Origin of the sequence: Kribbella caucasensis, from assembly GCF_004361855.1 — a bacterium.
Taxonomy (GTDB): domain Bacteria; phylum Actinomycetota; class Actinomycetes; order Propionibacteriales; family Kribbellaceae; genus Kribbella; species Kribbella caucasensis.
The window spans coordinates 169,572-227,242 of the sequence record NZ_SNWQ01000008.1 but is presented as its reverse complement, the minus strand read 5'-3'; the positions used below and the strand labels follow the sequence as shown (position 1 = coordinate 227,242).

General features: G+C 68.9%; 49 protein-coding genes, 1 tRNA gene and 1 riboswitch (1 of these 51 only partly in view). Of the genes, 36 read left to right on the top strand and 14 right to left on the bottom strand.

What is annotated here, in order from left to right; genetic code table 11:
• Positions 1–364: 364 nt before the first annotated feature.
• A riboswitch (ZMP/ZTP riboswitch) is annotated at positions 365–456 on the top strand.
• Positions 457–486: 30 nt separating this feature from the next.
• The gene (locus EV643_RS18535) at positions 487–1,380 is read left to right on the top strand and encodes a bifunctional 5,10-methylenetetrahydrofolate dehydrogenase/5,10-methenyltetrahydrofolate cyclohydrolase (RefSeq protein ID WP_133801337.1); all 894 of its coding nucleotides are present in this window, start codon (positions 487–489) and stop codon (positions 1,378–1,380) included.
• Between the two features lie 151 nt (positions 1,381–1,531).
• Here EV643_RS18535 and EV643_RS18530 read toward each other — a convergent pair whose 3' ends face one another.
• Positions 1,532–1,711, bottom strand: a complete 180-nt coding sequence (locus tag EV643_RS18530) for a hypothetical protein (protein ID WP_133801336.1) — start codon at positions 1,709–1,711, stop codon at positions 1,532–1,534.
• Between the two features lie 164 nt (positions 1,712–1,875).
• Here EV643_RS18530 and aroH point away from each other — a divergent pair, with 164 nt between their 5' ends.
• From aroH to EV643_RS18490, 8 genes are all read left to right on the top strand, one after another.
• Complete coding sequence (gene aroH, locus EV643_RS18525) at positions 1,876–2,244, top strand: chorismate mutase (protein ID WP_133801335.1); 369 nt, start codon at positions 1,876–1,878, stop codon at positions 2,242–2,244.
• Positions 2,241–3,305 carry a prephenate dehydrogenase gene (locus EV643_RS18520; protein WP_133801334.1) on the top strand — a complete coding sequence of 355 codons (1,065 nt, stop codon included), beginning with the start codon at positions 2,241–2,243 and terminating at the stop codon, positions 3,303–3,305. The genes aroH and EV643_RS18520 overlap by 4 nt, the downstream gene beginning before the upstream one ends.
• A 10-nt stretch (positions 3,306–3,315) precedes the next feature.
• The gene (gene cmk, locus EV643_RS18515; RefSeq protein ID WP_133801333.1) at positions 3,316–4,002 is read left to right on the top strand and encodes a (d)CMP kinase; all 687 of its coding nucleotides are present in this window, start codon (positions 3,316–3,318) and stop codon (positions 4,000–4,002) included.
• A complete protein-coding gene (locus tag EV643_RS18510) occupies positions 3,999–4,727 on the top strand; it encodes a lysophospholipid acyltransferase family protein (protein ID WP_133801332.1) in 729 nt (242 codons plus the stop codon). Before cmk ends, EV643_RS18510 begins: the two co-directional genes overlap by 4 nt.
• Positions 4,720–6,099, top strand: a complete 1,380-nt coding sequence (gene der / locus EV643_RS18505; protein ID WP_133801331.1) for a ribosome biogenesis GTPase Der — start codon at positions 4,720–4,722, stop codon at positions 6,097–6,099. The genes EV643_RS18510 and der overlap by 8 nt, the downstream gene beginning before the upstream one ends.
• Before the next feature lie 68 nt (positions 6,100–6,167).
• Positions 6,168–6,242: transfer RNA gene (locus EV643_RS18500), tRNA-Pro, on the top strand.
• Between the two features lie 50 nt (positions 6,243–6,292).
• Complete coding sequence (locus tag EV643_RS18495) at positions 6,293–7,090, top strand: group I intron-associated PD-(D/E)XK endonuclease (protein WP_133801330.1); 798 nt, start codon at positions 6,293–6,295, stop codon at positions 7,088–7,090.
• A 34-nt stretch (positions 7,091–7,124) separates the two neighbouring features.
• The gene (locus EV643_RS18490; RefSeq protein ID WP_133801329.1) at positions 7,125–8,057 is read left to right on the top strand and encodes a S1C family serine protease; all 933 of its coding nucleotides are present in this window, start codon (positions 7,125–7,127) and stop codon (positions 8,055–8,057) included.
• Here the strand turns inward: EV643_RS18490 and EV643_RS18485 are convergent.
• Complete coding sequence (locus tag EV643_RS18485; RefSeq protein WP_166665485.1) at positions 8,031–8,576, bottom strand: GNAT family N-acetyltransferase; 546 nt, start codon at positions 8,574–8,576, stop codon at positions 8,031–8,033. The genes EV643_RS18490 and EV643_RS18485 overlap by 27 nt on opposite strands.
• Before the next feature lie 94 nt (positions 8,577–8,670).
• On the opposite strand from EV643_RS18485, the gene EV643_RS18480 reads away from it, so the two are divergent.
• The gene (locus tag EV643_RS18480) at positions 8,671–9,306 is read left to right on the top strand and encodes a tetratricopeptide repeat protein (protein WP_202869610.1); all 636 of its coding nucleotides are present in this window, start codon (positions 8,671–8,673) and stop codon (positions 9,304–9,306) included.
• A 109-nt stretch (positions 9,307–9,415) separates the two neighbouring features.
• Here EV643_RS18480 and EV643_RS18475 read toward each other — a convergent pair whose 3' ends face one another.
• A complete protein-coding gene (locus tag EV643_RS18475; protein ID WP_202869609.1) occupies positions 9,416–10,591 on the bottom strand; it encodes a LuxR C-terminal-related transcriptional regulator in 1,176 nt (391 codons plus the stop codon).
• 112 nt (positions 10,592–10,703) lie between these two features.
• On the opposite strand from EV643_RS18475, the gene EV643_RS18470 reads away from it, so the two are divergent.
• Positions 10,704–11,213: a cupin domain-containing protein gene (locus EV643_RS18470; RefSeq protein ID WP_133801326.1), complete on the top strand. Its 510-nt coding sequence runs from the start codon at positions 10,704–10,706 to the stop codon at positions 11,211–11,213.
• A 42-nt stretch (positions 11,214–11,255) separates the two neighbouring features.
• Here EV643_RS18470 and EV643_RS18465 read toward each other — a convergent pair whose 3' ends face one another.
• Positions 11,256–11,915, bottom strand: coding sequence for an MBL fold metallo-hydrolase (locus EV643_RS18465; RefSeq protein WP_133801325.1), 660 nt, complete (start codon positions 11,913–11,915; stop codon positions 11,256–11,258).
• Positions 11,916–12,190: 275 nt separating this feature from the next.
• On the opposite strand from EV643_RS18465, the gene uvrA reads away from it, so the two are divergent.
• From uvrA to EV643_RS18425, 8 genes are all read left to right on the top strand, one after another.
• Positions 12,191–15,274 carry an excinuclease ABC subunit UvrA gene (uvrA, locus tag EV643_RS18460; protein ID WP_133801324.1) on the top strand — a complete coding sequence of 1,028 codons (3,084 nt, stop codon included), beginning with the start codon at positions 12,191–12,193 and terminating at the stop codon, positions 15,272–15,274.
• Between the two features lie 237 nt (positions 15,275–15,511).
• Positions 15,512–15,838 carry a hypothetical protein gene (locus tag EV643_RS18455; protein WP_133801323.1) on the top strand — a complete coding sequence of 109 codons (327 nt, stop codon included), beginning with the start codon at positions 15,512–15,514 and terminating at the stop codon, positions 15,836–15,838.
• A 115-nt stretch (positions 15,839–15,953) separates the two neighbouring features.
• The gene (locus tag EV643_RS18450) at positions 15,954–16,274 is read left to right on the top strand and encodes a hypothetical protein (protein ID WP_133801322.1); all 321 of its coding nucleotides are present in this window, start codon (positions 15,954–15,956) and stop codon (positions 16,272–16,274) included.
• 19 nt (positions 16,275–16,293) lie between these two features.
• The gene (locus EV643_RS18445; RefSeq protein ID WP_133801321.1) at positions 16,294–16,602 is read left to right on the top strand and encodes a hypothetical protein; all 309 of its coding nucleotides are present in this window, start codon (positions 16,294–16,296) and stop codon (positions 16,600–16,602) included.
• A gap of 130 nt (positions 16,603–16,732) precedes the next feature.
• Entirely contained in the window at positions 16,733–17,134 is a 402-nt protein-coding gene (locus tag EV643_RS18440) for a DUF6507 family protein (protein ID WP_133801320.1), read from the top strand.
• Between the two features lie 16 nt (positions 17,135–17,150).
• Positions 17,151–22,601: a toxin glutamine deamidase domain-containing protein gene (locus EV643_RS18435; protein WP_133801319.1), complete on the top strand. Its 5,451-nt coding sequence runs from the start codon at positions 17,151–17,153 to the stop codon at positions 22,599–22,601.
• On the top strand, positions 22,598–23,125 hold the full coding sequence (locus EV643_RS18430; RefSeq protein ID WP_133801318.1) for a hypothetical protein: 528 nt from the start codon (positions 22,598–22,600) through the stop codon (positions 23,123–23,125). The genes EV643_RS18435 and EV643_RS18430 overlap by 4 nt, the downstream gene beginning before the upstream one ends.
• Before the next feature lies 1 nt (position 23,126).
• On the top strand, positions 23,127–23,432 hold the full coding sequence (locus EV643_RS18425) for a hypothetical protein (protein WP_133801317.1): 306 nt from the start codon (positions 23,127–23,129) through the stop codon (positions 23,430–23,432).
• Positions 23,433–23,605: 173 nt separating this feature from the next.
• Here the strand turns inward: EV643_RS18425 and EV643_RS18420 are convergent, their stop codons facing one another.
• Positions 23,606–24,496, bottom strand: coding sequence for a hypothetical protein (locus EV643_RS18420; protein WP_133801316.1), 891 nt, complete (start codon positions 24,494–24,496; stop codon positions 23,606–23,608).
• 96 nt (positions 24,497–24,592) lie between these two features.
• Here EV643_RS18420 and eccCa point away from each other — a divergent pair, with 96 nt between their 5' ends.
• The 6 genes from eccCa (at position 24,593) to EV643_RS18390 (ending at position 34,247) form a co-directional block, all read left to right on the top strand.
• Positions 24,593–28,618 (top strand): type VII secretion protein EccCa, encoded by a 4,026-nt coding sequence (eccCa, locus tag EV643_RS18415; protein ID WP_133801315.1) that lies wholly within the window; start codon positions 24,593–24,595, stop codon positions 28,616–28,618.
• Positions 28,615–29,019, top strand: a complete 405-nt coding sequence (locus EV643_RS18410; RefSeq protein WP_133801314.1) for a hypothetical protein — start codon at positions 28,615–28,617, stop codon at positions 29,017–29,019. Before eccCa ends, EV643_RS18410 begins: the two co-directional genes overlap by 4 nt.
• Positions 29,012–30,058, top strand: a complete 1,047-nt coding sequence (locus tag EV643_RS18405) for a DUF6177 family protein (protein ID WP_133801313.1) — start codon at positions 29,012–29,014, stop codon at positions 30,056–30,058. Before EV643_RS18410 ends, EV643_RS18405 begins: the two co-directional genes overlap by 8 nt.
• A 36-nt stretch (positions 30,059–30,094) precedes the next feature.
• Positions 30,095–31,420 carry a type VII secretion integral membrane protein EccD gene (gene eccD / locus EV643_RS18400; RefSeq protein ID WP_133801312.1) on the top strand — a complete coding sequence of 442 codons (1,326 nt, stop codon included), beginning with the start codon at positions 30,095–30,097 and terminating at the stop codon, positions 31,418–31,420.
• Positions 31,421–31,429: 9 nt separating this feature from the next.
• Positions 31,430–33,169 carry a MinD/ParA family ATP-binding protein gene (locus EV643_RS44885; protein ID WP_202869607.1) on the top strand — a complete coding sequence of 580 codons (1,740 nt, stop codon included), beginning with the start codon at positions 31,430–31,432 and terminating at the stop codon, positions 33,167–33,169.
• Positions 33,170–33,710: 541 nt separating this feature from the next.
• Positions 33,711–34,247, top strand: coding sequence for a Rieske (2Fe-2S) protein (locus EV643_RS18390; protein ID WP_133801311.1), 537 nt, complete (start codon positions 33,711–33,713; stop codon positions 34,245–34,247).
• A gap of 68 nt (positions 34,248–34,315) precedes the next feature.
• On the opposite strand, the gene EV643_RS18385 is transcribed toward EV643_RS18390, so the two are convergent.
• On the bottom strand, positions 34,316–35,560 hold the full coding sequence (locus EV643_RS18385) for a S8 family peptidase (protein ID WP_133801310.1): 1,245 nt from the start codon (positions 35,558–35,560) through the stop codon (positions 34,316–34,318).
• 171 nt (positions 35,561–35,731) lie between these two features.
• Entirely contained in the window at positions 35,732–36,196 is a 465-nt protein-coding gene (locus EV643_RS18380; protein WP_133801309.1) for a DUF6194 family protein, read from the bottom strand.
• Between the two features lie 94 nt (positions 36,197–36,290).
• Here EV643_RS18380 and uvrC point away from each other — a divergent pair, with 94 nt between their 5' ends.
• From uvrC to EV643_RS18335, 9 genes are all read left to right on the top strand, one after another.
• Positions 36,291–38,294 carry an excinuclease ABC subunit UvrC gene (gene uvrC, locus EV643_RS18375; RefSeq protein WP_133801308.1) on the top strand — a complete coding sequence of 668 codons (2,004 nt, stop codon included), beginning with the start codon at positions 36,291–36,293 and terminating at the stop codon, positions 38,292–38,294.
• A 20-nt stretch (positions 38,295–38,314) separates the two neighbouring features.
• Positions 38,315–39,181: an RNase adapter RapZ gene (gene rapZ / locus EV643_RS18370; protein WP_133801307.1), complete on the top strand. Its 867-nt coding sequence runs from the start codon at positions 38,315–38,317 to the stop codon at positions 39,179–39,181.
• Positions 39,178–40,125, top strand: coding sequence for a gluconeogenesis factor YvcK family protein (locus tag EV643_RS18365; protein WP_133801306.1), 948 nt, complete (start codon positions 39,178–39,180; stop codon positions 40,123–40,125). Before rapZ ends, EV643_RS18365 begins: the two co-directional genes overlap by 4 nt.
• 132 nt (positions 40,126–40,257) lie before the next feature.
• Positions 40,258–41,241 (top strand): DNA-binding protein WhiA, encoded by a 984-nt coding sequence (whiA, locus tag EV643_RS18360; protein ID WP_133801305.1) that lies wholly within the window; start codon positions 40,258–40,260, stop codon positions 41,239–41,241.
• Between the two features lie 204 nt (positions 41,242–41,445).
• A complete protein-coding gene (gap, locus tag EV643_RS18355) occupies positions 41,446–42,450 on the top strand; it encodes a type I glyceraldehyde-3-phosphate dehydrogenase (protein WP_133801304.1) in 1,005 nt (334 codons plus the stop codon).
• Between the two features lie 93 nt (positions 42,451–42,543).
• On the top strand, positions 42,544–43,746 hold the full coding sequence (locus EV643_RS45685) for a phosphoglycerate kinase (RefSeq protein ID WP_133801303.1): 1,203 nt from the start codon (positions 42,544–42,546) through the stop codon (positions 43,744–43,746).
• Positions 43,747–43,752: 6 nt separating this feature from the next.
• Positions 43,753–44,571 carry a triose-phosphate isomerase gene (gene tpiA / locus EV643_RS45680; RefSeq protein ID WP_133801302.1) on the top strand — a complete coding sequence of 273 codons (819 nt, stop codon included), beginning with the start codon at positions 43,753–43,755 and terminating at the stop codon, positions 44,569–44,571.
• Positions 44,568–44,801: a preprotein translocase subunit SecG gene (secG, locus tag EV643_RS18340; RefSeq protein ID WP_133801301.1), complete on the top strand. Its 234-nt coding sequence runs from the start codon at positions 44,568–44,570 to the stop codon at positions 44,799–44,801. Before tpiA ends, secG begins: the two co-directional genes overlap by 4 nt.
• 15 nt (positions 44,802–44,816) lie before the next feature.
• Positions 44,817–45,176: an RNA polymerase-binding protein RbpA gene (locus tag EV643_RS18335; RefSeq protein ID WP_133801300.1), complete on the top strand. Its 360-nt coding sequence runs from the start codon at positions 44,817–44,819 to the stop codon at positions 45,174–45,176.
• Positions 45,177–45,237: 61 nt separating this feature from the next.
• On the opposite strand, the gene EV643_RS18330 is transcribed toward EV643_RS18335, so the two are convergent.
• From EV643_RS18330 to tkt, 7 genes are read right to left on the bottom strand one after another with little or no spacing between them, the layout of a single operon-like run.
• Positions 45,238–46,062 (bottom strand): isocitrate lyase/PEP mutase family protein, encoded by an 825-nt coding sequence (locus EV643_RS18330; protein WP_133801299.1) that lies wholly within the window; start codon positions 46,060–46,062, stop codon positions 45,238–45,240.
• 4 nt (positions 46,063–46,066) lie between these two features.
• On the bottom strand, positions 46,067–46,804 hold the full coding sequence (gene pgl, locus EV643_RS18325; protein ID WP_133801298.1) for a 6-phosphogluconolactonase: 738 nt from the start codon (positions 46,802–46,804) through the stop codon (positions 46,067–46,069).
• Positions 46,801–47,925: a glucose-6-phosphate dehydrogenase assembly protein OpcA gene (locus EV643_RS18320; protein ID WP_133801297.1), complete on the bottom strand. Its 1,125-nt coding sequence runs from the start codon at positions 47,923–47,925 to the stop codon at positions 46,801–46,803. Before EV643_RS18320 ends, pgl begins: the two co-directional genes overlap by 4 nt.
• On the bottom strand, positions 47,922–49,472 hold the full coding sequence (gene zwf, locus EV643_RS18315) for a glucose-6-phosphate dehydrogenase (RefSeq protein WP_133801296.1): 1,551 nt from the start codon (positions 49,470–49,472) through the stop codon (positions 47,922–47,924). The genes EV643_RS18320 and zwf overlap by 4 nt, the downstream gene beginning before the upstream one ends.
• Entirely contained in the window at positions 49,469–51,082 is a 1,614-nt protein-coding gene (locus EV643_RS18310) for a phosphoglucose isomerase-related protein (protein WP_133801295.1), read from the bottom strand. Before EV643_RS18310 ends, zwf begins: the two co-directional genes overlap by 4 nt.
• Complete coding sequence (gene tal / locus EV643_RS18305; protein WP_133801294.1) at positions 51,079–52,200, bottom strand: transaldolase; 1,122 nt, start codon at positions 52,198–52,200, stop codon at positions 51,079–51,081. Before tal ends, EV643_RS18310 begins: the two co-directional genes overlap by 4 nt.
• A 37-nt stretch (positions 52,201–52,237) precedes the next feature.
• On the bottom strand, positions 52,238–54,400 hold the full coding sequence (tkt, locus tag EV643_RS18300) for a transketolase (protein WP_133801293.1): 2,163 nt from the start codon (positions 54,398–54,400) through the stop codon (positions 52,238–52,240).
• Between the two features lie 418 nt (positions 54,401–54,818).
• Here tkt and EV643_RS18295 point away from each other — a divergent pair, with 418 nt between their 5' ends.
• Positions 54,819–55,793, top strand: coding sequence for a heme o synthase (locus EV643_RS18295; RefSeq protein ID WP_370452304.1), 975 nt, complete (start codon positions 54,819–54,821; stop codon positions 55,791–55,793).
• 950 nt (positions 55,794–56,743) lie between these two features.
• Positions 56,744–57,671: the 5' portion of a ScyD/ScyE family protein gene (locus EV643_RS18285; protein ID WP_166665484.1), read on the top strand. Its footprint extends 155 nt past the window's final position; only the first 928 of its 1,083 coding nucleotides appear in the window; it begins with the start codon at positions 56,744–56,746; the stop codon falls past the right edge of the window.

Below are 57,671 nucleotides of genomic sequence, written 5' to 3'. Positions count from 1 at the left end.
TCACTCACCCCCACCTCCCACCATCGCCATCGCCATCGCGGAATTTCGGGGGTTGACCCTTCATGTTGGGGGTTGCCCCATCAAAATCTCGGTGGGCAACCCCCAACCTCGGAGGTCAACCCATCAAATTCGGGCGATCGTCGAGCGGGGCCAGTGGGCGATCGTCGGCCGGGCTGGTGGGTGGTCGTCGGCCGGGCTGGTGGGTGGTCGTCGAGCGGGTCGGTGGGTGGTCGTCGACCGGGCATGTGGGTGATCGTCGACCGGGGGCGGTGGGGGATCGTCGACCGGGCTGGTGGGTGGTCGGCGACGGGCTGGTGGGTGATCGTCTACCCGGCAGCTGGGTGAGCGCGGGACGGTAGACTTCGGGGTGGGCCGCTACTGGCGTTCAGGTGGTGTACCACCGGGGAACGGCCTGCCGGGATCTTCCGGCTGGAGCCGCGCGCCTGGGCAACCGACCTTTCGTCGACGCCCGAAGGAGCGCGCCGCATGACCACTGAAACCGCTGCCCGCGAGACGATCGCCCGCGAAACGACTGCCCGCCTGATGATCGGCACCGACCTGGCCGCTGCGATGGTGGAGCGGGCCGCTGCCCGCGCGAAGGTTCTGCAGGAGACGACCGGGGTGCAGCCGTGTCTCGCGACCGTGCTGGTCGGTGACGATCCCGCGTCGGCGACGTACGTGCGGATGAAGCAGAACCGGAGCAAGAAGGCCGGTATCGGTTCGCGGAGCATCGTGCTGCCGGCCGAGACTACGACCGAGGAACTCGTCGCCGAGCTGACCAAGCTGTCCGAGGACCCGGAGGTGCACGGGATCCTCCTGCAGCACCCGGTGCCGGCGCAGATCGACGAGCGGGCCGCGTTCGAGGCGATCGCGCCGGGCAAGGACGTCGACGGGGTGACGATGCATTCGTTCGCCGCGATGGCGTTCGGGGAGCCCGGGTTCAGGTCGTGTACGCCGGGCGGGATCCTTCGGTTGCTGGAGGCGTACGACGTACCGCTGGCCGGCGCGCACACGGTCGTGATCGGCCGCAGCCCGATTCTCGGCAAGCCGGCCGGGATGTTGCTGCTGGCATCGAATGCGACGGTCACCTACACCCACTCGCGGACCAAGGACCTGGCCGAGCTCGTCCGGCAGGCCGACATCGTAGTCGCCGCGGTGGGCAAGCCGAACTTCGTCCGCGGCAGCTGGCTCAAGCCGGGCGCGGTCGTCGTCGACGCCGGGTACAACGAGGGCAACGTCGGCGACGTGCACTTCGAGGAAGCGGCCCAGGTCGCCAGCCTGGTGACCCCTGTCCCGGGCGGCGTCGGCCCGATGACGATCGCCCTCCTCCTGGAGCAGACGGTGGACGCCGCCGAGGCCCAGACGGCCGCCCGCCGGTAGGCGAGACCGCCCCGCGGCTTTGGGCACCGGCCGGTCGTGTCCGAGCCTCCAAGGCGGCTGGTGGGTGCTCAAGGTGGGGTGTTGGTGGTGCGGCCCGTGACTTTGGGCACCACGTGGTTGTGCACGGGCGTCGCGGGTGCCTGGTGGGTGCTCAAGGTGGGGTGTTGGTGGCGTGGCCCGCGACCTTGGGCACCACGTGGTTGTCCACGGGCGTCGCGGGTGCCTGGTGCGTGCTCAAGGTGGGGTGTTGGTGGCGGCCCGCGACCTTGGGCACCACGTGGTTGTGCACGGGCGTCGCGGGTGCCTGGTGCGTGCTCAAGGTCGTGGGCACGGGGCGCGCCATACGTCTGGTGGGGGAGGAGGCGCGGTGGCGTGCGTTCGGGCGGGCACCATGCGAGACGGCTGCGCATGGTCGAGACCCCTTGACCTAGTGTTGAGACAGGTAACCAGCACTCGGACGCGGGTGTGGGCGGTGCGAACTAGGAGGCAGGGCAAGTGGCGGTACGGGCGATCCGGGGTGCCACCCAGCTGGAGGCGGACGAGCGCGAGCACCTGCTCGAGCGCACCGCCGAGCTGGTCCGGGCGGTGCTGGAGGCGAACGACCTCGAGTCCGACGACCTGATCAGCATCCTGTTCACGGTCACGCCTGACCTGCACTCCGAGTTCCCCGCGGTCGCGGGCCGGCAGATCGGGCTGACCGACGTACCGCTGATGTGCATGCAGGAGATCGACGTACCGCACGCGCTGCCGCGGGTGGTCCGGATGATGCTGCACGCCGACACACCGCGGTCGCGGGACAAGGTCCAGCACGTCTACCTGCACGGTGCCGTCGCGCTGCGCCCCGACCTGACCGGTGCCCAGTGACCGAGCTGCGCGGACCGGTCCGGATCGTCGGTACCGGCCTGATCGGGACGTCGATCGGTCTCGCCCTGGGCCGGCTCGGCGTGGTCGTCGAGCTGGTGGACGCCGACCCGGAGAACGCCCTGATGGCCGAGCGCATCGGGGCCGGTGCCCGATCCGTTCAGATCGAGCCACAGCTGGTGGTCGTCGCCGTACCGCCTGATCACGTCGGCGAGGTGATCGCCCAGCAGCTACGGCAGACCGACGCGATCGTCACCGACGCGGCCAGCGTGAAGGGCAAGCCGCTCACCGACGCAAAGGCGATCACCGACGACCTGACGCGGTACGTCGGCAGCCACCCGATGGCCGGCTCCGAGCGGAACGGTCCTCTCGCGGGCCGGGCGGATCTCTTCGACGGCGCGACTTGGGCGATCACGCCGCACGCGACCAGCGATCCAGAGGGCGTCCAGCTGGTACGCCGACTCGCGGAGGCATGCGGCGCTCGTACGGTCGAGATGTCGGTCGAGGACCACGACCTGGCCGTCGCCCGGGTCTCGCACCTGCCGCAACTGATGTCGTCCCTTGCCGCCGGCACCCTTGTGGACGCACCGTCCGCGCACCTGGAACTGTCCGGCCAAGGAGTCCGTGATGTGACCAGGATCGCGGCCAGCGACCCAGGGCTGTGGACCCAGATCGTCTCCGCCAACTCCCCGGCGCTGAGCGGATTGCTGGAGCAGATCCGGGACGAGCTCGACCGGTTGTTGGTTGCCCTGAGCAAAGAAGAGGCGGCGGAAGAGGTCACCGCCGTACTACATCGCGGGGTGTCGGGGGCGGTGCGGGTACCGGGCAAGCACGGTACGCCGCACATCGACCTCGTCACCGTGCTCGTCACGATCCCCGACCGCCCGGGTCAGCTGGCCCGGCTGTTCGCCGACGCGGCCGCGTCCGGGGCGAACGTCGAGGACCTGCGGATCGACCACAGCCCCGGCCGCCCGGTCGGTGAGGTCGAGCTCGCGGTCAAACCGGGCTCGGTGGATCAGCTGGTGGAGGTCCTGACCGAGCGTGGCTGGTCCGTCCACCGGTAACCTTCCGCTCATGATCATCGCTGTTGACGGCCCGAGCGGTTCCGGCAAATCGAGCACGGCCCGGGGGGTCGCCACCAGACTGGGGCTGCGGTACCTCGACACCGGCGCGATGTACCGGGCAGTCACCTGGTCCGCGCTCGAGCACAATCTGGACCTGGACGACACCGAGGTGGTCGCCGAGCGGGCCCGCGCGGTCGAGCTGGGGATCAGCACCGACGCGCAGCACGCCCACTTCACCGCCGACGGCATCGACGTCACCGAGGCGATCAGGGACCCGCGGATCAGCGCGAGCGTCAGCAAGATCGCCACCAACCTGGACGTCCGCAAGGAGCTGATCAGCCGGCAGCGCGCGATCATCGACGACGCCCAGCCGACCGGCGGGATCGTGGTCGAGGGCCGCGACATCGCGACCGTGGTGGCCACGGACGCCGAGCTGAAGGTGCTGCTCACAGCCGACACCGACGCCCGGCTGGCCCGCCGCAAGGCCGAGCTGGCCGAGGGTGCTGTGACCGCCGAGCAGTTGCGCGACCAGATCGTCCGCCGGGACGCCGATGACGCCACTGTGTCGCAGTTCCAGGTGGCCTCCGATGGCGCCGTGACGATTGATTCCACCCACCTGTCCCTCGAGGAGGTCATCGACGTGATCTGCCGGCTGGCGAAGGAGGCAGAGGCCGCGCCGCGCGACCGGGAGTCATGACAGCTGAAGTGACCGGGCACAAGGAGCTGCCCCGGACCGACGATCTGCCGCCGCTGCCGTACCGGCTCGCGTTGCCAGTACGTCGAGCGGCCCGCCTGTACTTCCACCGTCGCTACGGGCTGAACGTGCACCAGGAGCACCTGTTCCCCAAGACCGGTCCGGTGCTGCTGGCCCCGAACCACCTCGGTCTGCTCGACGGCCCGTTGCTCGGCGCGATCGCCCCGCGGATGCTGCATCAGCTGGGCAAGATCGAGGCCTTCCACGGACTGCAGGGGAGGTTCCTGCACCGGATCGGGCAGATCGCGGTCGACCGCTCGACGTACGACGTCCGCGCGGTCCGGCAGGCCATCCAAGTACTACGGGACAACCGCGTGCTGAGCGTCTACCCCGAAGGCACCCGGGGCGCGGGCGACTTCAGCCGGATACGCTCCGGAGTCGGTTACCTCGCGGCTGTGACGGGTGCGCCGATCCTGCCGGTCGCGCTGCTCGGAACCAGGCAGCCAGGCGGTCATGTGGAGGCTTACCCGCCGAAGGGGAGCCGCGTGGACGTGGTGTATGGCGAACCCTTCACGGTGGATCGCGTACCCTTTCCGAGGCGGCACTCCGACGTACGGGCGATTGCCGACCAGATCGGCGAGGTGCTGCGGGCGCATGTCCGGACGGCCGTCGAAGCCACCGGCCACCCGCTCCCGGGCGCGCCAGACGAGAAGGATCCTGATGAGTGACCTGCCCACCGGCTACGGCTATGCCGAGCCGACCCACGACCGTGACGACACCGGGCCGCTGCCGGTGCTGGCGATCGTCGGACGGCCCAACGTCGGCAAGTCGACGCTGGTGAACCGCATCATCGGCCGCCGCGAGGCCGTCGTCGAGGACACCCCCGGGGTCACCCGGGACCGCGTCTCGTACGACGCCAACTGGGCGGGCCGGTCCTTCACGGTGGTCGACACCGGTGGCTGGGACCCGGATGCGGTCGGGATGGCCGCACTTGTCGCCGCCCAGGCCGAGGTGGCGATCAACGCGGCCGACGCCGTGCTGTTCGTGGTGGACGCGACCGTCGGGATCACGGACGCCGACGAGGCCGTCGTACGGGTGTTGCGCAAGTCGGGCAAACCGGTCGTGCTGGCGGCCAACAAGGTCGACGACCAGCGGATCGAGTCCGAGGCGATGAACCTGTGGAGCCTGGGCATCGGGGAGCCGTTCCCGATCTCGGCGATGCACGGCCGCGGTACCGGCGACATGCTCGACGCGATCCTGGCCGCGTTGCCCGAGGCACCGGCTGAGCGCGACGCCGAGACCGGCGGGCCGCGCCGCGTCGCGATCGTCGGCAAGCCGAACGTGGGCAAGTCGTCGCTGCTGAACAAGGTCGCCAAGGAGGACCGGGTCGTCGTCAGCGACGTCGCCGGGACGACGGTCGACCCGGTCGACGAACTGATCACGCTGGCCGGCAAGGAGTGGCGGTTCATCGACACCGCCGGGATCCGGCGCAAGGTGAAGAACGCGACCGGTCATGAGTACTACGCCTCACTGCGGACGAACGCCGCGATCGAGCGGGCCGAGGTCGTCGTGGTGGTGATCGACGCCTCGGAGACGATGACCGAGCAGGACCTGCGGATCATGAACGCGGTCGAGGAGGCCGGCAAGGCGCTGGTGATCGCGTACAACAAGTGGGACCTGGTCGACGAGGACCGGCGGTACTACCTGGAACGCGAGATCGACCGGGACCTGGTGCAGTTCCGCTGGGCGCCGCGGGTGAACATCAGCGCGCTGACCGGGCGGCACATGGAGAAGCTGGTACCGGCGATCGAGGCGGCCCTGGACGGCTGGCAGACCCGGGTCCCGACCGGCCAGCTGAACGCGTTCCTCGGCCGGCTGGTCGCGGCACATCCGCACCCGGTCCGGTCCGGCAAACAGCCGAAGATCCTGTTCGGTACCCAGGCGACGACGATGCCGCCGATGTTCGCGCTCTTCACCTCCGGGCAGATCGAGTCGTCGTACCAGCGCTTCATCGAGCGGAGGTTGCGGGAGGACTTCGGCTTCGTCGGCAGCCCTGTCCACGTCCAGATCCGAGCCCGCCAGAAGAAGCAGAAACGCTGACGGACCCCGGTCGGCGCACTCTCTCGGATGAGGTAAGGTTTACGCGTTCGCCTCTTCGGGGCGAGCTCCGGGCTGTGGCCTAGCTTGGTTAAGGCGCGTGTCTGGGGGACACGAGAGCGGGAGTTCAAATCTCCCCAGCCCGACCCAAAGAGGGGCACCGATTCTGTCGGTGCCCCTCTTTATGTTTGTCACCATGAGTACATCTGGGGACACGCGAACCTGGACCGACGACCAACTGCGCCAGGCGGTGGCGGACAACAAGTCGTGGCGTGCGGTTGCCCGTGCCGTCGGATTGAAAGGGACATCCGCAGGCACGATCAGGTCGCTCCAACGGCATACCACCCGTCTCGAACTGAACACGTCGCACTTCACTGGGCAGCGTCAGTGGTCCGATCCGCAGTTGCGGGCGGTGATGCTCAGAGCAACCTGTTGGGCTGACGTCCTGGCCGGACTCGGTGTCGCAGACATCCCTCAGAACCGAGTTCGGATGAAGGGCCACGCTGTCCGGCTCGGCCTGGATTGCACCCACCTGAGGACGACGGATCTTCCGTCGAGTGCAAGTGACGTGTTCAGCGAGCCGGCGCAGCCGGAGATGCTGCGAACTGCGGCGCCTGCGCTGGCGATGGCGTGGTTCGCGATGCGTGGCTGCGCGGTTGCACTGCCAGTGGAGCCGCAGGTGTACGACCTGCTGGTGACGACCGCAAAGGGCATTCAGCGCGTACAGGTGAAGAGCTGCGCCCGCCAGGACAGCAAGGGCCACTGGTCGGTCGAGATCGGGCGGCGGCCGTACGTGCTGGACAAGTCCGCAGGCAAGATGCCATACGACCCGGACGACATCGATCTGTTCTTCATCGTCCTCGGTGACGGCAGCATCTACCTCATGCCCAGCTCTGTCCTGGGTGGGCGGGTGCGCATCTATGCCGAGACCTACGCGCCGTACCGGGTTGGTGATGCATCGAGTCTGCTGGCCGCAGGCGGAGACACAGCTTGAAGTCGCTGTAATGATGTAATCAGGAGGCGGCGTGATGGCTGAGGACGATGTGCTGGATGCGTACTCCCGGGTGGTCTCGGGAGTGGCGGAGATGTTGATCCCGCGGGTGGCGAGTCTGCGGGTGCGGAGCCGGGGTGGGGACTCGTCCGGGTCGGCCGTGGTGCTGACCGGGGACGGGCATCTGCTGACCAACGCACATGTCGTCGGCGACGGGGACGAGGCGAGCGCGGAGTTCGCCGACGGGACCAGCGCCCATGCTCAGGTGATCGGCGTCGACCGGCTCTCCGACCTGGCCGTACTGCGCGCCGATCGGGAGATCCCCGACCCACCGGAGTACGGGGATGCGGATCATCTGAAGGTAGGCAACCTGGTCGTTGCTGTGGGCAACCCACTCGGCCTGGCCGGCAGCGTGACGGCCGGTGTGGTCAGCGCCCTCGGTCGATCCTTGCCGGTCCGGAGCGGCTCGGCGAACCGGATCATCGAGGACGTGATCCAGACCGACGCGGCGCTGAACCCCGGCAACTCCGGCGGCGCGCTTGCCGACGGCAACGGTCGCGTGATCGGCATCAACACCGCGGTCGCGGGCGTCGGCCTCGGCCTCGCCGTACCGATGAACCCGACCACCCGCCGCATCATCTACTCGCTCCTGCACGACGGCCGGGTCCGCCGCGCCTACCTCGGCCTGGTCACCACCCCCGCGCCCCTCCGCCCCCAACTCGCCGAACGCTTCGACCAACGCACCGCCCTCCGCGTCGTCGAAGTCATCACCAACAGCCCAGCCGCGGAAGCCGGCCTCCGCAAGGGCGACCTGGTCCTGGCCGTCGACGGCAGCCCACTCCGCGACGCGCAATCACTCCAGCGCCAACTCTTCGAAGACGCCATCGGCCGTCGGACCGAAATCACCGCCATCCGCAACGGCGCCCTCGTCGATGTGGTCGCACTACCCGCGGAGCTCACGGACCGGTAGCGGAGCGCGCATCAATACGCCGGATCCGGGTTTGAGTGGCGCCCGCGGGAAGGTGAAGTCGCGCGTCACCTCCACGAATCCCAGGCGCGCGTGCAGATCGAGGATCGCGCCGTTCGCGAGGTTGGCGAAGTACCAGACGGAGTCGGAGCGCTCGGCGGTCCAGCGCATCCGGTCGAGGGTCAGTAGTTCGCCGATGCCGTGCCGGCGCAGGCGGGGGTCGACGATCAGGCCGATCAGGTAGTACCCGGTCGGTGCGGTGTGAGGTGGTGTCTGCTCGTGGTGGATCACGCCGCCGTAGCCGATCACCTCGTTACCGGAGCACGCGACGGCGACGTACCGGTTCGGGTCGGCGAGATCGACGAGCAGTCGTTCCCGGCGCTCTTCCACCGAGCCGCCGGCGCGCGAGACGATCAGCCGCGCGCAGACCTCGAGATCGTCAATGACCGCCGCCCGGATCGAGATCGCCTCGTCTGGTTGCTGCCGGGACAGCTCAGGCCGATAGTCCGCGAATCCACTCACCCGGCCGAGCCTACGGCGCGACGGTGCCTCGCGTCGGAGGTTTTGGTAGTCGGGGAGCACTAGGATCGAGCGGGTTCCGACGAGGGGGAGTGGCGTGGACGAGCGGGTTCGGCTGGCGGGCGAGTTGTACGAGCGGGCGATCTTTGTCGGTTACGAGGGTGGGCTGGCGCAGGCGGATCGGGAGCTGGACGCCGCCGAGGCCGAGCTCATGCTTGCTCGGGGCAAGGTTCTGCACGGGCAGTCGATGGCCACTCGCGGGGAGGATCCGAGGGAGCTGGCGCTGTTCGAGCGTGCGCTCGAGCTCTACCGCTCTGTGGGCGACGAGCGTGGTCAGGGTGAGGCGTTCTTCTGGATCGGGTGCTTCCACCAGGTCATCCGCAACGACAACGACGCTGCGGTCGAGGCGCTGACCTTGTCGCGGGTGCTGGCGACGAAGACCGGCGACAATCTGACCCTCTCGTACGCGCTCCGGCACCTCGGCATCGCCGAGCACAAGGCCGGCCACCTCGACGAGGCGCGTGCTCTGCTGGAGGAGTCGACCCGCCTCCGCCGCGAGCTGAACCTTCTGCCCGGCGTCGCCGCGAACCTCGTCGGCCTCACCTACATCGCGTCGGCTCAAGGCCGCGTCGACGACGCCCGCGCCCTCGCCGACGAAGCGGCCGCGCTCGCCGGGAGCTGCGGCGCCCGGAAGGTCCTCGACCAAGTCACCGAGGCTCGGTCGGGGCTCTGAGCGGCCGCGCGGAGCAGGTACAACGCGGCGCCCGGCGTCACCGAGGCTCGGTCGGGGCTCTGAACCGCGGGGTCGTGGGGTCCCGGCTAGTGGGTCGGGGGTCGCGGGGTCAGCGACGACCGGGTGGTGCGACGTGCTCGCCGAGCGGATCGTGAACAAGGGGTCCGCCGCGGAGCGGCTGCCCGGCCCCCGCGCGGTGCTCGTTGTCCCGGACCCGGGGTTCGTAGTGGGCGAAGAAGATCTTGCCGACCAGGTCCCGGCGGCTCCGGACCCCGGTCTTGTCGAAGACGCTCTTCAGGTGCTGCTGGACCGTGTGTGCCGAGACGAAGAGGTGTTCGGCGATGTCGGTGGTCGAATCTCCCTGGAGCACGTGCCGGGTGACCTCCTGCTCGCGATCGGTCAGCCCGTAGGCCGCCATCAGCAGGGGAGCGATGCGGCCGGGATGCGCGGGCTCGACGATGACAGCGACCCGGCGCGACGTCGACGAGACCAGCGAAGTCCCGTGCAGCACGACCCAGCGGCCCGAGCGGGAGAGAACGCGGGATACGGCAACCTCGCCCGGTTCGTCCGGATAGGTCGCGGTGCGCAGGGCCCGACCGGCGACCGCGAGCACCGATGACGGCAACCGGCCGGCCGCCCAGTCGCCGTCCGGCAGCTCGGACAGCCATCGTTCGACACCCGGCGTCGCTGATTCGATCTCCCAACGAGACGTGACCACGACCAGGCCGGGGCCGTCGGCACCCTCCGGGTCGGTCGCCTCACCGAGCAGCAACGATCTCCGCGCGCCCTCGGCTAGAACCGGCGTCACCGCGCGGAGGAAGTCCCGGTCCTCGTCGTCGAACATCGGCTGCCCCGGTTCGCGGTACAGGCCGAGTGCACCCCAGACCTCACCGCTCTTGGTCCGCAGACAGGCGATCAGCTCCTGGTCGCCGCCGAGCTCCATGTTCTGGTGCCAGCGCGGACTGGTCGTCGGGTCTCCACCCGTGGCTTCGTGCAGGGTCGAGACACCTGGTCCGGAGCGGGCGATGTCGGCGAGCTTGTTCACGTCGTCGCCGTAGTACTCCTCCGCGAGCCATTCGGGCGGGAGCTGCGGCATGCCTTTGTTGAAGTGGCTGGTGACCAGGAGCGATGCGGGATCCAGCGTGTACCAGCAGGGCGCCTGGTAGTACGGGACCGCGTCGGCGAGCGCCTCGGACGACTCCTGCCACAACGTCACCAGGTCCAGCCCGTGCCGGGTCAGCGCCGCGATCTTGTCGCGCGCCCGCTCCTTCGCGTTCCCGCCCACCTCACCACGGTACGACGGTACGGCGGATCCGCGGATACCACATTTCTGGAATGGGCACGGGACGGTCGCGCTCGTAGCGTCGGTCTCACCAACCAACCGAGGGGGAGCGGCCATGAACGCGCAGTCTCAGGCGACGACCGGGGTACGAGTGATAGGCCCGGGTGAAGGCGAGATCACCAAGGACATGCAGGGCACCCGGTTTGACCGGTACCTGATCAACCGGGCGGACTCCGGCGGCAGTTTCTCGCTGGTCGAGCACACCATCGCGCCGCACGTGCTGGCCGCTCCACTGCACCTGCACACGCGCGAGGACCAGTACAGCTTCGTTCTCGAGGGCCGGCTGGGGGCGCTGCTCGGCGACGAGGAGGTCTTCGCGGAGGCCGGCACGCTGGTCTTCAAGCCACGTGGGCAGTGGCACACGTTCTGGAACGCCGGCGACGAACCGCTGCGCCTGCTCGAGATGATCTCGCCCGGTGGCATCGAGGAACTGTTCCGGAAGCTCGCGGAGCCCGGCGGCGAGTACGACCCCGAGACGCTCCCGGCGCTGGTGGCCGGGTGGGGCTGCGAGGTCGACTTCGAGAAGACGATGCCGATCGCCGAGCGTCACCAGTTGATCTTCTGAGCACTCGCCGGGCGGCTGGTGTTTTGAGGGCGCTGAGCCGCTCTACCAGCCGCGGGCGCGCCATTCGGGGAGGCTGGGGCGCTCCTTGCCGAGGGTGGTGTCGGCGCCGTGGCCGGGGTAGACCCAGGTCTCGTCGGGGAGGCGGGCGAACAGCTTGGCCTCGACGTCGTTGATCAGTGAGGTGAAGTTCTCGGCGTTGCCACGGGTGTTGCCGACACCGCCGGGGAACAGGGAGTCGCCGGTGAACAGATGCGGCGGGCCCTTCGGGTCGTCGTACAGGAGGGCGATCGAGCCGGGAGTGTGGCCGACCAGGTGGATCACCTCCAGCGTGCTCTGGCCGACTCCGATGCGGTCGCCGTCGTCGAGGAGTTCGTCGGTCGGTACGTCGATGCCCTCGGCGTCGTACCGGCCGGCGACCGTGGTGGCGCCGGTCCGCTCGACGACCTCGGCGAGTGCCTGCCAGTGGTCGCCGTGCCGGTGGGTGGTGATCACGCGGGCCAGACCGCCCGACCCGATCACCCTGAGCAGCGTGCCCGCCTCGTTCGCGGCGTCGATCAGGACCTGCTCGTCGGTCTGCCGGCAGCGCAGCAGGTACGCGTTGTTGTCCATCGGCCCGACCGCGACCTTGGTGATCATCAGCTGAGGCAACTCGTGCGTCTGCACCGGCCCACCGACGTGGACGTTGCCGTGGTACTCCGTCATGCCTGCTCCCGACCCGCCTCGAACCCCAGGAATCTCCTCGGGTCGAGGCTATCGAACGTGGCCGGGACTCACCTGTGGACCGGATGCGGGATTTGCCGGGACGATCGAATATGCTTTCGAAAGAGGTCGCCGGATCCGGCGCGGAAGATTTTGTCGGTGGGCCTCGTTAGCATGACCGGCGATGTCCCTGGAGCGCCTCCGGGAGTCCGTTGCCCCGCGGGGGACGGGCCTTCGATCCGCCCCGTGAACCCTCGAGAACGGCTGAGAGTGAGCTTGTGTCTGACCGTCTGATCGTGCGCGGAGCGCGTGAGCACAACCTGAAGGACGTCTCGGTCGAGCTGCCGCGGGACGCCATGATCGTCTTCACCGGCCTGTCCGGGTCGGGCAAGTCCAGCCTGGCCTTCGACACGATCTTCGCCGAGGGTCAGCGCCGCTACGTCGAGTCGCTGTCGGCGTATGCGCGCCAGTTCCTCGGCCAGATGGACAAACCGGACGTGGACTTCATCGAGGGCCTGTCGCCGGCCGTCTCGATCGACCAGAAGTCCACCTCGAAGAACCCGCGCTCCACCGTCGGCACGATCACCGAGGTGTACGACTACCTCCGGTTGCTGTTCGCCCGGGCCGGCCGGCCGCACTGCCCGGAGTGCGGCGAGCCGATCGCCAAGCAGACTCCGCAGCAGATCGTCGACCGGGTGCTGGAGCTGGCCGAGGGCACCCGGTTCCAGGTGCTCGCGCCGGTGGTCCGCGGCCGCAAGGGGGAGTACGTCGACCTCTTCCGCCAGCTGACCGGTCAGGGGTTCTCCCGGGCCCGGGTGGACGGCGAGACCGTCCAGCTGACCGAGCCGCCGAAGCTGGACAAGCAGAAGAAGCACACCATCGACGTGGTGGTCGACCGGCTCGCGGTGAAGGCCTCGGCCAAGCAGCGGCTGACCGACTCGATCGAGACCGCGCTCGGCTTGGCCGGCGGCATCCTCACGCTGGACTTCGTCGACCTGCCGGAGGACGACGCGCACCGCGAGCGCCGGTTCTCCGAGAAGCTCGCCTGCCCGAACGATCACCCCCTGCAGATCGACGAACTGGAGCCCCGGTCGTTCTCGTTCAACTCGCCGTACGGCGCCTGCCCGGTCTGCACCGGTCTCGGCACCCGGATGGAGGTCGACCCCGAGCTGCTCGTGCCCGACCCGTCGAAGTCGCTCGACGAAGGCGCGATCCAGCCTTGGTCCGGGCAGAACGTCTCGCAGTACTTCGAGCGGCTGCTGACGGCGCTGGCCAAGGACCTGAAGATCAAGACCAGTACGCCGTTCGGCGAGCTGCCCGCGAAGGCGAAGAAGGCGCTGCTGACCGGCCACGACCGCCAGGTCCACGTCTCGTACAAGAACCGCTACGGCCGGGAAAGGTCGTACTACACCACCTTCGAAGGCGTCATCCCGTATGTCGAGCGCCGGCATGGGGAGGCGTCGAGCGACACGAGCCGGGAGCGGTTCGAGGAGTACATGCGCGAGGTGCCCTGCCTGGCCTGCAACGGGGCCCGGCTGAAGCCGATCTCGCTCGCGGTCACCCTGGGCGGCAAGAACATCGCCGAGATCAGCGCGATGTCGATCGACGAGGTGCACAGCTTCCTCGCCGGGATGGACCTGACGGCGCGGGAGAAGCAGATCGCCGAGCGGGTGGTGAAGGAGATCGGCGAGCGGCTCCGGTTCCTGCTCGATGTCGGCCTCGACTACCTCGCGCTGAACCGGCCGGCCGGGTCGCTGTCCGGTGGCGAGGCGCAGCGGATCCGGCTGGCGACGCAGATCGGCTCCGGCCTGGTCGGCGTGCTGTACGTGCTGGACGAGCCGTCGATCGGGCTGCACCAGCGGGACAACCGGCGGCTGATCGAGACCCTGGTCCGGCTCAAGGAGCTGGGCAACACGCTGATCGTGGTCGAGCACGACGAGGACACCATCGACCACGCCGACTGGGTGGTCGACATCGGCCCGGGCGCCGGTGAGCACGGCGGTCAGATCGTCGTCTCCGGCACCGTCGAGGATCTGCGCAACCACCCGGACTCGATCACCGGTGCCTACATCTCCGGCCGTCGCGAGATCCCGATCCCGCCGGTCCGGCGACCGCTGACCGAGGGGCGCGAGCTGACTGTGTACGGCGCTCGCGAGCACAACCTGCAGGACATCGACGTGACGGTCCCGCTGGGCGTGTTCGTCGCGGTCACGGGCGTGTCCGGTTCGGGCAAGTCGACGCTGGTCAACGACATCCTCTACACGTCGCTGGCCCGGCAGATCTACGGCGCCCGCGCGGTGCCGGGGCGGCACACCAAGATCTCCGGCCTGGAGCTGGTGGACAAGGTGATCCACGTCGACCAGTCGCCGATCGGCCGAACGCCGCGGTCCAACCCCGCGACGTACACGGGTGTCTGGGATCACGTCCGCAAGCTGTTCGCGGAGACGCCGGAGGCGAAGGTCCGGGGCTATCAGCAGGGCCGGTTCTCGTTCAACGTCAAGGGCGGCCGGTGTGAGGCCTGCTCCGGTGACGGCACGCTGAAGATCGAGATGAACTTCCTGCCGGACGTCTACGTGCCGTGTGAGGTTTGCCACGGCGCGCGGTACAACCGGGAGACGCTCGAGGTGCACTACAAGGCCAAGACGGTCGCCGACATCCTGGACATGCCGATCGAGGAGGCCTCCGAGTTTTTCGCCGCGATCCCGGCGATCTCCCGGCACCTGAAGACGCTCGTCGAGGTCGGCCTCGGGTATGTCCGGCTCGGTCAGCCGGCGCCGACCCTGTCCGGTGGTGAGGCGCAGCGGGTGAAGCTGGCGTCCGAGCTGCAGAAACGGTCCACCGGGCGGACGGTCTACGTGCTGGACGAGCCGACCACCGGTCTGCACTTCGAGGACATCCGCAAGTTGCTGGGCGTGCTCGGCGGCCTGGTGGACAAGGGCAACTCGGTGCTGGTGATCGAGCACAACCTCGATGTGATCAAGACCGCGGACTGGATCATCGACCTCGGCCCCGAGGGCGGTCGCGGCGGCGGCACGCTGGTCGCGGAGGGTACCCCGGAAGAGGTCGCGCAGAACTCGGCGTCCTACACCGGCCAGTTCCTCACCGAGATCCTGGCCGGCCGCGCCGCCAAGCCGAGTGCGAAGAAGCAGGCGGCCGCGGCGAAGAAGCCCGCAGCCCGTACTGCGACCTCGGCCGGCGCCGGCGCCGCGAAGAAGGTCGCCGCCAAGAAGACCGTGGCGCAGAAGACGGCGGCCAACAACACGGTCGCGAAGAACGCAGTCGCGAAGGACGCAGTCGCGAAGAAGACGGTCGCGAAGAAGGCCCCGGCCAAGAAGGTTGCCGCGAAGCGCGCCGCCGGCTGACCAGGCGTCACCCGGTGGTTGGTTGACTTCGGCAACCAACCACCGGGTGTTTGACGATCAAAACCTGCTACGGCAGGGAATCGCGCGCGTACCTTTCGATCCTGGTGCAATGGTTGTCCGACGACCCCGCCGCGCTGGAAGAGTAGTAGGGACTGAGTACGGGCGGGTTCCACGCGGGGAGAACCCGGATACGTTTAGATTAGGCAGGACCGAAGGTGTCGGACCGAAGGGGTAGATGTGTCGCGGCAGTACGACAGCCAGCTGATCGAATCGGTGGCAGTACGGCGCCGGCGACTGCGGGAAGCCTGGTTGTTCGGTTCGGCGCGATCGCGCAACACTCTGGACGAGGGCGTCACGAAGTTGTTCGCGAGTGCTGCCGTCGCGGCGGTGGTCTGCGCGGGATGCGTCGGCTACTCGTTCATCCAGGACTCACGGGGCAAGGAGAACGGACCCGTTGCCCCGAGCCCCGGTACGTCGGCGAGCCCTACGGCGCCGGTGAGTTCGGGGCCGAGCAGCGGCGTACCGTCGACACCGGTCGTGCCACCGACGCCGCCGCGATCCTGACGAATCCGTTGCCAGCTTCAGGAAATGGGCCGACCCCGGCCACGTCTATGGTGGGGACGTCAGCCGCCACCGACAACTCGGAGGGATACCAGCTGTGAGTGGACAGCGTTGGGACATGGGTAAGGACACCCTGAGCACCCTGGCCAAGAAGACCGGCACGGGCACGCAGGACCTGGGTGGTCTGGTCAAGCGCCTGGCCGCGGCCGCGCAGCCGCTGGAGGGCAAGATCCAGGGCGGCGGGTACCAGGCGTTCCAGAGCTTCAAGGGTCGCGTCGACGGGATCGCCGCGGACCTGAACGCCGGCCTCGCCGCGATCGCAAAAGGCCAGCAGGGCATGGACGCCGCCACCCGGACCGGTGAGAGCGACATGGCGCAGGCCGCCAAGAAGGCCGAGGGCGCGGCGAACTTCGACGGCGCCAAGTTCAACAAGCGCTGAGACGGGGAGAAGACTTCAGATGTCGGGACGCAACAGCTACGACAGCGGTGCAAGCGGCGAGACGCAGGCGGCGATCAAGAGCCTGTCCAGCCAGATCGAAACGCTGATCAGCCAGCACAAGTCCAACGTGAAGGCGATGCGCGGCGACGCCACGATGACCAAGGTGATGGACGACTACGGCGCGGTCGAGGAGAAGTTCAACGCGGCGGCGACCGAGGTGCAGACGATCATCAAGTCGCTGTCCGACACGCTGGCCCAGTTCGACGGCGCCGCGGACACGGCTTTCCAGGCGGCCTCGAAGGCCGTCCAGGACATCGGCAACACCTGACCGACCGGTACGACGAGGTAGGGGCGGCCGGCATGCGGATCGCGTGCTGGTCGTGACCTGTGCCGCGGCGGCGGCGTGATGCATCGGGTAGACGTTCGAGCCCTGCTCGGGGGCGGCGAGAGGTAGATCAATGGTCAACTGGACTGTCGAGGCTGCGGCGGCGATGGAGAGCCTGAAAGGGCTCCAGACCGAGGCCGGTGGGTTCGAAGCCATCGGCACGAAGCTCAGCAACTCGCTGGTGACGGCGGGCGAGCAGGCGTCGATGAGTGGCAAGGGCGGCCCGATCGGTGTCGCGATCAGCGAGTTCGTGGACAAGTGGAAGGAATCGCTGCCGGGCATGGTCAAGCACACCGGCGACGTTCTCCAGGGCACCGCGAACGCCCTCACCGCGCTGGCGAACGGCCATGAGGAGATGGCGCTGATCGCCCAGCGCGCCATCCAGCGCACCGACGGGGTCAGCCCACGCCAGGCGATCCGCAGCGCCGCCGCCGCAGCTGCTTCGGCGCCGAAGCCGCCGCGCAACGCGGTCTGAATCGGGGGAACCGCAGATGATCAAGCCCGAAGGCGTCCCGAAATTCCTCGGCAACCTGGAGAAGGTCCGCACTGCCGCGACCGACCTGTCCGCGGTCGGCGGCGAGATCGTGACGATCGCGCAGAACCTGGAACGCACCTTCCGCAACGGCATGACCGCGCACTACACAGACGGCCCGGAGAAGGGCCGGCTGGTGGACGCGATGCTGCCGGTCAAGGGCGAGGGCGAGCTGTTCGGCCGCGAGTTGCCCAAGGTGGCCAGCGCGCTGCACAGCTTCATCGATGAGGTGCAGGGCAACGTCAGCAAGCTGAACGGTGTGAAGGGCCGGGCCGAGGCCTTCATCCGCAAGGTCGGCGACACGCCTGAGGACGAGATCGACGACAACGAGGACTGGGTCAACGAGGAGAACCAGCTCCACAAGGACATCACGGACTCGATGCAGGCCATCAGCGAGGCCGAGTCGCGGTGCGCGAACAAGATCGCTGCCCTGTACGGCGGCCGCAAGTGGGACGAGAAGAGCGGACATCGCGACGGCGACCCGGAACCGGAACCCCAGGACGAGGAGAAGGACCCGCCGTGGGGTAAGCCGCTGGAGTACGACGCGCCCTGGTACGAGGACGCGGTGGACTTCGTCGGCGGTGTCCTGAAGGGCATCTTCGTCGACGGTCTGCTCGGCACCCTGGACGCGCTGACCACGCTGATCCCGATCCAGCCGCTGCTCAAGTCGCTCGGCGTGAACAGCATCTTCGGCTACGAGCTGAAGGGCTGGTCGGACTGCGGTACCGCGTGGAAGGGCCTCGGCCTGACGATGGCGTCGGCCGCGATGTGGACGATCCCCGGTGCGGCCGGGTTGATGCACGCGTTCTTCCCCGAGACAGCGGCGTACTTGGACAACGTCGGTCTGACCGTGCTGAAGGGCATGGTCGCGTGGGACATGTGGGGCGAGGACCCGGGTCGCGCGCTCGGCCAGGTCGGCTTCAACGTGATCACGACCGTCGGTACCGGTGGTGCCGGTGGCGCGGTGCGCGCTGCCGCGATCGGCGGCAAGTACGGCGGGATGGCGGCGAAGGCTGCCCGGGGCGCCGAGATGGCGGTCAACGTGGCCGGCAAGCTGCGACCGGGTCAGCTGGCGATCAACACCGCGCTCAAGCTGCCGAAGGTGAGCGACCTGGTCATCAAGGTCGGCAACACGCCGGTGATCGGTGGATTGGCGAAGTTCAGCGGTCTGGACATCCCGACATCGAAGGGCGGCCTGCCGAACGTCGGCGGTGTCGACGCCCCGAACGTGTCGACCGCCGACGCACCGGTGTCGGTTGGTTCGCATAACTCGGGTTCGAGTTCGAGTTCGGGTTCAAGCGACTCACCGTCGTTCGACTCGGGTGACAGCTCGTCGTCGAGTTCGAGTTCTGGGGATAGCTCGTCCAACTCCAGTTCCATCGACAGCTCGTCGTCCAACTCCGGCGACAGCTCGTCGTCCAGCTCCAGCGATAGCTCCTCCAGTTCGAGCTCCAACGACGGCCCGTCGTCGAGTTCGAGCTCCGGGGACAGCTCGTCGTCGAGTTCCAGTTCCGGGGACGGTTCGTCGTCCAGCTCGAGCTCTAGCGACGGCCCGTCGTCGAGTTCGAGCTCCGGGGACAGTTCGTCGTCCAGGTCCAGTTCCAGCGATAGCTCGTCGTCCTCCAGTTCCGGCGACAGTTCTTCGTCGAGGGCGTCGCACTCGGACAGTTCGAGTGGTTCGCACACAGATTCGCCGACGACGTCTCACGCGGACGGCCCGGGCAGCTCGAACACGGATTCCCCGAACACGTCGCATGCCGATTCGCCGAGCGGGACTCATACGGACTCGCCGTCGACGCATGCGGACTCGCAGACGACACCGGCGGGTCACCACGACTCGTCCAACTCGAACCAGCCGAGTCACATCGAGCAGCGCCTGCACCCGGACGGCCCGCCCACCCAGGGCCCGAGCCGCATCCAGGAACGCCTCAACCCGGAGTCCTCCGGTACACAGACGCCGTCGAGCACGCACACGCCCGACAGCCCACGTACGCCGGACATGCCGCGTACGCCGGACGCCCCACGTACCCCGGATGCCCCGCGCACCCCGGACGGCACCCACACTCCGCGCACGGACACTCCGCGGACCGACACGCCGCGTACAGACGGGCCGGACTCGATGACGCGGACCCCGGACGCGCCGACCCGTGCCGCCGACACCCCGCCGGTTGTTGCCCCCGTCAGCCCGCACATCGGCGGCCACACTGGCGGTCCCGGGCACACGGGCGGGCCCGGCACCCCACACGGGACGACGCCGCATCAGCCGAACACCCCGCATCAGCCGAACACCCCGCCGCAGCCCCCGCACGCACCGAACCAGCCGCACCCGAACCAGCCGAACGCGCCGCACCAGCAGCAGAACCAGCCGCAGCAGCCGAGCCAGCCGCCCGGCCCGCCGGTCGGTGCGAAGGGTCAGCAACGGCACGACGTGGAGCCGCAGCGGTACAACAACGGCGACCCCAACGGCACGTACACGCAGGAGATGACGAACCGGGTCGGCAACGACCCACTGGGGAACGTCGACGACTGGGTCCGCCACGGCAACCCGCACTACGGCACAGGTCACCCCGCCGCCACGAACAACTGTGGCGACAACTCCCGTGCGTTCGCCGACAACCTGCAGGGCGTGCCGCCGCGGATCGCCAACGGCGACATGCGCACCTGGACCGACCAGAACGGCGTCACGCGGCCAAGACCCGGTGAACTGCACGAGATGCACGAGTACACCGGTGTCCGCCCGGACCAGATCAACGTCCCGAACGCGAAGAACGCGGGCGAGTACACGGCCGGGGCGTACGACCAGATCCGGGCCAGCCTGGAGGGCCAGCCGCCCGGTACCGTCGCGATCATCGGTGGCCGGTGGGCCTCGAACAACCCCAATTCACCGACCAGCGGTCACTGGTTCAACGCGTTCGTCGACAAGGACGGCGTGGTCCGCTGGGCCGACATGCAGACCGGCGACATCGGTGGGTTCCCGCCGCCGTACAAGGGGAACTTCAGCGAGCTCCAGGTGATGACGCGCCGCCCGGGTGGCGAGTGGGAGTCGCCGGCCGCGCCGAGCATGAAGGTCGAGAAGGTCGGCGACAAGAGCGAGTTCACCCCGAACCCGCTCCCGAAGAGCGACACCTCGGGCCCCGCGCCGTACACCCCCGACGGCACCTTCACCCCGCCGCCCCCACAGACCCACCCCCTGCCCCCGAACGCACCCCCCATGCCTCCGCACGCGCCGTTCGGCCCGCAGAATCCCACCACACCGCATCACACGCCCCAGTACCCACAACAACCAGTACAAGCCCACCCCCAGCAGCCCCAGTACCCGGCGCAACCGCACCAGCCGAACGCGCCGCAGTACCCCCAGCAGCCGCACACGCCGCAGCAACCTGCCCACCCGCAGCAGCCTGCGCAACCACACCCGCAGCAGCCCCAGTACCCGGCGCAGCCGCAGCACCCGAATGCGCCGCAACATCCGCAGCAGCCGCAGTACCCGGCGCAACCGCAATACCCGAATGCGCCGCAGCACCCCCAGCAGCCGCAGGTACCGCAGCAGCACGCGCCCGAGTACCCGCAGCACCCGAATGCGCCGCAACATCCGCAGTACCCGGCGCAACCGCAGCACCCGAATGCGCCTCAGTACCCGCAGCACCCGGCTCAGCCGCAACAACCGCACTACCCGAACGGCCCGCAGCACCCGCAGCAACCTGCCCAGCCGCAGTACCCGGCGCAGCCGCACCAGCCGAATGCGCCGCAGTATCCGCAGCAGCCGCACGCGCCTGAGTACCCGCAGCAGCCGCAGGCTCCGCAGCAGCCTGCCCATCCGCATTCGCCGGAGTACCCGGCACAGCCGCATCCGCAGCAGCCTGCGGCGCATCCGACCCAGCCGCAGACGACGCCGACGCATCCGCAGCCTCACGAGCCGCAGACACCGCCGGCTCAACCGCACCAACCGTCGGCACACGAGCGCGCCCAGCCGCAGGCTCACCACCAGCCGGAGCAGCCGTCTGCCACGCGTCCCGCGGACAGCACGCACCAGGAGCCTCGCAGCCCGGAGCCCGGTGAGATCGACGCACGCCTGCACCCCGACGGCCCACCAGCGCCCCACGACCCGAACCGGATCGAGAACGCGTTGCATCCGGATGGTCCGCCGCTGCCGCGCCATCCGAACCGGATCGCGGATCGGCTCGACCCGGAGCGTCCCCGCGACCCGCGCGAGGACTTCATGCAGGACCGCCCCGGGGACCGCAACACGATCGACGATCGGCTCAACCCCGACGGCCCGCCGGCACCGCGTGATCCGAACCGGATCGACAACGCGCTACACCCGGACGGCCCGCATGCACCGCGTGATCCCAACCGAATCAGCGACCGGCTCGAACCGGAGCGGCCCCGCGACCCGCGGGAGGTCTTCATGCATGACCGGGCGGATACTCACCCCGACAGTCCGCGTGATCCTCGCGAGGACTTCATGCAGGACCGGCCGGGGGACCGCAACACGATCGACGACCGTCTCAACCCCGACGGTTCGCCGACTCCGCGCGATCCGAATCGGATCGAGAACGCGTTGCATCCGGATGGTCCGCCGGCAACGCGTGCGCCGCACGATCCGAACCGGATCGAGAACGCGTTGCACCCCGACGGCCCGCCGGCGCCCAGCGCACCGCGTGATCCGAACCGGATCGACAACGCGCTACACCCGGACGGTCCGCCGGCACCGCGAGATCCGAACCGGATTGAGAATGCGCTGAATCCGGATGCGCCGCGGGATCCTCGGCTCGACTTCCAGCAGGGGCCCGATGGGCACGGGGACCCGGGGTACCCGCCAGGTGATGGATTCGGGTCTGCGCCGGAGACTCGGGATGAGTTCGTTGCGCCGGCTTCGGAGGCGGACAAGGCGCAGTACCGCCGGATCCGGGAGGCCGACGACGTACAGGCGATGGCCGACAACACCGGCTTCCCGGCCGATGTGGTGGCGGAGGCGAAGGCGAACCTGTTCCTCCGCCAGCACGACGTCGCCACCGGCCCGAACCAGTCGACCCACGGCCACTTCAGCCCCCTCGACGGCCTCGGACCCCTGTGGGAGAAGGTGGCCCGCGGCGAGCGGCTGTCACCCGAGGAGACGAACCAGATCCGCGGGCTGATCGCGCACGAGTACGTCGAGGCCAAGCTGATGGAGGCGGGCCTGCCGTACCTGCAGAAGCACCCCGATGCGTTCGACGAGAACGGGATGGCCAGGTTCGACAAGGCGCACATCGGTGCACACACTGTCGCACCGCTCTCGATGCGGACGGCCGATATCGACATCCTGCGACACTGGGACAGGATCGGACTGACGAAGCCCGAAGGTGGCATCGCCCCGGACCTGTCCAACCTGGACGACGTCGTCCGGGCTGCGAGAGAGGGACTGGGTCTGTGACTGACCAAGGCGCGGCCGAGCGCGTACTGGAGCGACTGGCCGTAGTGAAGTGGGACGACGATGACGGGGCGTACCGTCATCAGCGGTCCCGGAGCAGGCTGTCGTACGAGTTCCTGCGGCGGTCCGCGCAGTGGGCGCAGGCGCTCGGGGCCTTGCAGGGCTGGCCGTTCAACGATCTGCCCGCCGCGATCGACCAGACCGTCAGGGCCGACAGCGCACTGGTCGACACCTTCATCGCCGGCGCCGGGCTCGACCCGGCGTGGGCGTCGGTGCAGCGCGCATCCGAGGCGGCCCTGCACTGGGCTGCCCTGGGTGAGTTGCCCCGGCAGCGGTTCCCGGAGCTCGACGATCCGTACGAGCCGTTGTTGCTGCTGCTCGAACGGGGCGGCGGCTTCATGGTGGGCAACGGGTTTGTCGAACTGGGGTACGGATCGGTCCCGATCAAGTCGCCGGCCGAGCGGGCGGCGTCGCAGCCGTTGCCGATCGACGAGGCGATGCTGAACGCGTTGGACGAGGAGAGCTGAGATGGCGGACGAGATCGATCAAGCGGTGCTCGCGCAGGCGCGGCAGAGGCTGGCCGACTGGATGAACGACAAGGTCGGCGACGATCCGCAGTTGCGGACGACGGCGGAGTCGTACGACGACTGGCAGGTCGGGTCGTACGAGGAGTTCCTGATCTTCTCCTCGCCGGGTGGGTTCACCAATCAGCTGTACATGGTCGGCGACGGCGTCGTCCAGCCGTTCTCGTACACGCGGGACGATGAGGAGTCGGCGGCCGAGAAGGCGCGTGCGCAACGCGATGGGCTGACCACGCCGGAAGCACAGGGTTGAAGAGCCCGCGGCGCCGAAGCCGGAGTCCAAGCCGAGCGACCGGGGGCGACCCCGTCCGACGGTGCGCGGACGCGGACAGGCCCGGCGGCCGGCCGGACTAGCCGATGGCGCGGCGGTTCAGGCCGGGGCGCGTAGGGCGGCGGTCAAGGCCGAGGCGGTTAGGGCCAAGGCAGTCAAGACTTCCGCCAGCGCCGCCAGGCCGACGATCGCAGCGCTTTGGGCAAGGTGACGGCAGGGGAGTGGTCCAGATCGACCGAGAGCTCCGCGAGCAGATCGCCGACGAGCCAGTAGACCCCAGTGGAACAAGGGTCATCGGCGTCGGCGTGCGTCTTCGCAACCCACCGCGCGAACGAATCCGCCCGGGCCTGCATGTCCTCCCGGCGATCCACCGGACAGATGGCGAAAAGATCGGTCGACGGTACTGCGAGCAGCGTGCCGCGCCCCTTGCCCGCCGTCGGCATGATCCGTTCGTGATCGACCAGGGCCATCCCGACCGTAGCGTCACCAGACCGACTCAACACCGACCAAGGAGCACCCTCGATGGGCTGGAACGTCAAGTCCGCAAGGCCTTCCAGGGTCAGCTCGAGCCCTGATGGCCGGCCTGGCAGGTGGAGTCCGTGCATCACCCGGCGGACCTGGGTGAGCCGGTGCCAGTCGGCCCCGCTCTGCAGGCCGAACACGATCTCGAAGTACCGGCCGAACGGTACGGCGAGTCCGGCAAGCAGGCTGTCCTGTCCGGTGGACCAGCCCTGTGGCCTGAGGGTCGCACGCTGCCGCACCACCACATCGCCGTACAGGTGCTCGTCGGTGGCGATGCCGATCTCGGCCACGACGGCGCGGAGCCAGTCGTCGACGGTGCGCGGCCAGAGGTGGTTCGGTTGCTCCCGGCATCGATCGACGAGCTCGATCAGACCGACCTCGGCGCTCGAGGTGAGACCGCCGCGGCTCCAGTACAGCTTGACGATCGGACCCGCCGGATCGAGCTCGGCGTCCGGTAACAGGACTGGCAACAGGTCGGCGACCAGGTCGAGAACCTGCGTGCCGTCGAACTGTGTATCGGTCATCGAAATGAACTACCCCTCCACTAGAGTCCTGTGCAGCATGCCATCCGATGCGTTCATCAGAGTCGAGGGGCCGGTCGGCTCAGCAGAGGAGAGATAGTGTCGACACGACTCGTGCACCGCCCGGCGCGGAGCACCCGGAGTATCGACACCGGGCAGCCGCGGGTGATCGAGACCCCGCCGCCCGGCGCTCGTGGCAAGGCCGGCGGTAACGCGATGCAGGCGTTGATGCCGGCCGTCGGCGTGCTCGGCTCGGTCGGCATGATGAGCACGATGCGGACCGGGACGTCTGCGGTGATCGGTGTCGGCGTGCTCTTTCTCACGTTGGTCGGCACCTTCGGGATGGCGTTCACCCAGCGCGGCCGGGCCGGCAAGGAGAGCAAGGACCAGCGCAACCGGTACCTCGACTACCTCGAGCGGTTGCGCGAGGAGTTCGGCAAGATGGAGCGCCAGACGCGCAAGCAGGCGCTCGCCCTGAACCCGCCGGCCGACGCGCTGGTCGACTGCGTTCGCGACCCGTCCCGGTTGTGGGAGCGGCGGCGCAGTGATCCCGACTTCCTGCTGGTCCGGTGTGCGACCGGCCGGATGCCCGTTGTTCCGGCCACGCTCGCGTCGTCCGGCTCGATGATGGACCCGCCGGACCCGTTCATGATGGCCGAGGCGGAGGCGCTGGCCCGCCGGTTCGCGTTGATGCCGGACATGCCGCTGACGATCCCGCTGGATCTCGCGGGCAACGTCAGCATTGTCGGCGACCGGGAGGGCGTCGTACGGATCGCGCGGGCGTTGATGCTGCAGGCGGCCGTGTTCCACGCGCCGGAGGATCTGGAGGTCGCCGCCGCGTTCCCGCCGTCGGCCCTGCCCCAGTGGCAGTGGGTCGGCTGGTTGCCGCACTCGGTGGACCCGGATCGGCGCGAGGGGCCGCATCCGTTCCGGCGGATCGCGGCGAAGCCCGCGGAGTTGGCCGAGCTGATCCACGAGGACCTCGCGTCCCGGGCGACGCTGGCCAGTGAGGCCAAGCGCGGTTCGTTGGGATCGGACCAGCGTCGGATGATCCAGCGTCTGCTCGTCCTGCACGACACGTACGGTTCGGTGGCGACCGAGGTTGCGACAGCGGACCCGACACTGAGCATCGGTGATCTCGGTGTCACCGTGCTGCACCTGGTCTCGGACCGGATGCAGGAGCCGAGCAACGTCGCCATCCGGATCACCGTGCAGGAGGGCGAGGTCCTGGTCGAGGACCTGCGCGGCGGTGGCTACATGACCGCGCAGGGCCGGCTGGACGACACTCCGCTGGCGACGGCCGAGGGATTGGCTCGGTCGCTGGCGCCGTTGCGGCTGTCCGAGGAGTCGCTGGAAGAGGACGCCTCGCTGAAGACCGTCGACTTCATGAGCCTGCTGGGGATGGAGGACCCGGGCCAGGTCGACCTGAAGACGATGTGGATGCCCCGGCACGAGCGGGCGTTCCTGCGGGTCCCGCTGGGGCTGGACAGCCAGGGTCAGCCGGTCGTGCTGGACCTGAAGGAGTCCGCCCAGCTCGGTATGGGACCGCACGGCCTGTGTATCGGCGCGACCGGTTCCGGTAAGTCCGAAGTACTTCGAACTCTGGTGATGGGCCTCCTCGCGACGCACTCGCCGGAGGATCTGGCGATGGTGTTGATCGACTACAAGGGTGGCGCCACGTTCGCGCCGTTCGACGGCGTACCGCACGTGGCCGGCATCATCACCAACCTGGTCGACGATCCGAGCCTGACCGAGCGCGCGTACGCGAGCCTCGCGGGCGAGGTGCAGCGCCGGCAGCAGATGCTGAAGGACGCCGGGAACGTCGCCAACATCACCGACTACCGGCTGCTCCGCCGGCAGCGGCCGGAGATGCCGCCGTACCCGCACCTGTTCGTGCTGATCGACGAGTTCGGCGAGCTGCTCACCGCGCGGCCGGACTTCATCGACCTGTTCCTGTCGATCGGCCGGATCGGCCGGTCCATCGGTGTCCACCTGCTGCTCGCGAGCCAGCGGGTCGAGGGTGGCAAGCTGCGCGGTCTGGAGACCTACCTGTCGTACCGGCTGGGTCTGCGCACGTTCTCCGAGGAGGAGAGCCGGACCGTCCTGGACACCGACGACGCGTTCCACCTGCCGCCGCTGCCCGGTTTCGGGTACCTCAAGGTCGACACCAGCGTGTACCAACGGTTCCGCGCGGCCTACGTGTCCGGTCCGTACAAGGGCCGCGTGATCCCCGAAGAGGAAGAGGCCAAGGACGGTCCCGCGGTCCGCCCGTACCTCGTCACGCCGTACCAGCAGCCGGATCTGGAAACACTCGCGGCCGAGGACGAGAAGGACGAGGACAAGGACGACTCGACCGAGCGGACCACCGGCCCGACCGTGCTCGGCGTGTTCGTCGACCAGGTCAAGCCGTCCGCGACCCCGGTCCCGCAGGTGTGGTTGCCGCCGCTGCCGAAGATGGTCACGCTAGACCAGGTCGGTGGCCCGGTCGACATCAGTGCACGGCGCGGCCTGCAGTACGTCGTACAGAGCCCGCCGATGGCACCCGCGATCGGTGTCATCGACGACCCGCGCAAGCAGGCGCAGAGCGTGTTCCGGCTCGACCTCACCCACGCCGGTGGGCACTGCGCGCTGATCGGTGGACCGGCGTCGGGCAAGACCACCTTCATCCGGACTGTGGTCACGTCGCTGGCGCACAGCTACACGCCGCAGGAGGTCGCGATCTACGCGATCGACCTCGCCGGTGGCGGTCTGGCCCCGTTGGCCGACCTGCCGCATGTGGGCGGCGTCGCGATCCGGACCGACCGGGAGAAGATCCGCCGCACGCTCGAAGAGATCCGCGGCATGCTGGACCAGCGCGAGATCGTGTTCCGGGACCGCGGGATCGACACGATGGAACGGCTGCGCGCGATGCACGCGAGCGGTCAGGTGCCGGAGTTGCCGGTCGCGGACGTGGTGCTGGTGCTGGACAACTACGGCGCGATCAAGACCAGCTTCGACGACATCGAAGAGACGATGGCCGACCTGATCCAGCGCGGCAGCTCGTACGGCGTCCACGTGGTCACCACGATGCTGCGCTGGAGCGACGTCCGGATGGCCACCCAGGCGTTGTTCGGCACGATGCTCGAGCTGCGGCTGAACGACCCGGCCGACTCGAACATCGACCGCCGGCTGCAGGACACGATGCGCAACGCCGGCCCGGGCCGGGTGCTCACCCCGCGGAACAAGCTGTTCGCGCAGCTCGCTCTGCCGCGGGTGGACAGCCTGCTGCAGGACGACGACCTGAGCGACGCGATGCAGGGCCAGGCGCTGGCGCTCGGTTCCGCCTGGCAGGGTCCGACCGCGCCGAAGGTCCGGATGCTGCCGTACCGGCTGGAGCGCAAGAGCCTGCCGAACCCGCAGGCCGAGCCGGTCACCGTCCCGATCGGCCTGGACGAGACCGCGATGGCGCCGGTCCTGCTCGACCTGTTCGAGCGGGACGGGAATCTGGTCATCTTCGGCGACACCGCGTCCGGCAAGACCAACCTGCTGAAGCTGGTCATGCAGCAACTGATCGACCGGTACAGCTCCGACCAGGTGGTGTTCGCGGTGATGGACCCGCGGCGCGGCCTGCGCGGGTTCGTGCCGGATGCGTACCTCGGCGGCTACGCGACCAGCGGCCGGGTGGGCGCCGGGCTGGCCACCGGCGTCTCGAGCGAGCTGGAGAAGCGGCTGCCGGACGACCTGAACGACGCGGCGCCGCCACCGGTCGCCGGGCCGAAGGTGGTCGTGGTCGCCGACGACTACGATCTGCTGACCACCGGCGGCCAGGCCCCGATGGACCCGTTCCTGCCGTACATCGCGTCCGGGCGGGACATCAGCCTGCACTTCATCGTCGCCCGCCGGGCCAGTGGGGCCGGCCGGGCCCTGTACGAACCGTTCCTGACCACCGTGATGGAGACCGGTACGGCCGGTCTGGTGCTGTCGGGCGACAAGAGCGAGGGCGCGCTGTTCACCGGCGCGACACCGGGGAACTTCCCGGCCGGCCGCGGGCTGTTCGTCCGCCGCGGTGAACGGCCGTCGCTGATCCAGACCGCACTGGCGGACGGGACCACGTCCACCGACGAGGGAGAAGGCGGAGACAAGTGAGCTACGACGTGGTGGCGCTGATCGACGGACGGCCGTCGTACGAGGACGTGCTGGCCGGCATGCTGGCCGCCGGACCGGACTGGCTGGTGCGGGACGTGTCCGACGGCGCCGTGCTGCAGCTGTGCGATCCGCAGGGTCAACCGCTGGCCTCGCTGGAGGCGCCGATCCTGATCCAGGTGCCCGGCGAGGTGCAGCGGCTGCTCGGCCCCGAGGTGGGCGAGGTGGAGACGCCGGTCTGGTGGATGGAGGTCCGCGCGGCCCCGCAGGACGGCGGGCCGGAGCTCGCCGACCGGTACGCCGAGACCCTGGTCGACCGGCTCGGCGGTCAGGTCTGGAAGCCCAAGCCACCACCGTTCAACCCACCAACTCCTTCGAATGGTGCTGGAGGCAACGATGCCTAACCCGGTCGAGCTCAGCCCCGCGATCGACCTCCTGACGGACAAGGTCGTGGTGATCATGCAGGACCGGCCGGTGGTCGGGATGTCCGCCTGGCTGGTGGACGCCCTGGCCGCGGCCGAGGCCAGGGATCTCGGCGTCCAGCTGGTTACCCCGGCGAGCACCCGGCTGACGTTCGCCGTCCGGACCACCCTGTTCAGCGGACGGGAGTCGCGCTGGGTGGTGACCGAGCCGAACGGCGAGGGCGCGTACGACGGTCTGGGTGGCACCAAGCTGCAGTGGGACGGCGAGATGTTCTCGGCGGTCGCGGCCGGCGAGCAGGACAAGGTCGACATGAGCCCGACCTTCGTCGCGGTCGACCTGGAACTGCCGTGGCAGCTGCTGGTCACCGCCCGGGTCCGCTACCAGGCGCTGGAATCGACCGTCGTCTGCAAGGCGGCCGAACAGTTGTTCACCGACCTGACCGGTGTCGCGCCGGCCGGGTGGGGGACGGCCGAGCCGGTGACCCAACCGTGGAACGTCGGCCAGCTGACGTCGTACTGCCGCCGCCGCGCGCCGAAGCCGACCTGGCTGTCCGTCGCCGGTGGCAAGGGCGACCGGAGCGCTTCCGGTTCGGTGGAGATTCACCGTCGGCCGGCCGGGCTGGAGGAGGTCATCACGATGGCCGTCGCCACGCCTGACGGGCTGCCGACCCCGGCGGACATCCAGAAAGTGGGGGAGAACCTGGCCGACGCCTTCACGCTGGTGTCGTTCTTCGCCCAAGGTGGCCGCGGCAACGGCACCGATACGAACTCGATGCCGCACTGGGTCGGCGTACCGGCCCCGATGGCGATGGCCGTCGGCAACGACGCGCTGCAGGGCGAGGGACTGGCCAAGGCGCTGGACGTGACGGACATCGCCGAGATCACCCCGGTGAAGATCGGCCCGGCCGCGTCGCCGGTGGTCTGGTACCCGATCGGGGACGGCAAAAGCCAGCTGGACTGGAACATCTACAGTGCTCTCCTCGGCCGGCTCGTCCCGCCCGGGGCACCGGTCTCCGCGTAGTACTTGTTCTAGGCAACGATCAGAGAGGTGTGACGGGTGGCAGCGGTCTACAGCCGGGTGACGATCATCGGGCGGCAGCGTCAGATGGACGCCGTACTGCCGGTCGACGAGCCGTTGGGCCGGCTGATGCCGGACCTGCTGCGGATGCTCGGCGAACCGGTCGATCCGTCGCCGCGGCGCAGGTACCTGACCACACCGGCCGGGCAGACGGTCTCGCTCGAGCTGACCCTCGGCTCGGCGCAGATCGGTGACGGCGCCGTACTACGCCTCGCCGCCGAGGGCGAGGTGCCGCCCCCGCCGACCGTGTACGACGTCGCCGAGGAGGCGGTCGACGACCTCGAACGGCGCGGCACGACCTTCCAGCGCAAGCACCGGCACCGGGCATCCGGCGCGGCGCTGATCTTCGCGCTGCTGGCCGGAGCGATCGCGCTGGTCCGCTCGCTGGACGCGGACGTGGCGTCCTTCATCCTGCTGATCGTCGCGATCATCACCGGTCTCGGTGGCGTCGTGCTCGGCCGGGCCGGGCAGCGCACCACCGCGATCACGCTGCTGATCGTCACACCGGTCCTGCTCGCGGTCGTGGGCTGGTCGCTCGGGTTGTCCGAGGGTTGGTCGACGCCGATGCGGGCCGGGATCACCGCGCTCGGCCTCGCGCTCGGGCCGCTGCTTTTCGCGATGGCCGGTCTGGTCGGCGGTGGTCTGGTCGGCGGCGGTACGGCGATGATCTTCGCGGTCATCTGGATCGTCGGAGTCGGTGCTGGGGTCTCGGCCGAGAAGCTGAGCGCTCTGGTCGCGGTGGTGGCGGTGCTGTTGCTCGGCGTACTGCCGCGGCTGGCCCTGTCGATGTCCGGGCTCACCGCGCTGGACGATAACCGGGCCCGTGGCAACGAGATCGGCCGCCCTGACGTCGAGGCGGCGCTGAACTCGGCGCACGTCGGTCTGGCGTTGTCGGCTGCGTCGATCGCGATGTGGTCCGCGGCTGCGGGTGTCGTGCTCGCGCTGTACGGATCGGCGTGGACCGTCAGCATCGCGGCCCTGCTTGCGCTGCTGTTGTGCTCCCGTTCCCGGCTGTATCCGCTGGCCGCAGAGGTGTTCGGGCTGTTCCTGGCCGCGGGTGTGGTGATCGCCGCACTGGTCCAGGATCTGTCCCAGCAGCCGGTGGGTGGCACACTGGTAGCAGTCGGGCTGCTCGTGGTGGTGGCGATGGTCGGTGCGTTCGGCCTGAGCTGGACGCCGCAAGACCACGTGCAGGTCCGGCTCGGTCAGGTCCTGGACCAGATCCAGGTGCTGGCCGTGGTCGCGCTGGTGCCCCTCGTGCTCGGAGCGTTCGGGGTGTTCAGCGATCTGCTCGACGTCTTCTGATCGGATGGTATGACCGGGCCGAACTGGCAGGCGGACATGATGAACCGCCTCGACGACGACGCGACGGCAGCCGCCAACGCCGCCGCCCCGACTGGTCAACCCGCCGGGCCTCCGCAGTCCGCCGGACAGCCCGCGCCTGGTGCGCCGGTCCAGCAGCAGCCCACGATGCCGCCGCCTCCGGTGCCGTCCGGTGGTGGGTGGGGTGCGCCCGTGCCATCGCAGGAGCAGCAGCCGCCGTACGCGCAGCAGCAGCGCGATGCCCAGCAGTCCAACGCGCCCCAGCAGCAGTACGGGCCGCCGCAGCAGTACCAGCAGCCGCAGTACGGGCCGCCGGGGCAGCAGCCTTACTACCCGCCGCAGCAGTACGACCAGGGTGGGTATCAGCAGCAGTACGCGCCGCCGCCACCCCCTCAGCAGCCGCAGTACCCGCCGCCGCCTCCGGAGTATCCGCAGTACCAGCAGCCGCCGGCGCCGCAGTACGACCCGCAGCAGTATCAGCAGCAGCCTCCGCCGCCACAGCAGCCGCAGTATGAGCAGCCGCCGTATGGGGTGACGCCGCCGGTCCCGCCTGCGCCGTATGAGCAGTACCCGCAGCAGCAGTACGGGCCGCCGCCACAGCAGCCGCAGTACCAGCAGCCGGAACCGCAGCACCCGCGGTACGAACAGCAGACGCCGCAGTATCAGCAGCCCGCGCCACAACAGCCGCAGTACGAACAGCCGGCGCCGTACCAGCAGCCTGCGCAGCAGTATCAGCAGCCGGTGCAGTACGACCCGAACTACGGTCCGTCGCCGCAGGGTGGGGGCGCTTGGGACGGGCCGCCGCCGCAGGATTCGGGTGGGTGGGACAGCCCGGGGCCTGAGGGGCCGGGGACGCATGCGTACACGCCGACGTATCACGATCCGCTGGCCGGGCCGTTGCCGGTGGTATCGGATTCGGTGGGGCTGGAGCACGAGGACCGGCCGGGGGCAGGCGGGTTCTTCCGCCGGATCGGGCGGTTCGCGGCCGAAGCGGCGTACATCGCCGGGGCGTCCGGCCGGATGCAGCGCGACGTCGAGAACATCGCGATCATCCGCCGCCCGATCGGGATCGGCCGGATGATCGGCGTGATGGGCCCGGTGCCGTCGAGCGGTACGTCGATCGTCACCGCGCTGCTGGCCGACACGATCGCGGCGCAGCGGACGGATCTCGTGCTCGCGGTCGACGCCTGCCCGCGCGAGGGCAAGCTGACCCATCGCCTGGAGAACGGCGTCGCGAACGCCCCGAACTCCCGGGTCCAGCTGGCCCGCGCCGAACCCACCGCGGACGCGATCAGTGACGTCCTCGCCGCCCGGAACGTCGGCGGGGCGAACCAGATCCCGCTATCGCTGGTGGACTGCCCGGCTGGGTTGTACGAGGAGGCCACCGCGTACGTCGCGGGCGCGTCGCATGCGGTCGCGCTGGTCATTCCCTCTTCGCGCGACGATGCGCTGAACAGCATCAACGAACTCGACCGGCTGACCCCCGACGGTCAGCACATGCTGGTCCAAAAGGGCCTGGTCATCATCGCGGAGAACCACCCCGACGACCCCGAACCGGTCCGCTGGCTCCAGTCAGCCGTCTCCGACCGGGGCCTCGGCTACGTCGTCCTCCCGTACGACGACCACCTTGCGCGCGCCTGGCCCCTCCGCCCCGAAGCCCTGGACCCCGCCACCCGCCGAGCCGTCCTGGAACTAACGGCCCGCCTGATCGAACGAGCCACCACCCGCTAACCCCACCCGCCGGCTGCCACCCTCTCCCCGACGGACAGCCGCCTTCCCTCGCCGGGACCTTGAACAACAACGCGGGACCGTGAACACGACACGATCCTGTCCGAGCTCCCCGCAACCAGTCCGAACTCCCGACAACCTGTTCACGGTCCCCACCCGCTGACACTGGCTGCCACCCGCAAACGCTGTCCGAAGCCGCCATCGCGAAACGCTTACCGAGACTGTGAACAACAACGCGGGACCGTGAACACGGCACGACCTGTCCGAGCTCCCCGCGACCGGTCCGCGGTCCCCACAACCTGTCCGAGCTCCCGGTGACGTGGTCGCGGTCCCCACACGTCTCCCGTTGTCAGAGGTGTTCCCGGGGGTTGCCTCTGACCTGCGGTTTCTGGGGTGTGACGAGTGGATTTCGTTGGCCGGGGGACTGAACCGAACCTGGCATCTGGTCGTTTGTCCGGGTGTGGCCCGATTTGGTCGGGTCAGGTAGAAAGCATGTAGCAGAGCGTTCAACTACTTTCCCCCAGGCTCTTGGAGGTCCAGATTCATGAGCGACGACAGCACGGCAGAACTGACCCGGGCGATCGACGCCCTGCGTGACCGGCGGGCGGTGCTCCGGAGCGCGGCCGTCGCCGGCCTCGCCGGCGTGAGCGTGCCGCTGCTCGCCGCATGCGGTGATGACGGCGGCAGCGCGGGTGGTACGTCGACCACCTCGGCCCCGTCATCAGCGCCGACGTCGGCGCCCTCCTCGGCCGCGTCGAGCGCGCCGTCCAGCGCAGCGACCACCGGCAGCGGAGCGGCGCTCGGGCCGGTCTCGGAGGTCCCGGTCGGCGGCGGCAAGATCTACGACAGCGCGAAGGTGGTCGTCACCCAGCCGACCGCAGGACAGTACAAGGGCTTCAGCGCGGTATGCACGCACCAGGGATGCGTGGTGTCGGCGGTCACCAGTTCGACCATCGACTGCATGTGCCACGGCAGCAAGTTCAGCGCCACCGACGGCAGCGTTGTGAACGGCCCGGCCACCGAGCCGCTGGCCACGGTCAACGTCACGGTTCAGGGCGGCAACATCGTCGGCCCGGCGTAAAGCACCAAAGCAATCCCGCCGGCTCAGTGGGGTGTGGGGGACTGAGCCGGCGGGATGCCTCGGGGTGGTCAGCGCTGTGCAGCGGCTGGGTCTACCTTGCCGGTGAACAGGAGCTTGTTCGGGGAGTCGGTGCCCGGGTCGGTGACCTTGTCCGGAGTGGCTGCGCCGACCAGTGCGGTCGCGACGTCAGCCGGCTTCGCGTCCGGGTGGGCGCTCAGATACAGCGCGATCCCACCGGCCACATGCGGCGCCGCCATCGACGTACCGCTCATCTTGGCCGTCGCGTCCGGTCCGGTGATGCCGACCGACTCGATCGCGACGCCGGGCGCGAACACGTCCACGCACTTGCCGAAGTTGGAGAAGTTCGCCCGCGCGTCCTGGTCGTCCGTCGCCCCGACCGTGATCGCCGACGGTTCCCGGGCGGGCGACGTACCGCAGGCGTCCGCACTCTCGTTGCCCGCAGCAACGGCATAGCTGACGCCGGAGTCGATCGACGCCTTCAGGGCCGCGTCGAGCGCCTGGTCCGCGCCGCCGCCGAGGCTCATGTTCGCCACCGCCGGCTTCTTCGCGTTGGCGGTGACCCACTCGATCCCGGCGATCACGGTCTCGGTCGAGCCGGATCCGTTGCAGTCCAGCACCCGTACGCCGTACACCTTCGCGCCCTTGGCCAGCCCGTACGTCGTACCGGCGATCGTCCCCGCGACATGGCTGCCGTGACCGGCGCAGTCGACGCCGTTCTGGCCGTCGCCGACCGTGTCGGTGCCGACCGAAGCGCGGTCGCCGAAGTCCTGGTGAGCCGCGTAGATCCCGGTGTCGATGACGTACACGCTCACGTTGTCGGCGGTCGCGGACGGCTCGAACTTCTGGTCCAGCGGCAGATCCCGCTGGTCGGTCCGGTCCAGGCCCCACGGCGGGTTGTCCTGGTCCACGGTGATCTTCTGGTTCTGCTGGACGAACGCGACCCGCGAGTCGGCGGCCATCTTCTTGGCCTGGTCCTCGCTCATCGACGCCGAGAATCCCTGGATGGACGAGCTGAAGCGCTTCCGCACCTGCGCGTCGTACGACGTCGCGAGGCTCTGCGTGGTGGCCCGGGTCGCCGCGGCCGACCGGTTGCCGGCGAGCACGACGACGTAACTACCTGGGATCGCCGTCGGGCTGCCGGCGCCACGGATTGAAGCCTGTGCCGGATCCGGGGCCGGTTCGTAGGCCGAACTCGCGGACGCGGTGATGATCAGGCCGGACGCGGCGAGCGCGGCGGCCGCGGTACCACCGAGCACGGCACGAATCCGGCGCGGACTGCTGAATGGGGACATGGGCGGAACTCCCTCAAGTCAGCGCGAAGCCTGGTTGCCTCACGCACCTGCACGTCAACCCTGGCGGCGACGTTACGCTCCGCGCTCATCCCAATCCGAGATCAATCCGACGATATGAGGCAACCTGCAACACGATCTCAGCGCCATCGAGAAGCTGAGACCTTGCCGTGGTCAACCGTTGATGTTCTGCCTGCCCTTGAAGTTGTCATAACGCCGTACGGCGAACTCGTAGGACTCGGTGATCAGCGGCTGGATCCGGTCGATCGTGCCGTCGGAGGGGGACAGCACACAGATCCAGTGCTGTGGGGCGTAGACCGGGTGCGGCATCACCGTGTCGAGCGCGGTGTAGTCGTGTCCGGTGTCCACCACGCCGGCGTCGTCCCGCGCGGCTGGTGGGTTGCCGAACAGAGATGTGTACGTCGCCTTCGTGAGGCCGAGGTTGAGTCGATAGACGCCGGGGCGGTCCAGGTTCGACACCGACTCGTAGGTGTCGGCGGACACGATCGTGGCGAACGGCATCTGTCGTTCCGCCGGCAGGTCCATGGATGGGTCGTAGATGAAGAAGAGGTCGCCATACGCGGTCGGGGTCTGGACGCCGGGCAACGTGAGCAGTTCGGTCAGTCGGTCGATATCCATGCTTCAAGCGTCGCATTGAACCCGCACTAGAGACTTTTCCATCATCGAGCGGCACAGATCGGGCCTTGTCGGCGGCGCGAACTAGGGTGGTCTCGTGGCTGATCCATCGTCCTACCGTCCGGCTCCGGGCTCCATCCCCGATTCGCCCGGGGTGTACCGCTTCAGCGATGCCGGCGGGCGGGTGGTCTATGTCGGCAAGGCGAAGAACCTGCGCGCCCGGTTGTCGTCGTACTTCCAGGATCTGGCGAATCTGCACCCGCGGACGCAGGCGATGGTGACGACGGCCGCGAAGGTCGAGTGGACGGTGGTCGGCACCGAGGTCGAGTCGCTGCAGCTGGAGTACTCCTGGATCAAGGAGTACGACCCGCGCTTCAACGTGAAGTACCGGGACGACAAGTCCTACCCGTGGCTGGCGATAACCCTCAACGAGGAGTACCCGCGGGTGATGGTCGGCCGGGGCCAGAAGAAGAAGGGCGTGAGGTACTTCGGCCCGTACAGCCATGCCTGGGCGATCCGCGAGACGGTCGATCTGCTGCTCCGGGTGTTCCCGATGCGCTCGTGCAGCAAAGGCGTCTTCAACCGGCATCGCCAGATCGGCCGGCCCTGCCTGCTCGGCTACATCGGCAAGTGCGCAGCACCCTGTACGGGCCAGGTGACCCAGGACGAACACCGCAAGATCGTCGAGGACTTCGCCGCGTTCCTGTCCGGCCAGACCGCTACGTACGTGCGCCGGCTGGAGAAGGAGATGAGGGCCGCCGCCGCCGAGCTGGAGTACGAGCGGGCCGCCAAGATCCGCGACGACCTGGCCGCGCTGGAGAAGGCGCTGGCCAAGAACGCGGTCGTGCTCGGCGACAGCACCGACACGGACGTGATCGCGCTGAGCGAGGACCCACTCGAGGTCGCGGTGCAGATCTTCTACGTCCGCGGCGGCCGGATCCGCGGTCAGCGCGGCTGGATCGCCGACAAGGCCGACGGTACGGCGACCACGGGCGACCTGGTCTCGCACTTCATCCAGCAGCTGTACGCCGGGGACAACGCCGACGCGAGTCCGCGGGAGATCCTGGTCCCGACCCTGCCCGAGGACGTGGAGGCGCTGTCCGAGTGGCTGACTGAGCTGCGTGGTTCCAGGGTGTCGATCCGGGTCCCGCAGCGCGGTGACAAGAAGGCGCTGATGGAGACGGTCGAGCGGAACGCGCTGCAGACGTTGACGATGCACAAGACCAAGCGGGCCAGCGATCTGACCACCCGGAATCTCGCTCTCGAAGAGATCCAGGCGGCCCTCGACCTGCCCGAGGCGCCGTTGCGGCTGGAGTGCTACGACGTGTCCAACCTGCAGGGCACCGAGGTGGTCGCCTCGATGGTGGTGTTCGAGGACGGGCTGCCGCGCAAGAGTGAGTACCGGCGCTTCGTGATCAAGGGCGTCGACGGGCAGAACGACGTCGCCTCGATCGCCGAGGTGCTGACCCGGCGGTTCAAGCGGCTGCTGGACGAGCGGGCCGTGCTGCAGCAGGACGAGGATCCGTCGGCCGCGCTGATCGATCCCGAGACCGGCCAGGCCAGGAAATTCTCGTATGCGCCGGGCCTGGTGGTCGTAGACGGTGGTCCGCCTCAGGTCGCGGCGGCCCGGCAGGCGATGGACGAGCTCGGCCTCGGCGACATCCCGGTCTGCGGTCTGGCCAAGCGGCTGGAGGAGGTCTGGCTGCCGGACGAGGAGGACCCGGTCATCTTCTCGCGGACGTCGGAAGGTCTCTATCTGCTGCAACGCCTGCGGGACGAGGCCCACCGGTTCGCGATCACGCACCACCGGAACCGGCGATCCAAGTCGATGGTGGAGAGCGTGCTGGACGAGGTTCCCGGCCTCGGCGACGTCCGGCGGAAGACGCTGCTGCGGCACTTCGGGTCACTGAAGAAGCTCCGCCAGGCGACCGTCGACGAGGTGGCCGATCTGCCCGGATTCGGCCGCCGGACCGCCGAGTCCGTAGTACTGGCGGTTAACGCTGTCGCAACGAAGGCTGACACCGGCCGGGTACCGGCGGTCAACACCGCGACGGGCGAGATACTGGATGACGACGGGCCGGAGCCTGCCGGTCCCGCCTGACGGGGAGATCTGAGACGGATATGGACAGCTCGAGCGGCAACCTGATCATCGTGTCCGGAATGTCCGGCGCGGGACGCAGTTCGGTCGCGGACGTACTGGAGGACCTCGGCTGGTTCGTGGTGGACAACCTGCCGCCGATGTTCCTCACCACGATCGTCGAGCAGGTGGTCGGGACCGGGGCGTCGCCGCGGCTGGCGGTGGTCGTCGACGTCCGGACCGGGATGTTCTTCGACGAGCTCGGGTCGGCGCTCGAGGACCTGCGGACCAAGGGGTACCGGCCGGTGACGCTGTTCCTGGAGGCGTCCGACGATGTGATCGTGCGCCGGCAGGAGAGCGTCCGGCGGCCGCACCCGTTGCAGGGTGAGGGCCGGTTGCTGACCGGTATCCAGCGGGAACGCGAACTGCTCGGCGACATCCGGGCCGGCGCCGACCTGGTGATCGACACCTCGAACCTGAACATCCACCAGCTCGCCGCCAAGATCGTGAACGCCTTCGGCGACGAGGAGAACGCCGAGCTGCGGGCCACCGTGGTCTCGTTCGGTTTCAAGTACGGCATCCCGGTCGACGCCGACGTGGTGGCCGACATGCGGTTCGTCCCGAATCCGTACTGGCAGCCCGACCTGCGCCCGATGACCGGACAGGACAAGCCTGTGTCAGACTTCGTCCTCGGCCATCCGCTGGCCCAGCAGTTCCTGCAGAACTACGTGGACGTGCTGGACACCCTGCGGACCGGCTACCTGAACGAGGGCAAGCGGTTCGTCACGGTCGCGATCGGCTGCACCGGTGGGAAGCACCGGAGCGTCGCGATGGCCGAGGAGATCGCGAAGCGGCTGCGGGAGAAGGGATCACCGACCTTGGTGGTGCACCGGGATCTGGGGAGAGAGTGACGAGAGCTCCACGAGTCGTCGCACTGGGCGGCGGGCATGGCCTGGCCGCCTCGCTCTCCGCGCTGCGCCACGTCACCGACCAGCTGACCGCGGTCGTGACGGTAGCCGACAACGGTGGTTCGTCCGGCCGGTTGCGGCGCGAGCTCGGGGTGCTGCCGCCGGGGGATCTCCGGATGGCGCTGGCCGCGTTGTGCCGGGACGACGAGTGGGGCCGCACCTGGGCCGACGTACTGCAGCATCGGTTCCGCAGTGATGGTGAGCTGCACGATCACGCGGTCGGGAACCTGCTGATCGTCGCGTTGTGGGAGCTGCTGGGGGAGGCCGTCGACGGGCTCGACTGGGTGGCCCGGTTGCTTGGTGCGCAGGGTCGTGTGCTGCCGATGTCCGCGGTACCGCTGGACATCACGGCTCGGGTGCTCGGGCTGGATCCGTTGCACCCCGAGGAGATCACCGAGATCCGTGGGCAGGCCGAGGTCGCGACGACCGGTGGTCATGTCGTCGACGTCGCGCTCGATCCGGCCGATCCGCCGGCCTGTCCGGAGGCGTTGGTGGCGATCGCGGAGGCCGACTGGGTGGTGGTCGGTCCGGGGTCGTGGTTCACGTCGGTGATCCCGAATCTGCTGGTGCCGGCGTTGGCGCGCGGGCTGCAGGAGACGACGGCCCGGCGGCTGGTCACGTTGAACCTCGGCGAGCAGAAGGGTGAGACCGACGGGTTCTCCCCGGAGACACATCTGGAAGTGCTCGCGGCGCACGCTCCCGAGCTGAGGATCGACGTGGTGCTCGCCGATGAGGAACATGTTCCGGACCCGCTGTCGTTACGTCGTACGGCGAACTCTCTCGGCGCCGACCTGGTGATCGCCGACATCGCGGACGACGACCGCCACCTGCACCACGATCCGGCGAAGCTGGCGAAGATCTATCGTGAGGTTTTCCACCGGCCGTAACCGCGGTACTGGCCGACTCACATCCCGGCGAAGCCGGCTGCAGTTTGTTGTGTGCGTAACTGGGCTACGGGTGGGGGAGTTGGACCCTGGGTGACACCCGAGGGTCTTTGACAGCGGTGGGAGGATTCCTTCATGGCGATGACAGCACAGGTGAAGTCCGAGCTGACCAGTATTCAGGTCACCAAACCCTGCTGCCGGAAGGCCGAGGTCTCGTCCGTGCTGCGGTTCGCGGGCGGCCTGCACCTGGTGTCCGGGCGGATCGTCGTGGAGGCCGAGCTGGACAGCGCCCGGGCCGCGCGGAGGTTGCGCAAGGACATCGCCGAGATCTTCGGGCACCCGTCGGAGGTCGTGGTGATCTCCCCGTCGGGGATCCGCAAACAGACCAAGTACGTCGTCCGCGTGGTCCGCGACGGTGAGGCGCTGGCTCGCCAGACCGGTCTCGTCGACAACCGCGGCCGCCCGGTTCGCGGCCTGCCGCCGGCGGTCGTGTCGGGTGCGTCGTGTGATGCGGTCGCGGCCTGGCGTGGTGCGTTCCTGGCGCACGGGTCGCTGACCGAGCCGGGCCGGTCGTCTTCGCTCGAGGTGACCTGCCCTGGTCCGGAGGCGGCGTTGGCATTGGTCGGCGCGGCCCGGCGGCTGGGCATCGGATCGAAGGCGCGCGAGGTGCGGAACGTCGACCGCGTGGTGATCCGCGACGGCGATGCGATCGGCGCGTTGCTGACCCGGCTCGGTGCGCACGAGTCGGTGCTCGCCTGGGAGGAGCGGCGGATGCGCCGCGAGGTCCGGGCCACCGCCAACCGGCTGGCGAACTTCGACGACGCGAACCTGCGCCGGTCCGCCCGCGCGGCTGTCGCGGCCGGTGCCCGGGTCCAGCGGGCGCTGGAGATCCTCGGGGAAGACGTACCGGATCACCTGCAGGTGGCGGGCAAGCTGCGGCTGGAGCACAAGCAGGCCAGCCTGGAAGAGCTCGGTCAGCTGCACGAGCCGGCCCTGACCAAGGACGCGGTCGCCGGCCGGATCCGCCGCTTGCTGGCGATGGCCGACAAGCGCGCCGCCGACCTCGGCATCCCGAACACCGAGGCAAACCTCACCCCAGAAATGCTCGACCCAGCCTGAATCCCTTTTCCAGTAGAGCAATCGGCGGCCCCGGGACGTGAAGATCCCGGGGCCGTTGCCGTGTTCGGGTGGTCTGGTAAAAAACTCACGGGGCGGGACTGGTGGTCTGATGTGGACGCTACCAGTGGGCCAGGTGGGCTGTTGGGCTAGTGTTTCGGCTGTAGCGGCAGTGCTCGAATGCTAGTTCTGAGGAGACGCAGTCCCGTGACCGTTCGCGTAGGTATCAACGGCTTCGGCCGGATCGGCCGTAACTTCTTCCGCGCCGTACAGGCGTCCGGTGCCGACATCGAGGTCGTCGCCGTCAATGACTTGACCGACAACCAGACCCTCGCTCACCTGCTGAAGTACGACTCGATCCTGGGCCGCTTCCCCGGTGATGTGTCCGCGACCGACACCGACATCAGCGTCGGTGGCCACACCTTCAAGGCGTTCGCCGAGCGGGACCCCGCGAACCTGAAGTGGTCCGACGTCGGCGCCGACATCGTGATCGAGTCGACCGGCTTCTTCACCGACGCCACCAAGGCCAAGACGCACGCCGACAACGGCGCCAAGAAGGTCATCATCTCCGCCCCGGCGAAGAACGAGGACCTGACCGTCGTGATGGGTGTCAACCACGAGCTGTACGACGCCGACCAGCACACGGTGATCTCGAACGCGTCCTGCACCACGAACTGCCTCGCTCCGATGGCCAAGGCCATCCACGACGAGTTCACCATCCAGCAGGGCCTGATGACGACGATCCACGCGTACACCCAGGACCAGAACCTGCAGGACGGCCCGCACTCGGACCTGCGCCGGGCCCGCGCCGCCGCGCTGAACATCGTGCCGACCTCCACCGGCGCCGCGAAGGCGATCGGCCTGGTGCTGCCGGAGCTGAAGGGCAAGCTGGACGGGTACGCGCTGCGCGTGCCGGTGCCGACCGGCTCCGCCACCGACCTGACCATCACCGTCGGTCGCGAGACCTCGGTCGAAGAGGTCAACGCCGCGGTGAAGGCGGCCGCCGAGGGTGCGCTGAAGGGCTACCTGAAGTACACCGAGGACCCGATCGTGTCGACCGACATCGTCACCGACCCGGCTTCCTGCATCTTCGACGCCGGCCTGACCAAGGTCCTCGGCAACCAGGTGAAGGTCGTCGGCTGGTACGACAACGAGTGGGGCTACTCCAACCGCCTCGTCGACCTGGTCAACTACGTCGGCGCCTCGCTCTGACGTCTCACCCCTGCCGTTGCGTCCGAAGAACCTTGGCCTGTAACGCAAGGTTCTTCGGACGTTGGCGATTTTCTGCTGGAGGAGAGAGACCCTGTGAAGACGATTGACGATCTCGGCGACGTCGCGGGGCTGCAGGTGCTGGTGCGCTCCGACCTGAACGTTCCGATCGACGGCGAGAAGATCGGTGACGACGGCCGGATCCGCGCCTCGGTGCCGACGCTGGTGAAGCTGGCCAAGGCCGGCGCCAAGGTGATCGTGACCGCCCACCTCGGCCGTCCGAAGGGCGAGCCGAACCCGAAGTACACCCTCGCCCCGGTGGCCAAGCGGCTCGGTGAGCTGCTGGAGCCCGAGGGCATCACGGTGAAGTTCGCGACCGACGTGACCGGTGACAGCGCCCAGGAAGCCGTTCAGCTGCTGGACGAGGGCGAGGTCCTGCTGCTGGAGAACATCCGGTACGACGCGCGCGAGGAGAGCAAGGACGACGCCGAGCGCGGCGGTTTCGCGGATGAGCTCGCCGGTCTCGCCGACGTGTTCGTCAGCGACGGATTCGGGGTCGTGCACCGCAAGCAGGCCAGCGTGTACGACGTGGCGAAGCGGCTGCAGCACGCCGCCGGCGGACTGGTGCTCGCCGAGGTCGAAGTACTCAAGAAGCTGACCGAGGACCCGGCCCGCCCGTACGTCGTGGTGCTCGGCGGGGCGAAGGTCTCCGACAAGCTGGCCGTGATCGAGAACCTGCTGGCCAAGGCCGACAAGCTGCTGATCGGCGGCGGCATGGTGTTCACCTTCCTCAAGGCCCAGGGCCACGAGGTCGGCAAGAGCCTGCTCGAGGAGGACCAGCTCGACACGGTCAAGGGCTACCTGGAGACCGCGAGGTCCAAGGGCATCGAGATCGTGCTGCCCACCGACATCGTGGTCGCGCCCGAGTTCAAGGCGGACGCCCCGGCCACCGTCGTACCGGCGGACTCGATCCCGGCCGACCAGCTCGGTCTGGACATTGGCCCGGATTCGGCGAAGGCCTTCGCGGCCGAGATCGCCGGCGCGAAGACGGTGTTCTGGAACGGCCCGATGGGTGTCTTCGAGATGGCGGCGTTCGCCGGCGGAACCAAGGCCGTGGCGCAGGCGTTGACCGAGGTGGACGGGCTCAGCGTGGTCGGTGGCGGTGACTCGGCGGCCGCGGTACGGCAGCTGGGCTTCGCCGACGACCAGTTCGGGCACATCTCCACCGGGGGTGGCGCGTCGCTGGAATACCTGGAGGGCAAGGAGCTCCCGGGGCTCGCCGTACTGGAAGAGGATTGATCTGAGATGGCTGGCTCTGACGTTTCGGACGCCCGTACGCCGCTGATGGCGGGCAACTGGAAGATGAACCTCACCCACGTCGAGGCCGTGCACCTGCTGCAGAAGCTGAGCTGGACGCTGCAGGACAAGAAGCACGACTTCGAGCGGGTCGAGGTGGCGGTGCTGCCGCCGTTCACCGACATCCGCAGCGTGCAGACGCTGGTCGACGGTGACCGGATGAAGATCGGGTACGGCGCGCAGGACGTGTCCGAGCACGACGCGGGCGCCTACACCGGCGAGATCTCGGCGGCGATGCTGACCAAGCTCGGTTGCACCTACGTGCTGGCCGGTCACTCCGAGCGCCGGCAGTACCATGGCGAGGACGACGCCTTGGTGAACAAGAAGGCAACCAAGGCGCTGGCGGCCGGGCTGGTCCCGATCGTCTGCATCGGCGAGGGCCTCGAGGTCCGCAAGGCCGGCGAGCACGTCGCGTACACGCTGGCCCAGCTGGACGGCGCACTGGCCGGGCTGAAGCCGGACGACGTCCGCAAGGTCGTCATCGCCTACGAACCGGTCTGGGCGATCGGCACCGGCGAGGTGGCCACCCCCGAGGACGCGCAAGAGGTCTGCGCGGCGATCCGGGGCCGGCTGGAGGAGACGATCTCACCTGCGGTGGCCGACTCGGTACGGATTCTTTACGGGGGGTCGGTGAAGATGAGCAGCGCAGGTGGCATCATGGCCCAGCCGGACGTCGACGGCTGCCTGGTGGGCGGAGCGAGCCTCAAGGTGGACGAGTTCGCCGGAATCTGCCGTTACCTGGACCTTCAGTTAGGCTACTCCTCGTGATTATCGCTTTTTCGGTTGTTGTGGTCGTCTGCAGCCTGATCCTGACCGGGCTCGTGCTGCTGCACAAAGGCCGCGGTGGCGGCCTGTCGGACCTGTTCGGCGGCGGTGTCTCGTCCAACCTGGGCGGGTCGTCGGTGGCCGAGCGGAACCTGGACCGGATCACGATCGGCATCGGCCTGATCTGGTTCGCGGCCATCGTGGCCCTCGGCCTGCTGTACAAGCTCGGCTGAGAGGGGAGACGTCTCGTGGCTGGTAGTGGCGGTGCGATTCGAGGCAGCCGGGTCGGCGCCGGACCGATGGGCGAGGCGGAGCGCGGCGAGTCCGCGCCGCGGCAGCGCATCGTGTTCTTCTGTGCGAACGGTCACGAGACCGCGACGGTGTTCGCGGTCGAGGCGGACATCCCGGAGGCGTGGGACTGTCCACGGTGCGGTCTGCCGACCAGCACCGACGTGAACAATCCACCCCCGCCGCCGAAGATCGAGCCGTACAAGACGCACCTCGCCTATGTGAAGGAGCGTCGCAGCGAGCAGGAGGCCGCCCAGATCCTCGAAGAGGCCCTGGAACGCCTCCGCACCCGCCGCGCCAACGGCGAGATCATCTTCTAGTTCTGCGTACGCCGGCAACGCACCAGCCCGGGCCGTCCTCGGACCCGCCCGGGCTTTCGCGTTACTGCTCGGCGGGCGGTAGCCGGTGGCGGGCGAAGAGGGCGTTGAGTTCGCCCTGCGGGATCTGGTCTGCGGCGAAGGTGATGGTGCCGGCGGTCTGGATCTCCTGGGCGGCGTTGCGGACGAATCCGAGTGCGGCGCGGGCGATGCTGCCGCCGAGGCTGATCCGGGTGACACCGGCATCGAACAGGTCGTGGGTGGTGAGGCCGGATGCGCCCAGGCCGAGGACGACGTTGAGAGGGCCGTCGATCTCGGCGACCAGAGAACGGATCGCGGCGAGGTCGTTGACGCCCGGGACGTAGAGACAGTCGGCGCCGGCTTCGGCGTACAGGTTGGCGCGGCGAATCGAGTCGGCCAGGGGAGTGGGCTGCTTCAGGAGTTGCCCGTCGGTGCGCGCGGTGAGGACGAAGTTGGGGCCGGCCGCCTCCTTCGCGGCGACGATGCGCTCGACTGACAGCGCCTCGTCGTACAGTTCGCGGCCGTTGTAGTCCTCGATGTTGCCGCCGGCAAGTCCCGCGTCGATGGCCAGCCGGATGGTCTTGGCGACCTCGTCCGGGGGTTCGCCGTACCCGTCCTCGAGGTCGCCGTTCACCGGTACGGCGCTGGCCGCGGTGATCTCCTGGATCCGCGCGAACATGTCCTCCCGCGACACGGCCGGAGCGCCGTCCGGCAGGGTGTGATCACCCTTCCCCATCGAGAACGCGATCCCCGCGCTGGTGGTCGCGATCGCGGCGAACCCGGCCTCGACCAGGATGACCGCGCTACCGGCATCCCAGGCGTTCGGCATCACAAACGATCCGCCATGCAACTCTCGAAAGCTCGTCATACCGTCAGAAAATCTCCGTGGCCGCGGCTTCGTCGAGCAGCCAGAGGGTGCGGGTGAGGCCCTTGGGCGTGGCGGCTGGGAGGTCGGCGCCGGTCAGGGCGAGGCTGACCGCCTTTGCCTTGTCGTCGCCGGAGACCACGAACCACACCTCTTCCGACCGCCCAAGCGCTGGGAACGTCAGCGAGACGCGGGTCGGTGGCGGCTTCGGCGAATCGTGTACCGCCACAGCGGCCCGGTCGAGCACCCCCAGCTCCGGGTGCTCGGGGAACAACGACGCGACATGTCCATCCGGACCGACACCCAACATCAGTACGTCGAACGTCGGCACGCCGTCGCTATCGTCGGGGCCGGCCGCCGCCGCGAGTTCTTCGGCGTACGCCGCGGCAGCCGTCTCGGGGCCTTGACCGGAGTCGGCCGCCATCGGGTGTACCCGGGCCGGGGCCACGTCGACGTGCGAGAGCAACGCGTCCCGCGCCTGCGTCTCGTTGCGCTCCGGATCGCCGTCCGGCAGGAAGCGTTCGTCACCCCACCAGAACTCAACCCGCTGCCAGTCGATCGCACTCCGGGCCGGGGACTCCGCGACGGCCCGGTACACGGCCGCCGCGACCCGGCCGCCGGTCAGCACGACCTGCGCGACCTTGCCGGTGCTCTGGACGTCGACCAACCGGGTGATGAAGCGCGCCGCAACCGCATGCGCCAGCCCTTCGGCGTCCCGGTTGATCAGGATCGAAGGTGCCGTCATGACCGCCCGGCCACCCTCTTGCCCGCACTCTTCTTGGCCGTCGACTTCTTCGTGACGGCTTTTGCTGGAGCCTTCCGAGTGTTGGTCTCCCCGGCAGCCGGTTTCTTGGCCACAGACTTCCGAGCCGACTGAGCAGCCGCACTCGGCTTCTTTGCCGAGGTGGCGGCCTTCGTCGTACGGCGGTTGACCGGGCTGACCTTCTTCGCCTCGGCCGGCATGCTCTCCCGCTCGACCATGCACGCCAGCGTCCGCGCGTACACGTCATCCGGATCGAGCCGGCGCAACTCCTCGCTCAGCAGCTCGGACGTCACCCGGCGCTTCAGCGCGACCGGCCGATCCGGCTGCCCCGGGATGCTGAACGTCGCCACCGACCCGTCCGGCCGGGTCAGCGCGATCGGTCCCTCCGGCGTGAACAGCCGTACGGCGGTGATCCCCGGGCCGCGCGAGTTCCTCTCCTCGACCGCGACTTGCAGCCGGTCCTGCAGCCAGGACGCGAGCAGGTCGGCACTCGGGTTGCCCTTGGCCGAAACCACTTCCGCACCGGTGACCTTCACGGGGTACTGATCCAGCGCTGCGGCGAGCAGCGCACGCCATGGCGTCAACCGGGTCCACGCGAAGTCGGTGTCGCCCGGGAGGTATCCCGCGGCGCGGGCAGCGAAATCCACCGAGGCACGCCGGGTGGCGGCCGCGTCGGAGACCCGGCGACGGCCGAGCTTGCCGAGCGGGTCCTCGGCGGGAACCTTCGGCCCACCACCCGGCCACCAGACGACGACGGGGGAGTCGGGCAGCAACAGCGGCAGGACAACGGATTCAGGCACCTTGGCGAGCTCGCCGTGCAGCCGCAGCAGCACCGCCTCACCCGGGATTCCCTCACCGACACGGACCTCTGCATCCAGACCCGGCGTACCCCGGCCCGGGCGGAGGATCGCGACGAGGACGCGGGACGGGTGTTCCTTGCCGGCCTCGTTCGCGGCCTTCATCGCGTCGTGGTGGGACGCCTCGTCGACGACCACCACGATGGTGCCGACCATGCCCATGGCCGGTGAGCCCGCGTTGCGGCGGGCCCGGAGCAGCGCCGACGCGATCTCGCTCGACGTGGTACCGGTCAGGTCGATGATCATGGCCGCCTCCAGGCGCGTCCGTCGCGGGCGAGCATCTCGTGCGCGGAGTCCGGGCCCCAGCCGCCGGAGGCGTACTGGTCCGGCTTGCCGTGCTCGGCCCAGTACTCGATCACCGGGTCGAGGATCTTCCAGCCCAGCTCCACTTCGGTGTGCTGCGGGAACAACGGCGGATCACCAAGCAGTACGTCGAGGATGAGCCGTTCGTACGCCTCGGGGGACGACTCCGTGAACGACCCGCCATACGCGAAGTCCATGTTCACGTCCCGGATCTCCATCATCGTGCCGGGCACCTTGGCGCCGAACCGCATGGTGATGCCCTCGTCCGGCTGGATCCGCATCACCAGCGCGTTCTGGCCGAGCTCTTCGGTCTCGGTCTTGGTGAACGGCAGATGCGGCGCCCGCTTGAACATCACGGCCACCTCGGTCACCCGGCGGCCGAGCCGTTTGCCGGTGCGCAGGTAGAACGGCACCCCCGCCCAGCGGCGCGTGTCCACGTCCACCCGCAGCGCCGCGAAGGTTTCGGTCGCGGAGGACTGCGGAATGCCGTCCTCCTGCAGGTAGCCCTTCACCTTGGAGCCGCCCGCCCAGCCGGCGGCGTACTGACCGCGGGCGGAGTGCAGGTCGAGCCGGCCCGGCAGCTTCACGGCCGCCAGCACCTTCTTCTTCTCCTGCCGCAGCGACCACGCATCGAAGCTGACCGGCTCCTCCATCGCGGTCAGCGCGAGCAGCTGGAGCAGGTGGTTCTGGATCACGTCCCGGGCCGCGCCGATGCCGTCGTAGTACCCGGCCCGGCCGCCGATGCCGATGTCCTCGGCCATGGTGATCTGCACGTGGTCGACGTAGTGGCTGTTCCAGACCGGCTCGAACATCGCGTTGGCGAACCGCAACGCGAGCATGTTCTGGACGGTCTCCTTGCCCAGATAGTGGTCGATCCGGAAGACCGCCTCGGGCGGGAACACCGACTCGACGACGCGGTTCAGCTCCCGCGCGCTCTTCAGGTCGTGACCGAACGGCTTCTCGATCACCACCCGCCGCCACGAGCCCGGCTTCTCCTCGGTCAGCCCGTGCTCGGACAGCTGCTGCACGACCTGCGGGAACAGGCCCGGCGGGATGGACAGGTAGAACGCGTGGTTGCCACCGGTACCCCGGGTCACGTCCAGCTCGTCGACGGTCTCCCGCAGCCGCTTGAACGCCTCGTCGTCGGTCAGGTCACCGGGGACGAACCGGAACCCCTCGGCCAGCTGGGCCCAGACCTCTTCGCGAAAGGGCGTCCGCGCGTGCTCCTTGACGGAGTCGTGCACGATCTGGGCGAAGTCCTGGTTCGTGTAGTCGCGCCGGGCGAACCCGACCAGCGCGAAACCCGGCGGCAGCAGCCCGCGGTTCGCCAGGTCATAGATGGCCGGCATCAACTTCTTGCGTGCCAGATCGCCGGTCACACCGAAGATCACCAGGCTGGACGGCCCGGCGATCCGGGGGAGCCGCCGGTCCTGCGGATCCCGCAGCGGGTTCACCGGACCGGTCGGCTCGTCTTCGAGTTCAGCGGTCATCGGCCGCTTGCCTCCGAGGTTTCGTGAGTGTCGAGAAGAGACAGCAATTGCCGTACGCCGGCGGCCGCGTCCGTCAGGTGCAGACGCAGGACCGGGCGGCCGCGGTCGGCCAGGACGTTCGCGTCACCAGCGGCTTGGGCCGAGATCAGCGTGCCAAAGGTGAACGGGCGGTCCGGGATGGCCACGTCCTCGGTCTCCGAGGTGGTGATCTGCAAGAACACTCCCTGCGGGTGGCCGCCCTTGTGGTACTGCCCGGTGGAGTGCAGGAACCGCGGTCCCCAGCCGAATGTCACCGGACGCCCGGTCCGGATCGCCAGCGCCGGGCGGATCGCCAGCAGATCGGCGTCCCGCTCGGAGTCGAGGTACGCCATGACGGCCAGGTAGCCGTCGTCGGCGAGCTTGCCCAACAGCGTTTCCACCGCGCCCTGAAGGCTGTCGATGCCGTCCAGCAGTCCCTCGGAACCGCGGACCTCAACGGATCCGTCGGTGAAGGCTGCCGCTTCCGGTTCGGGCTGGGCGTCGAGCAGACCGCGTGCGGCGACCTTGGCGCTCTCCACATCCGGCTGGTCGAACGGGTTGATGCCGAGCAGGTACCCGGCTACGGCGGTCGCCGTCTCCCACAGCAGGAACTGCCCGCCGAGCGGCCCGGACGTCAGTGCGGTCGGCACCTCGCCGGCTGCCTTGTCCGCGAGCAGCGTGTCCACGAGGTCCGCGGCCTTGCTGCGCAACTCGGGTGCTTGGAATCCCTCGACCGCGACCGGCAGCACACCCGTGCCGTTCTTGCCGGTGCTCTCGGCGATCAGCTGCTCGGCCCAGTCCGGAAAGCCGACGATGTCGGAGCCGTCCGCGGCCACGATCGCCTTGTCCCGGCCCGGCGTACCGGCCAGCACGGCACCCAGCACGAGCGCCGGGTTGTCGGCCGAGTCGGCCACGAGCGCGGGAGCGGCCTCGGCTGCCTGGTCCAGCAGCTCGGCCACATCCGCCCCGGCGAGCGCCGAGGGGACCAGACCGAAGGCGGTGAGCGCGCTGTACCGGCCGCCGACATGCGGATCGGCCAGGAACGTCTTGCAGTAGCCCTCGTCCGCCGCGAGCTTCTCGAACGGCGAGCCCGGGTCGGTCACGACGATGATCCGGCTGGCCGCGTCGATCCCGGCGTCGGTGAACGCCTTGATGAACGTACGCCGCTGGCTGTCGGTCTCGACCGTGCCACCGGACTTGCTGGAGACCACCAGGACGGTGCGCTGCAGGTCACCGGCCAGAGCCCGCGCGATCACGCTGGGGTTGGTCGAGTCGAGCACGACGAGCTCCACGCCGGCCGTCCGGGTGATCACCTCGGGCGCGAGCGACGAACCACCCATCCCGGCCAGCACGATCCGGTCCAGGCCCTCGGCCCGCAGATCCGCCTGCAACGCCTCGATCTCGGCCAGCAGCGGCCGCGAGGACTCGTACAGGTCGACCCAGCTGAGCCGGATCGACGACTCCGCCTCGGCCTCGGGACCCCAGATGGTGGCGTCCTTCCCGGCGATCCGGGAGGCGATCTTCTCCGACACCAGCCGGTCGATCACCTCGGTCCAGTCGCCGTTCTGCGTGCTGACTGCCGGAGTGCTCACTTGGCGGCCGCCTTCAGTGCCGAGGTGACGGTGTCCTGCAGCTCGGACCAGGACACGTCGAACTTGCTGACGCCCTCGTCCTCGAGCACCTGCACGACCTCGTCGTACGAGACGCCGAGCGCCTCCAGGTCCGCGAAGAGCTTGCGGGCCTCGTCGTACGTGTTGCGGACCGTGTCGCCGGTGACCTCACCCTGCTCGGCGACCGCCTTGATGGTTGCCTCTGGCATCGTGTTGACGACGCCGTTGGTGACCAGCTCGTCGACGTACATGGTGGCCGGGTACGCCGGATCCTTGACGCCGGTGGATGCCCACAGCGGGCGCTGCGGCTTGCCCCCGGCGGTCTCGATCTCGCGCCAGCGATCGGACGAGAAGATCTCCTCGTACGCCTCGAACGCGAGACGGGCGTTGGCGATCGCGGCCTTGCCCTTCAGGGCTTTCGCTGTGTCTTCGGAGGCGGTGCCGATGAAAGCGTCCAATCGTTTGTCGATCTCGGTGTCCACCCGGCTGACGAAGAAGGAGGCGACGCTGCCCAGCTTGGTCACGTCGTGACCGTTGTCGAGCGCCTTCTCCAGACCGCTGAGGAACGCGTCCGCGACGGCCTTGTACCGGTCCAGGGAGAAGATCAGCGTCACGTTCACGCTGATGCCGGCGGCAAGGGTCTCGGTGATCGCCGGCAGGCCTTCCTTGGTGGCCGGGATCTTGACGAACACGTTCTCCCGGCCGACGGCCTCCCACAGCTCCTTGGCCTGGGCGATCGTCTTCTCGGTCTCCCGGGCCAGACCGGGCTCGACCTCGATCGAGACCCGGCCGTCCACGCCCTCGGTGTCGTCGTACACGGGCTTGAACAGATCGGCGGCGGCCCGGACGTCGTCGGTGGTGATCACCCGGATCGCCTGGTCGGTGGAGACCCCGTCGGCGGCCAGCCGGGCCACCTGCTCGGCGTACGCGTCCGCGTCGGAGATCGCCTTGGCGAAGATCGTCGGGTTGGTGGTCACCCCGACGACGTGCTGGTCATGGATCAACTCCGCCAGGCTGCCGCTGCTGAGCCGCTGCCGGGAGAGGTCGTCGAGCCAGATGGAGACACCCGCGTCGGCGAGTGCTTTCAAGCGATCGTTCATGTCCGAAGCCCTCCGAAATGTTCTGTTGTAGGTGGTGTCAGTCAGCGGGTCCGACCCCACCGGCCGCATGCCGGCCGGCCGGGGTCCCGGAGCCACCGAGCTCGGCGGCTGCGGCGATGCTGTCCTTGGCGGCCTGTACGACGGCCTCGGCGGTGATGCCGAACTCCTTGTACAGGGTCTGGTACGCCGCGGACGCGCCGAAGTGCTCGAGGCTCACGCTGCGACCGGCGTCGCCGACGATCTCGCGCCAACCGAGGGACACCCCGGCCTCGACCGAGACCCGGGCCCGGACCTGCGGCGGGATGACCGAGTCCCGGTACGCGTCGTCCTGCTCGTCGAACCACTCGCGGGAGACCATCGACACGACCCGGGCCTTGATGCCCTCGTCGGCCAGCGTGTTCCGCGCCTCGACGGCCAGCTGCAGCTCCGAGCCGGTGCCGATCAGGACCACGTCCGGCGTGCCGTCGGTGTCGAGCAGCGTGTAGCCGCCCTTCTTCACGTTCTCCGTGGTGGCGAACCCGTCGGTGCCGCGCGGGAAGGTCGGCACGTTCTGCCGGGTCAGCGCCAGACCGGCCGGACGGTCGGTGTGCTCGAGGATCGCGGCCCACGCGGCGGCGGTCTCGTTCGCGTCGCCGGGGCGGACCACGTCCAGGCCCGGGATCGCCCGCAGTGCGGCCAGGTGCTCGATCGGCTGGTGGGTCGGGCCGTCCTCGCCGAGGCCGATCGAGTCGTGCGTCCAGACGTAGGTGACCGGCAGCTTCATCAGCGCGGCCAGCCGGACCGCCGGGCGCATGTAGTCGCTGAAGACCAGGAAGGTTCCGCCGTACGGCCGGGTGCCGCCGTGCAGCGCGATGCCGTTCAGCACCGAGCCCATCGCGTGCTCGCGGATGCCGAAGTGCAGGACGCGGCCGTACTCGTTGCCCTGGAACTCCTTGGTCGAGTGCTCGGCCGGGATGAACGACGGCTCACCCTTCGGGGTGGTGTTGTTCGAACCGGCGAGGTCGGCCGAACCGCCCCACAGCTCGGGCAGCTCGGGCGCCAGCTTGGTCAGCACCTCGCCCGATGCGGACCGGGTGGCGACACCCTTGGCGTCGGCGTCCCAGCTCGGCAGCGCGTCCTTCCAGCCGGCCGGCAGGTCGCGCTTGCCCAGCCGGTCGAACAGCTCTGCCCGCTCCGGCGCGGCCGTGCGCCAGGCGTCGTACTTGGTGTTCCACTCGTCCTGCAGGGCCTTGCCGCGCTCGAGCGCCTTGCGGGCGTGCTCGATCACCTCGTCGGCGACCTCGAACGTCTGCTCCGGGTCGAATCCGATGAGCTTCTTGGTCGCGGCCACCTCGTCGGCGCCGATCGCCGAGCCGTGGATCTTGCCGGTGTTCTGCTTGGTCGGCGCCGGCCAGCCGATGATGGTCCGCAGCCGGATGAAGCTCGGCTTGTCGGTGACCACCTCGGCCGCCTTGATGGCGTCGTACAGGGCCTGCACGTCTTCGTCGTACCCCGTGCCGCCTCCTGTCCAGTCAACGTCCTGGACGTGCCACCCGTACGCCGCGTAGCGGGCGGAGACGTCCTCGGAGAACGCGACCGCGGTGTCGTCCTCGATGGAGATCTTGTTGTCGTCGTAGATCAGCGTGAGGTTGCCGAGCTGCTGGTGGCCGGCCAATGATGACGCCTCACCGGAGACGCCCTCCTCCAGGTCGCCGTCGGACGCGATCACGTAGATCTGGTGGTCGAAGACCCCCACGCCCGCGGCGGCCTCGGGCTCGAACAGGCCGCGCTCGCGACGGCTGGCCATCGCCATCCCGACCGCGTTGCCGACGCCTTGGCCGAGGGGGCCGGTGGTCGTCTCGACGCCCTTGGTGTGGCCGTGCTCGGGGTGGCCGGGGGTCGCGCTGCCCCAGGTGCGCAGCGCCTTGAGGTCGTCGAGCTCCAGGCCGAAACCGGCCAGATAGAGCTGGATGTAGAGGGTCAGGCTGGAGTGCCCGGCGGACAGCACGAACCGGTCGCGACCGGCCCAGTCCGGGTCGGCCGGGTTGTGCCGCATCACCTTCTGGAACAGCAGGTACGCTGCCGGCGCCAGGCTCATCGCCGTACCGGGGTGGCCGTTGCCGACCTTCTCCACCGCGTCCATCGCGAGGACCCGCACGGTGTCGACCGCGCGCTTGTCGAGCTCGGTCCATTCAAGCTTGGGGCTGGTCTTCTCCGTCACGCCGGCGGCGCTCCTCTCGATGGCTGCGAAACACTCCGTCTGGTCGGCGTACGAGGCCCGGCCGGCCGGCGGAATCCCGCGCCGGTCGCGCCCCCGCGCGTCACCGTGAGCGAGCCTACTCGCCTGGCCGTTCGCTGCCTTCCATACCTCGAAACCTGGATGGTTGCGTCGTTGTTCCCGACGTCTTGCACGTCACACGGGTGCCCTTTCGCCGTGGTCGCATGCCTCTTATCCCATGGGTTGATTACCGCCGTCCGACGGCTGCGTTACCGGGGCGGCACGGTTGCCCGTCGGACTGCCCGCCGGGTGGGGTGCGGGACGCGCATGGGGGGCTGCGAGAACCCTCCTACGGGGCGTCGTAGACTGTCGAATCGTCAGCGCCGGTGACCGGCGTCAACCCACTGAGTTCGAGGTGTTCGTGACGGCCGTCGACCCGCGTGCAGCCGCGACGACGTCGTACCCGGCGCCGCTGCCGACCGACCCGGCTCCCCGCGAGGCGTCCGGTCCGTCGGTACGCGACGTGATCAAGGCGTACGTCGGTCTGACCAAGCCGCGCATCATCGAACTCCTGCTGATCACGACCGTGCCGGTGATGTTCCTGGCCGCCGGGGGAGTGCCCGGGCTGGGTGTGGTCGCCGCGACGCTGGTCGGCGGGATTTTGGCGTCCGGTAGTGCGAACACGATCAACTGTGTGCTTGATCGCGATATCGACGAGCAGATGCGGCGGACGCGGCGCCGGCCGCTGCCGAGGCATGCGGTGAGTCCGCGGTCGGCGACGGTGTTCGGTGTTGTGCTCGGGGTGTTGGCGACGATTGAGCTGGGGTTGTTCGTCAACTGGCTCTCGTCGGGGTTGGCGCTGGCGGCGAATCTGTTCTATGTCTTCGGCTACACGATGGTGCTGAAGCGGCGGACGGTGCAGAACATCGTCTGGGGTGGGATCGCTGGGTGCTTCCCGACGTTGATCGGGTGGACGGCGGTGACGGGGGAGCTGGCCTGGACGCCGATTGTGTTGTTCCTGGTGGTGTTCTTCTGGACGCCGCCGCATACGTGGTCGCTGGCGATGCGGTACCGCGAGGACTACGCGTCAGTCGACGTACCGATGCTGCCGGTTGTGGCCACGCCGGTTGCTACGGCGCGGCAGATCTTTGCGTACAGCGTTGTCATGGTGATCACGTCCGTGGCGTTGTGGCCGGTTGGGGGTACGGGGTTTGTGTATCCGCTGGCGGCGGTTGTGCTTGGGGTCGTGTTCCTGCGGGAGGCTTGGGCGTTGTTGGCCCGCGCGCATACGGGAGCCGACGGCGCGGCGCTGCGGCCGATGCGGTTGTTCCACTTCTCGAACATCTACCTGGCGCTGCTGTTCATCGCGGCCGCGATCGACCCGCTCCTGCACTGAGCCGGGCCCGCCGGTACGCCGACCCGCATCGTGGGGTTCGGGTGGTTCGCCGGGCTCGGGTGGTTCGGGGGTGACGGCTGGTGTGGTTGCGCGGGACGGGTGCGGGTGGTTGCGCTCGGCACGCGATGCGCGTGGTTCGGGGGTGGGGCTGGTGTGGTTGGCGTCTCCGGCTGCTTGAGGGTGCTGGTCGGGGTGGCGTGCGTCAAGTGCGCCTTCGGCGTCCCTTCGGGATCTTCGACACTTGACACACACCACCCCGACCAGGGGAAGGACGCAGCTATCGCGGAGCCGCCGGAAGGTATGGCGACCGTGTTCGGTCGAACAGTTCGCGGTGAACGGGGGTCGGAGCCGCCGGGAGGTGTGGCGACCGTGTTCGGTCGAACAGTTGGTGGTGAACGGGGTCGGGGCCGGGTCGGGGCGAACAGTCGGTGGTAAGCGGGGATCTGGCCGGGTCGGGGGCCGTCGCTGGGGACCTCGGTCAAGAAGTGGGGGGCTTGAACATGTAATAGCCAGTTCACGGTCCCGGGTTGTTGTTCAAGGTCCCGGGTTGTTGTTCAAGGTCCCGGGTTGTTGTTCAAGGTCCCGGGATGTGGCGACACCACCCGTTGTTGGTCTGTGCAACAACCCGCCAGCCGTGTAATGGCCGGTTGGTGGCCCTTGGGTGGTAACCAGTTGCCGTATGTTGGCGAATTCTCACCGTGCTGTGGATGTGGTGGGTGGTTGCTGGGGGCAACGAGGGTGGTGGGGTGGGGGAAAGTGTGCGGGGGGTAGGGGTTTGGGTGCGGAACGTTGCCGGGGTCATCGGGTGGGGAGTGAGGCGTTGACCTGGGGGCGTGGGGGTGTTGACATGGGTGGTCTGTGGGGAGAACTCCACGCTGGGGAGACGTTGGGGAGCACTGAATCAAGGGGGAGCAGTGGGGGTAAAAGCACGTCTGGCCGCGGTTTCCGCTGTGGCACTGGTCGGTTCCGTATTGGTAGCCGGGCAGGCCGAGGCGACGGGGAAGCACCATGGCGGGTTGAAGCCGGTGATCACTGGGCTCGACTCGCCGCGTGGGGTCGCGACGCATGGCGGCAAGATCATCTACAGCGTCGGTGACGGGTCGGTGTACGAGGCTTGGGCCAACGGGAAGAAGATCCGGAAGCTCGGGCAGGTGCCGGGCGGGTTCGCGCCGGCGATCGACACCGACAAGTGGGGAAACACATACGCCCTGACAGGGGCCGGCGGGGAGCCGGGAGCGCCTCCGATGCCGGGGGGCGCGACGCTGTACAAGTTGCGGCCGGGTAAGTCGCCGCTGGCGATCGCCGACATCGGCAAGTACCAGCTGACGCATCCGGATCCGTACAACGTAGACGGAGCCGCCGAGGAGACCAACCCGTTCGGCGTCGCCGCACTGAAGGATGGCACCGTCCTGGTAGCCGACGCGGCGGGCAACGACCTGCTCCGGGTCTGGCCGAACGGCTACATCAAGACGGTCGCCAAGTTGAAGCCGCGAGTGGTCCCGGTGCCGCCGGGTCTGCCCGCCACGGATCCCGAGGGCAACCCGACCGACCTGCCGCCTGCCGGTACGCCGATCCCGAGCGAGGCGGTCGCCACGTCGGTGACGGTCGGGTCGGACGGGTACTGGTACGTCGGCGAACTCCGGGGATTCCCGGCGACACCCGGCAAGTCCCAGATCTGGCGGATCAAGCCGGGCTCGTACGGCGCGGTCTGTGATCCGGTCAAGCCACACAAGGGCAACTGCCAGCGGTACGCCGACGGGTACACCTCGATCGTCGACCTCGCGGGTGGTCCGCGGGGCACGCTTGCCGTGGTTCAGCTGGCTCGGGAGAGCTGGTTCAAGTGGGAGCTGGGCGGATCGTCGATCGGCTCGCTGATCA

Bases quoted from the DNA above. Each gene is read 5' to 3' on its own strand.
- der (WP_133801331.1), top strand. From the start codon at position 4,720: ATGAGTGACCTGCCCACCGGCTACGGCTATGCCGAGCCGACCCACGAC.
- rapZ (WP_133801307.1), top strand. From the start codon at position 38,315: ATGGACAGCTCGAGCGGCAACCTGATCATCGTGTCCGGAATGTCCGGC.
- EV643_RS18495 (WP_133801330.1), top strand. From the start codon at position 6,293: ATGAGTACATCTGGGGACACGCGAACCTGGACCGACGACCAACTGCGC.
- pgl (WP_133801298.1), bottom strand. From the start codon at position 46,804: ATGACGGCACCTTCGATCCTGATCAACCGGGACGCCGAAGGGCTGGCG.
- cmk (WP_133801333.1), top strand. From the start codon at position 3,316: ATGATCATCGCTGTTGACGGCCCGAGCGGTTCCGGCAAATCGAGCACG.
- EV643_RS18420 (WP_133801316.1), bottom strand. From the start codon at position 24,496: ATGACCGATACACAGTTCGACGGCACGCAGGTTCTCGACCTGGTCGCC.
- EV643_RS18470 (WP_133801326.1), top strand. From the start codon at position 10,704: ATGAACGCGCAGTCTCAGGCGACGACCGGGGTACGAGTGATAGGCCCG.
- EV643_RS18405 (WP_133801313.1), top strand. From the start codon at position 29,012: ATGCCTAACCCGGTCGAGCTCAGCCCCGCGATCGACCTCCTGACGGAC.
- EV643_RS18330 (WP_133801299.1), bottom strand. From the start codon at position 46,062: ATGACGAGCTTTCGAGAGTTGCATGGCGGATCGTTTGTGATGCCGAAC.
- EV643_RS18465 (WP_133801325.1), bottom strand. From the start codon at position 11,915: ATGACGGAGTACCACGGCAACGTCCACGTCGGTGGGCCGGTGCAGACG.
- EV643_RS18490 (WP_133801329.1), top strand. From the start codon at position 7,125: ATGGCTGAGGACGATGTGCTGGATGCGTACTCCCGGGTGGTCTCGGGA.
- EV643_RS44885 (WP_202869607.1), top strand. From the start codon at position 31,430: ATGACCGGGCCGAACTGGCAGGCGGACATGATGAACCGCCTCGACGAC.
- EV643_RS18450 (WP_133801322.1), top strand. From the start codon at position 15,954: ATGGGTAAGGACACCCTGAGCACCCTGGCCAAGAAGACCGGCACGGGC.
- EV643_RS18510 (WP_133801332.1), top strand. From the start codon at position 3,999: ATGACAGCTGAAGTGACCGGGCACAAGGAGCTGCCCCGGACCGACGAT.
- tpiA (WP_133801302.1), top strand. From the start codon at position 43,753: ATGGCTGGCTCTGACGTTTCGGACGCCCGTACGCCGCTGATGGCGGGC.
- EV643_RS18390 (WP_133801311.1), top strand. From the start codon at position 33,711: ATGAGCGACGACAGCACGGCAGAACTGACCCGGGCGATCGACGCCCTG.
- EV643_RS18380 (WP_133801309.1), bottom strand. From the start codon at position 36,196: ATGGATATCGACCGACTGACCGAACTGCTCACGTTGCCCGGCGTCCAG.
- EV643_RS18440 (WP_133801320.1), top strand. From the start codon at position 16,733: ATGGTCAACTGGACTGTCGAGGCTGCGGCGGCGATGGAGAGCCTGAAA.
- EV643_RS18385 (WP_133801310.1), bottom strand. From the start codon at position 35,560: ATGTCCCCATTCAGCAGTCCGCGCCGGATTCGTGCCGTGCTCGGTGGT.
- zwf (WP_133801296.1), bottom strand. From the start codon at position 49,472: ATGACCGCTGAACTCGAAGACGAGCCGACCGGTCCGGTGAACCCGCTG.
- tal (WP_133801294.1), bottom strand. From the start codon at position 52,200: ATGAACGATCGCTTGAAAGCACTCGCCGACGCGGGTGTCTCCATCTGG.
- EV643_RS18445 (WP_133801321.1), top strand. From the start codon at position 16,294: ATGTCGGGACGCAACAGCTACGACAGCGGTGCAAGCGGCGAGACGCAG.
- EV643_RS18320 (WP_133801297.1), bottom strand. From the start codon at position 47,925: ATGATCATCGACCTGACCGGTACCACGTCGAGCGAGATCGCGTCGGCG.
- EV643_RS18425 (WP_133801317.1), top strand. From the start codon at position 23,127: ATGGCGGACGAGATCGATCAAGCGGTGCTCGCGCAGGCGCGGCAGAGG.
- whiA (WP_133801305.1), top strand. From the start codon at position 40,258: ATGGCGATGACAGCACAGGTGAAGTCCGAGCTGACCAGTATTCAGGTC.
- EV643_RS18535 (WP_133801337.1), top strand. From the start codon at position 487: ATGACCACTGAAACCGCTGCCCGCGAGACGATCGCCCGCGAAACGACT.
- EV643_RS18435 (WP_133801319.1), top strand. From the start codon at position 17,151: ATGATCAAGCCCGAAGGCGTCCCGAAATTCCTCGGCAACCTGGAGAAG.